Origin of the sequence: Mesorhizobium sp. B2-1-3 (assembly GCF_006442495.1) — a bacterium.
In the GTDB taxonomy this organism is placed as follows: domain Bacteria; phylum Pseudomonadota; class Alphaproteobacteria; order Rhizobiales; family Rhizobiaceae; genus Mesorhizobium.
In genome coordinates this window covers 1-52,310 of record NZ_VFWL01000016.1, presented here as the reverse complement: position 1 = coordinate 52,310, position 52,310 = coordinate 1, and the positions used below count along the sequence as shown (strand labels likewise).

Below are 52,310 nucleotides of genomic sequence, written 5' to 3'. Positions count from 1 at the left end.
GCCCTGTTCAGCGTGACGCGCCTCACCGATGGGAGCAACCGCCATGAACGTCGCCAACCTGCAACTCGAGGGCCTGCTGATGGCCGTCGCATCGATCAACCACGTCCTGGTCAGGAAGGGCGTGCTGACATCAGAGGAGATCGACATCGCCCTGCGCAAGGCCGAAGCCGGCGAAACCAGCGAGGAGCGGTCCGAGGGCATGTCGGCGTCGAGCCGCGACGCCGTCAATTTCCCGATCCGGCTGCTGGAGCTCGCCAACCAGTGCCAGCCCGAAGCTGACATGCCGTCCTTTTCGAAACTGGCGCGCATGGTCGGCCAGATGAAGGAACCCTACAACGACCAGATGTAGCTACGCCCTGCCCGGCCATCCCGGATTGAGCGAAAGCACGCGGCCCGGCCCGTGCACGGCGGCGAACAGCAGCCCGGCCAGGAAGGAAAAATGGTCGACGAAGAAGCCGAATTCCGCCTGGTTGCCGGCCCAGTGGCTCGGTCCGTGGAAGGCGAAGCCGAGGAACAGCACGTAAACCGCCGCGACCAGTGCGGCCGGCGTGAAGAAGGCGCCGGTGAGGAAAGCGATCACCAGCAGCACCTCCAGTATCGCCGCGCACCAGGCCAGGAACAGCGGAAACGGAAAGCCGGCGGCCGCGATATAGCCGGCGGTGGCGCCCATGCCCATGAACTTGAACGTCACCGCCATCAGGAAGACGGCCGCGAAGATCAGGCGGGCGATGAGCAAGGCGGCGGTCTGCCACGGCGATTGGACGGTTGGCGACGGCATGGTTGTTCTCCCGTTTCGTTTGCTTGTCTTACCCAATTCCGGATGGAAACCGAACCTTCCTGGAATTGCTCCTAGGACGCGCCACGCACCGCGCATCCGACATGTCCGCCGAAGTTTTTTCCGGATGTCGTGATCGGCGCCACATGATCGGGCCGCTGCCGCAAAAACCCGAGTCCGGTTTGCCGGCTCCTCGATCCTTGATAAAGCGGGCCGCATCGGCCCTGATGTATCTCTCCGCCATGCGCCTGGAGCCGGCCTGAGGCAGCGGACCCGATATTCCGGTCCGTGATCGCCAAAGCGCGCAAAAGCCGCTATGGAACCAGCGGCGTCAAATGCTGTTATGTATGACCGCAGGGTCGCGCCGCGACGGCGGCGCGCCGGGGGTGGAAAGTGAGGCTCGGCATGGCGGACGACAAATCGAAGATCAAGCAGGATCGCAAGCTGGTTTCGAGCGAGGAAACCTATGAGGTTGCCGCTTTCGCCCGCAAATACGGCATCCCGCAGAGCGAGGCCCAGACCATCATCAAGCGCTACGGGCCCTCGAGGAAGAAGCTCGACAACCACATGGCCGCGCGCGGATAGCTCGGCGCGACCGGCTTTGGAAGCGTTGCCCCGGGCAAGATCCCGGGCGCATTGCGGCACCGAATGGTTGGAGGCCACGGCCATGCCCGACACCACGCGCAGAACCGGCAGTTGCCTTTGCGGCGGCGTGCAGTTCACCGTCAGCGGTCCGCCCCTGCGGGTGGGTCTCTGCCATTGCAAGGATTGCCGCAAGACCAGCGGCTCCGCCTTTGCCGCCTTCGCCATCTGGCCGCGCCAGGCGTTCGAGACATCGGGCATTCTCGGCACCTATGCCGGCCGCGGCTTCTGCCCGACCTGCGGCAGCCGTGTCGCCTCGCTCAGCGACGACGAAGCCGAGGTGATGATCGGCAGCCTGGACGTGGCGCCGACCGATCTCATGCCGGAGTACGAATTGTGGATCGGCCGGCGCGAATCCTGGCTGCATGCCTTGCCCGATACGCGGCAGTTCGAGCACGACCGGCCCGCCGCGCAGGCTCCCGGCCCGCCGCCGTCGAGGCCGCTGTCGGACGCGGCTCCCGGCGGCTGAAAATTAGTCGAAAAGTTTAGCGGCCGCGACGGAACCCCGGAACGGCGGCCGGCGTTATCGGGCGCCTCAGTTTCAATGGAGATCGCCGTGAACGACAAGTTCTTTCCCCGTCCGGTCAGGCTGAAGGTCGGACCGGCCCGCGAGCGCGTGGTGCGCAGCGCCTGGGAAGGCCTGGAATGCCTGCGCGACTGGCCCGGCAAGCACGGCCGGCGCTACCGCGCCGCATGGCGCAGCTGCCGCGATGCCCTCGATGGCTGGACCCCGGCCGAGAAGGCGATGCGGGCCATGATCGATGCCGGGCGCGAGGCGGAATTTCTGCCCGGCAACGGCAAATCCTGAAAGCCTGCCGCCTCAAGGGGCGGTCCGGAACCCGATAGCTGCATCGCGGCAAGCCGCCGGCTACTGTTTCGGCGGCTGCGGCGGCACTTCACCCGGTTTGATCACCGGCGTCTTGCCTTCGTTGGGCGCCGGCGCGGCCATGCCCTGGTCGCCTGTCGGCGGCGGCTTCAGCACGCCGCCGCAATCGTTCAGCGTCTCGGTCAGCGTGTTGTCGGTCGGCTGCTGGTTGCCGTCGGGCTTGGCCCGGCATTTTTCGCTGGGCGCCTGCTTGTCGGGGTTCTGCTGCTCGGCCTGCGCCAGCGCCGCGGCGGGCGCGGCGAGCATCAGGCTGACGGACATGATGGCGAGAAGTCTCATCTCGGCCTCCTTTCCGGGTTGGGCCGCCCTCACCGGCCGCCCAATGGTCGATGGCTTGCCTTCGACAGGCTTGCCTCAATAACCGCCGACGATCGGCAGGATTTCGCCGGTGATGTAGCTGGAGCATTGCGGCGAAGCCAGGAACACATAGGCCGGCGCGATTTCCTCCGGCTGGGCGGGCCGCTTCATCGGCGTCTTGGCGCCGAACTGCGACACGTCCTGCGCCTCCTTCTCCGACGGATTGAGCGGCGTCCACACCGGCCCCGGCGCCACCGCGTTGACGCGGATGCCCTTGCCGACGAGGTTGCCCGACAGCGCCCGGGTGAAGGCATGGATGCCGCCCTTGGTCATGGAGTAGTCGACCAGGTCCTTCGATCCCTCGATGCCGGTGACCGAACCGGTGTTGATGATGGCCGAACCCGGCTTCATATGCGCCACCGCCTCCTGCGCCATATGGAAGTAGCCGTAGAGGTTGGTCTTCAGCGTGGTGTCGAAATGCTCCTCGGTCAGGTCGGCGAAATCGGTGGAATGGATCTGGAAGGCGGCATTGTTGACCAGCACGTCGAGCCGCCCCAGTTCCTTGACGACCCTTGCCACGGCCTTGGCGCAGAAGGCGCGATTGCCGACATCGCCGCGCAAGGCGAGGCAGCGGCGGCCCTCCGCTTCGACCGCTTGCTTGGTCGCCTCCGCGTCACGGTCCTCGCTGAGATAGACGATGGCGATATCGGCACCCTCGCGCGCGAACAGCACGGCCACCGCACGGCCGATCCCAGAATCGCCGCCGGTGATCAACGCCGCCTTGCCTTCCAGCTTTCCCGAACCGCGCCAGAACGGCGCGTCATAGAGCGGCGCCGGCTCGATGGCCCATTCCTCGCCGGGTTTGGGATGATGCTGGGCGGGAAAAGGCGGGGCGGGATATTTTCGCGCGCCGGCCTGCATGGCGCCGTCGCCCTTGGGTTTGGCCTTGGCGCGGTCCTTGGCGTCGACCTTGCGCTGGATGCTGCGCTGCTTGCTGGTTGCTTTCGAACTGTCGCTCTGGGTGTTGGTCGGCATGGTCATCTCCTCTGTGTTTGGACCGGAGACATCCCGAACCTCCTCGCGCAACGCGCGGAACTGTTCGCGATGTCTTCGGTCCAAACGCTCTGCTCGCAGGGACAACGCATGTCGGCGGAAAAAGTTGGCGGCTTTCGCAGGCGCGCATTGCAACCGCTCGCGTCCTGCCGCCGTTTCGCCTGCCGGAGGCAATCATGTTCGAAGGTTTTCAGACCCTCGAGGTCGACTGCGGCGACGCCCGCATCTTCGCCCGGCGCGCCGGCGACGGGCCCGCCGTCCTTCTGCTGCACGGCTTTCCGCAGACGCATCTGATGTGGCGCGACGTGGCGCCACGCCTGGCGGACCGGTTCACCGTCATATGCGCCGACCTGCGCGGCTATGGCGCCAGCTCATGCCCGGCGTCGAGCGCCGATCACGCCCCTTACGCCAAGCGCGCCATGGCCCGCGACATGGTGGCGCTGATGGCCGAGCTCGGCTTTTCCAGCTTCATGGTCGCCGGCCATGATCGCGGCGGGCGTGTCGCCTACCGCCTCGCGCTCGACCATCCCGACCGCGTCGAAAGGCTTGCCGTGCTCGACATCGTGCCCACCGCCGACGCCTGGGACCGGGCCGACGCCAGGCTGGCGCTCGGCTATTGGCCGTGGTCGTTGCTGGCGCAGCCGGAGCCGCTGCCGGAAAAGCTCCTGGCCAGTGCGGCCGACGCGATCGTCGATGATGCCCTGGGCGGCTGGGGCTCGTCGCCAGAGACATTTTCCGCCGGCGTGCGCCAGGCCTATGTCGAGGCCCTGCGCGATCCCGCCCATGCCCATGCGATCTGCGAGGAGTACCGGGCGGCCGCGATGCTCGACCGCGAGCACGACCATGCCGATCGCGCCGGCGGCCGGCGCATAGCCTGCGCGGTGCTGGCGCTGTGGAGCGGGCAAGGCGCGCTCGCCGAATGGTATGCCGGCGAAGGCGGACCGCTGGCTTTGTGGCGCGGCTGGGCCGGCGATCTGCGCGGCCATGCGGTCCAGGGCGGGCATTTCTTTCCCGAAGAAGCACCCGCGCAAACGGCCGCCGAATTGAGCGCTTTCTTCGCCGGCCCCGAGACCGCAGCCCGTCCGGCGAATGCCCAGAAGAGTACGTAGGGCTTTCCCGGGAAAGGGACGTGGCGCTTTCCCTGGGGAATCGCGTCGAACTCACGCCTGGAGCGGTTCAGCGGGAACCTTCGCAGCCGGCCGCGACCAGGGGAATTGGAACCACATCCTTGGCTGCGCAGTTGCAGGGGCATCGGATGAACCCGGGAGCAGATCCATGCCACGCGGAGAAAAATCGAAATACACCGACAAGCAGGAGCGCAAGGCAGACCACATCGCCGAGGGCTACGAGCATCGCGGCGTGTCCGAGAAGGAAGCCGAGCGCCGCGCCTGGGCCACCGTCAACAAGGATGATGGCGGCGGCAAGAAGGAGGGCGGCTCCGGCCGCGGCAAGCACACCGGCCATCCCGCCGCGCACAAGGGCGGCGAAAAAGGCGGCAAGGCTTCCGCCTCGCGTTCGGCGGGGAGCCGGTCGGCATCAGCCAGGAAGGCAGCCGCGACCCGCAAGCGCAACGAAGCGCACGCCCATTGATGCGCGGGGCGACCGGATCGCGAAATTCTTATGCGCCTTGCCTGCCCTCGCCCGGGCCGCTCTTGATCAGATCGTCGCCCGGCGGATCATCGAAGTTCGGCTCGGCCGGATTGTCGGACGGCGGTCTTTGCGGACAGTCCTCGTAGCCGTGGTCGCGGCCGCCGCAGAACGAACAGCACATGGCTTCGCGATCCCTGTTCCCGGGCGGCCATCGCGGGGTCTGGTAAGGCTTCCTGCCGAGCATGCCCAGCAATGCGCGAGGCGCGATTTGGTTGCGCGCCCGCGCCGTCCCTCGCAAGCGAACACGCCGGCTGTTGCGCAACCGCCAGACAAAGTGCGAATCTCCCCGGCATGCCGCAACCAAGCTTAATCGCCCGGCGTTGCGGATCATGCCTTGGAGAGACCGCCATGTCCGTTCGAATCCTGTTGCCGACCGTGGCTGCCATGCTTGCCGCCACCGGCCTGGCCGAAGCCCGGCCCGACAGCCGCGCCATGAGCTGCGCGCAGATCCGCGCCATGATCCACAGCCACCGCGCCGTCGTGCTGACCACCGGCCCCAATACCTATGACCGCTATGTCAGGCAGTTCGGCAATGAATGCGATTGGCCCGAAGTGCCGATGTCGGCCTATATCCCGGCGCGCGACGGGCACTGTCCGGTCTACCGCTGCGAGGAGCCGGTCAACAATTTCCCGAATTGACGGGTCGGTTGGCGCGGGCAATTGTTGTTTCGGGGACTGCCGCACCCTGCCTGAAACCAATCCGAGGGGGCCGCGTTGACGCGTGGGGTGGCCGCCACAGGAGATGCCCATGACCGTCAACTGCCGCGTATCCATCGACAACCGGCCTCAATCGATCGAGGCCGTTTTCCAGGCCGTGCCCCGGATCGGCGAGAGCGTTTCGCTGTCCGTCGACGGAAACGCCCAGGACCTGCGCGTTTCGCGCGTCGTGCATGTGCCCGACGGTTCGCTCGAAGGGGCTGCGATCATCGTCGAGGTGACGGGCAACATCCTGTAGTCGCCTGAATCCGCAAATGCGGCGCGCCTTGGCCACGGCGGATCGGCAGCGGCAGCTTTCAGATGCCTAAGCCGATCGTCTGGCCGGCGTCTTCCATAGGGTGCTGCGGCACGATGATCGACGCCAGCGGCGCGTTCAGCGTCCATCTGAAATAGCCGGGCGAGCGCTCGATCACGGCGGACCCGCCGAGCGACTGCGGCGCCACCCTTTGCAGGACAACGGTGCCAAACCCCTTGCGCGTGGTGTCGTCGCGCTCGTCGCCGCCGCTATAGGGGGGCGACCGCTCCTCCCAGACAAGTTGGAATTCGCGTTCGGCCAGAGCGTCGTCGCTCATGCTCCAGGTCACCTCGACCCGGCCGGAATCGCTGGCGAGCGCTCCATACTTGGACGAATTGGTGCCGAGCTCGTGGAAAGCCATGCCGAGATTCTGCACCGCATTCGACTGCAAGGTCAGCAGCGGTCCCGAAAGCAGTATCTGCTCCTCGCGGCCGAACGGTTTGAGATGTTCCTGGACCAGGTCGAACAGGCTGGCTCCCGCCCAGTTCGAGGTGACCAGCAGATCGTGCGAGCGTGACAGCGCCATGATGCGGGCGCGGATCATCTCCTCGAACTCGCGCGGGTCCTGCGAGCGCTTGCTGGTTTCCCTGACCATCGACAGGATCACCGCGAACTGGTTCTTGACGCGATGGTTGACCTCGCGCATCAGCATCTTGATCCGGCGCTCGTTCTCCCTGCTGGCACTGATGTCGCGGGCGATCTTCGAGGCGCCGACGATCTCGCCGCTGGCGTTCCTGATCGGCGACACCGTCAGCGAGACGGCAATGAAGGTGCCGTCCTTGCGCTTTCGCGTCGTCTCGTAGCTCGCCAGGCGCTCGCCGCGGCGGACCTTGGCGATGATCTCGGTCTCCTCGTTCTTGAGGTGATCGGGGATGAGCATCAGGATCGACTGGCCCACCGCTTCCTGCGCGCTGTAGCCGAACATGCGTTCGGCCGCCTGGTTCCAGCTTTTGATGATGCTGTTCAGGTCCTTGCTGATGATGGCGTCGAAGGAGGAATCGACGATCGCCGCCAGCTGCGCATCGGCCGTTGCGTCCTGTTTTTCACCGCTTGCTATGTCAGCCATTGCCCCGCCAGGTGTCAGCCTATAGCCACTAGATAACGCGTGCGCCGGACAAGGCAATCACCTTGAAGCGGCCTGCTGCTTCAACTTCATCGAAATCGCCTCGCCGGCTAACATAATCGAGGGGAGGTCGTTCCGCAGATCAGGCGGAGCCGGCATCGAAGACGCCAGCGACCATACAAATGCTTTTCGAGCACCAGGACAGGGCGGACATTCAAGTCTATGGGCACCGGAAGCGCAGAAGCCGTCCTTGCGGGCCGGCATCACCTGAATGTCACCGCACCTCAGTCAGAGTGGCCGTCGCCCACATTGCCGTTGCCGCCTGGGGTGGACAGCAGTCCGAAGTCCTGGGACTTGACGCCCTGCTCCGCCGCTAGGAATCCGTCCGAGGCGAGGCCACGCCGCAAGAGCTCCCTGACGGCGGCCGAGCGGCTCGGCATGCGCTTGTCGAAGCGCCAGTTCTCCAATGCCGCCAGTTCATCGGCGGTCAGCATGACCTGCAAGCGTTCAGGACGTTCCAGTTCAGTCACGGCACTTCCTCGCAAAACCCAATACGCGAATGAGTATCTGTCTCATTCCACTAATAATTAGGATAGCAATCCTAACACGTCAAGGTCGGCAAATACGCGACCTCCCCATCCTGCTCATGATGACTATAAAGCGTCGGGTGCGCCTTTGCGTAACCATGCTAACTAACTGATATATATCGACTATTTTCATATTTTCGCTTGCCAGACGCCGATGCGAGGCGCATGCTACAAAGGCAAAACCAGTCCAGGAGGTTTCGATGCGGTATGACTACTCGACGCGGTTGCGCGATGACGTTCAATCCGCGGTCACGACGGCTTTCAGGACGTACGGCATCGTCAACATCACCGCGGTGGCCGAACGGATCAGGCTCAGGAACCTCGACGAAAACGTTGCTCTCGAGGACGTCGAGCACCTGGTCCTGGCGGCCGCCCAACTGCTTGGAGCCGCCATCGAATTCGAGGGCCTGACCATGATCGACCGCTTGCCGGACGCTCATGTCAACGGCCGCCCCGGCGGACCGGCCCCTGCCCTGAAGCGCCTCGTCTGAACAGATTTGAGGCGACGCGCTAAGTCATTTCGGGCGACCTGCATCAGGGCTCCGGTGGCCGGGCGAGCCCGCTGGACGCCGCCTACCTGTGGAAATTGAGCGCGCGCGCTATATGGTGTTTGAATTCCCCCCTCTGGAGAACACGCCATGACGCTCGACACACGCAAGCTCGGCAGCCAGGGGCTGCGGGTCTCGGCCATCGGCCTCGGCTGCATGGGCATGAGCCAGTCCTACGGCCCGGCCGACGAAGCCGAATCCATCGCCACACTGCACCGCGCGATCGAACTCGGCTGCACCTTCCTCGACACCGCCGAGGTGTATGGCCCTTACGCCAATGAGGCGCTGCTCGGCCGCGCCTTGAAGGGCAAGCGCGACCAGGTGACCATCGCCACCAAATTCGGCTTTCGCATCGAAAATGGCCGGCAGGTCGGCACCGAACGCGACAGCAGGCCGCAAACCATCAGGGCGGCGGTTGAAGGGTCGTTGAAGCGGCTCGCCACCGACCATATCGACCTTCTCTACCAGCACCGTGTCGATCCAGCCGTGCCGGCCGAGGATGTCGCCGGCACGGTCGGCGAACTGGTCAAACAGGGCAAGGTCCGCTTCTTCGGCCTGTCGGAGGCGGGAGCCGCGAACATCCAGCGGGCGCACGCCGTGTTTCCGGTCTCGGCGCTGCAGAGCGAATACTCGCTGTGGGAGCGCAATCTAGAGCCGGAAATCATTCCCCTGCTGCGGCAAACCGGCATCGGCCTGGTGCCGTTCTCACCGCTCGGCCGCGGCTTCCTGACCGGCGGCGCCAAGCGCGCCGAGGACTATCCGGAAGGCGATTACCGCCGCGGCGACCCGCGTTACCAGGGCGCGAACTATGACGCCAATGTCGAGGCCGCCGCGAAGGTTCGCGACATCGCCGCCGCCAAAGGCGTCAAGCCAGGGCAGATCGCGCTGGCCTGGCTCCTGGAGAAGGGCAACGTCTTCGGCGTCGACATCGTGCCGATTCCCGGCACCAAGCGGATCAAATATCTGGAAGAAAATGTCGCCGCTGCGTCGCTGAAACTGGAGGCCGCCGAGATGGCGGCGCTCGACGACGCGCTGGCCCCGGGGAAGGTCTCCGGCCCGCGCTACGGCGACCGCACCATGGTGATGATCGACCGATAGGTTCGCACGTCGCCGGTGAATCGGGCCTTATTCCACCGGTGCCGGCTTTTGCCGAGGATCGGGCCGCAACCGCTGGTGCAGTTCCCTGCCGGCGTGCAGGGTCCGGTCCACCAGCGCGGCGAGTGTTCCGCGCAAGGTCCTTGTTCCCAGCACCGAATCCAGCGTCACCGACTGGGTCGCGAAGCGCCGCTTGAAATCCTCGCCGCCGCACAGGAAGTCGACCATCGTCAGTCCCCTGTCGATCGACCACTGGATGTAGTCCATCATCAGCACCATGCCGGGAGACGCCCGTTCGACATCCGGATCGTAGGTCGTGACGAAGGCCATCATCGTGTTGCGCTGGACGAAATTGATCGAGACCGCCACCACCATCCCGGCGCATTCCAGCACGAAGACATGCAGGAGCCCTTCCCTGGCCAGCACCGCGACCAGCGCGGCCAGGGCCGGCGACCCCTCATCGAACAGGTTGGATTCGTGTCCGCGCGCGGCGAGCCATTTGCGCTTGAACTCGGCGAGCCTGTCGAGGACGGGCTGCATCGGCTCGTCCGGCGACATGAGGCGGAATCGCACTTCGCCGCCCTCCTCGAGGAATTTGCGGCCACGGCGATAATTCTGGCGCATCTTCTTCGTTTGTTCCCCGAACCAGTCCGCGCCCGTCCGCCATGGCCCCGCGACCCGGAAGCTGGTTTCGCTGCGGCGGTTCGGGCGGAGCGCCATCTTGGGCGCCGAAGCGGGAGCAAGCAGCGTGCGCATCGCGGCGTCCGGCAGCAGGCGGTTCAGATAGACGAGATCGAAGCCGCCCGCGGCCGAAATTTCCTGCCATAGCGCCGCGACCGCCGCCGGATCGCAGTCCGGCGCGACCAGCACGTCGCCATAGTCGCTGTGGTCCTTGGCAGCCCATTCCAGGACGTTGACGCCCTTGCGCCGCACCGTCGCCAGCGGGATGACGGCGTCGATCCGGTCACCGTTCCAGACGAGGCCGATCCTGAGACCACGCAGCTCCCGGTCCGGGGCCGTCTGCCACCACGCCGTGACCCAGGCGTGGCTTTGAAAGATCAGCCCCTCCGCCCGGCGCCACAGCTCCGCCCAGGCCGGCCCGACCGACGCGAGGCGCTCCTCGGAGGTGACGATCTCCAAAGCGCCGGCCTTCGGGCCCGCGATCGCGGCGTGAGCGTTCATGGCTGCGGGCTCCGTGTCGGCTCGGACGAAGCGCGGCGGCGGAACCGCCGGGCGATGTGCCCCCACATCTTCTTGAGCGGCAGCACGTAAAGCCCCGACAGGGATTGATAGTCGCGCGCGCCGCGTTCCATCAATCCGAACCTGAAATCCTCATCGGGCTTGGGCACGCACAATGTTCCGAACAGCCGGTCCCAGAACGAGAACAGCAAGCCGAAATTCTTGTCGTAGTGCCTTGGATCGACGCTGTGGTGCAGTTGGTGCCAATGCGGGCACAGCACGATGTTGTTGAGCGGCCCGAACGATATCTTGAAATGGGTGTGCCTGACGAAATCCATCATCAGGATATTGCGCATGACGTAGACGTTGACGCCGAAGATCGTCACTTCGACGAGGTTAAGCGACAAAAGGGTCCAGATGCCGAAGCAGATCCCGGGTATGACGCCGTCCCAGGCGCGGTTCATGAGCTCGTCGAGCGGATGAACCCTGTCCTTGGTGATCCCGACCATCACCTCCGCCGAGTGATGCACCTTGTGCAGCTCCCAGAGGAACGGGAAGCGGTGCTGGGCCACATGGTAGAGGTAGTAGGATATGTCGTAGGCGATCAGCATCGTCACCGTGAAGATGACGATCGTCACCGCTCCCGGCGGTCCCGGCAGCAGCGGCGGCTCGATCTGGAGGAGTGCCGCCAGCGTCCGATTCGTCGCGTAGCCGACGGCGACGACGAAGGTCACGCCCGCGGGCAGCATCAGGAAGGGCATAATCGCCTTGCGGGTGATCCAGAAAAGCAGGTCCGCCCGCGCCGAGGGATGCGTGACGATCTCGTTGGGAAAGACGAAATCGAAGAATTCCCTGAAGCTCTTGCGCTCCGCCGTCCGCCAATAGGCGATCAGGGCGCTGCCCAGCGCGGTCAGCAGCAAAAGGCCGGCCGCAAGCAGGCTGGAGCCGGACAACTTGTCCAGGATCCTTTCGATGATGCCGGCAATCGACATGGGCCCACTCATTTATGCAACCGAAGCTTGACTTGCAGGAGGCGATTTACCTGACAGGCAGGGCAAGCCGCCACGCCGTCAGGGCTCTCGATCATTTCGCCGTCACCCTAGTCGAGAATCCATATCGAAAGCTTAAGCTAATTAAAAACAATGAATCCGCTAAAAAGCCCGCTATATATTGCCGAATTCTGAATAAAACTCCTAAAATTGACAGCAAAGGACCGGCAGCGCTTGGCGTGGAGATCGCAACTTCGGGGAATCGCCGGGTGATCGTGCCGGTCCCGAGCTCGCCGGCCCGCGGCCGGGCTGCCAAACCCCTCCCAACTTATTTCCCGGCGCCCGGCTGCTTGTTGAAGATCGCTAGCAGGTCCATCGGCAGCGGAAACACCACCGTCGACGAGCGCTCGCCGGCGATGTCGTGCAGCGCCTCGAAATAGCGCAGTTGCATGGCCTGCGGCTCCTGCGCCAGCATCTTGCCGGCCTCGACCAGCTTTGCCGCCGCCTGCTGCTCGCCATCGGCGTTGATCACCTTCGCGCGCCGCAGCCTTTCAGCCTCGGCCTGCTTGGCGATGGCGCGGACCATGTTCTCGTTGAGGTCGACATGCTTGATCTCGACATTGGACACCTTGATGCCCCATGCGTCGGTCCGCTGGTCCAGGATCTCCTGGATGTCGCTGTTCAACTTGTCGCGCTCGGCCAGCATCTCGTCGAGCTCGTGCTTGCCGAGAACCGAGCGCAACGTGGTCTGCGCGAGCTGGTTTGTCGCGGCCATGAAGTCCTCGACCTGGATAACGGCCCGCTCGGCGTCGACGATGCGGAAATACAGCACCGCGTTCACCTTCACCGAGACGTTGTCGCGCGAGATCACGTCCTGCGGCGGCACGTCCTGGACCACCACGCGCAGGTCGACCCGCACCATCTGCTGGACGAAGGGGACGAGGAGGATGAGGCCGGGGCCCTTCACCCCGGTGAAGCGGCCGAGCGTGAAGACCACGCCGCGCTCATATTCCCGCAGGATGCGAATGGCGGCGGACAGGAAGATCAGCACGATGAGGGCGAGCACCAGATAGGCGACGTAACCGATGATCATTGCCTTGCTCCATTGTTCCTGCGCCGGACCGTCAGCACGAGATCCCTGACGTCGGCCACCTCGACGCTGTCGCCGGGGGCGAGCGGTTCATCGGCTTTCGCCCGCCAGCGCTCGCCCTGCGCGAGCACATGGCCCTCGCTGCCCGACCAGTCGAGGATCCTGGCCGGCAGCCCGTGCATGGCCTGCGCGCCGACACGCGGCAGGCTCTTGCGCGTCCTCCACAGATAGCTGCCGGCCAGCAGCGCCAGGCCAAGCGTCAGCGCCGCGGCGGTGCCGATGAGCGCCCACGACATCTCGAAGCCCGGGCCCTCGACCTTGAGCAGCATGGCGGCGCCGAGCAGGAAGGCGGCCACGCCTCCAAGCCCGAGCACCACGGTCGGGTTGAAGGCCTCAATGACGAGGAAGGCGATGCCAAGCAGCATCAGGGCGAGGCCGGTATAGCTGATCGGCAGCAGATTGAGGGCATAGAGCCCGAGCAGCAGGCAGATGGTCCCGATCACGCCGGGCGCCACTGCGCCTGGGCTGGTGAACTCGAAGACGAGGCCGTAGACGCCGGCAAGCATCAGGACGACGGCGATGTTGGGATCGGTGATGACGGCGAGAAGCCGGATCAGCCAGCCGGGATCGAGCGTCTCGACCGCCACGCCCTTGGTCGCCAGCACCTGTTGCTTGCCGGCCACCTCGACCGTGCGGCCGTCGGCAAGCTGGAGCAGCTCGGCCGTGTCGCGGGCGACGAGGTCGACTACATGTGCCTGAAGTGCCGCATTGGCGGAAAGGCTGGCTGCCTCGCGCACCGCCTTTTCGCCCCAGTCGGCATTGCGGCCGCGCAGTTCGGCGAGCGAACGGATCAAGGCGACCGCGTCGTTCGTCACCTTTGTCATCATCGGGTCGCCGGCCGGAGGCCCGGTGGCATTCTTCTGGTCGCCCTTGTCCTTTTGGTCGCCACCGGGAAGTGGCGGCAACCCGCCAAGCTCGACCGGCGTGGCGGCGCCCAGATTGGTGCCGGGCGCCATCGCCGCGACATGGGTGGCATAAAGGATATAGGTTCCGGCACTTGCCGCATGCGCGCCGGCCGGCGCGACATAGCCGATGACGGGAACCGGCGAGGCAAGGATATCGGCGATCATTTCGCGCATCGAGGTGACCAGCCCGCCCGGTGTGTCGATCTCGAGGACAACGGCTTCGGCGTGCCGCTCGGCGGCTTTGGCCAGCGCTTCGTTGAGCTGCCTGGCGCTCGCCGGGCCGATGGCGCCGTCGATCACGACGCGCAACGCGACCTTCTCCGTAGCCTCCGCGGTCACGGAAGAGTGACTGGCGGCCGCGGCGGCCATGAAAGCCACTGCAAAAACCGCCATCCGCGCGAGGGTCACGCTCAAAACTCCCTGGATTACGCGGGATATGCTGTGCAGGATATGGCGTTCGGTCCGTCGAAATCCATGGCCTGGCCTCAGATTGCAAGCCGGCGACCCTGCCCTTCGCAGCCGGCGGCAAACGCAATGGGCAGACGTTCAAAGCCGGAAGGGGCCCCGCTCGCGCGCCGGCCCCGTCCTTGGTCAGCGGTCACGCATGTGCGTGCGGGTGACGGACGTCCCAGACGGCCCAACCCGATACGGCAACCACCAGCACGCCGAGAATGACGTGGGTGGCCATCGCATTCGTGTTCGCCATGAATTTGAGCAGCCAGGGCGACACGATCAGCCAGAGCCCGAGAACGACACCTACCCATTCCTCCCACTCGGCGAAGGCGGCAAGCGCCGCCACGGCCACCGCGCCCAGCACGACGCCGACAATCCAGGCGTTCCATGCGGGAGCGGTTTCAGCAGCGAAGCCGATTATCCAGGGTGAGATGAACAGGCAGACGGCAAGGACCAGATTGAGCCAGTCCTGGCCTTTCTTTCCTTCCATGAGTGTATTTGCCATGACAACCTCCATAGATGAAGCTTGGCCAAAGCGTTGTATTCGCGTGCAAACGCACGCTTAATGGTTGATGTAACTATGCCTCACATGGCCTTCAAGGCCTGCCCCACGGACGGGTCGCCTCCGCGTGGATCGAGCTCCCTCCACCCGATCGGGATCAACGAGACCGGCCACATCAAAGCAAAACCACCCGCCTCTTGTCGGCGCATTCTAGAACGTGATCTTCACCGAGGCGGCACTGCGGTTGGCCGCCCCGTGATGCACCGCTTCGATGTTGTTGCCGTCCGGGTCGAGAAGGAAAGCGGCGTAGTAGCCGGGGTGGTACCGGCGTTCACCCGGCCCGCCATTGTCCCTGCCGCCGCCGTCCAGCCCGGCCTTATAGAACGCATCGACCATGGCGCGGTCTTTCGCCTGGAATGCCAGGTGATGGCGACCGGTCAACTCTCCCCGAGCCGCCCGGCTGTCGGCGGTTGAAATGAAAAGCTCGTCGGCCCAGAAATAATCGGCGGCGCTGCCGCCGATCGGAATATCGAGCACTCGAAATACTGCTTCGTAAAAGCGGCGGCTGGCGGCGATGTCCCTGACCACTAGCTGGATATGATCGATGAGCCGGCCGCGATGCAGTTCTTCCATGCAAGCTCTCCTCTCGCCAAGGGCTCGAATCTAACTAGCTTCGCGTGATCCGCCGTCAATGCCGCGCCGAACGTCAGGACTTTCGCGCGGCATGCCGCGCCAGTGCGTGCTCGATCAGCACGTCGATGACCTGGCTGTAGCCGATGCCGATCGCCGCCAGCGCCTTGGCATACATCGAGATGTCGGTGAAGCCGGGCAGCGTGTTGACCTCGTTGACCAGCAGCGAGCCGTCAGCCCGCAGGAAGAAGTCGACGCGGGCCATCGCCTCGCAGCCGAGCGCCTGGAAAGCCCGCGCGGCCATCTCCCTTGCCTTGTCGGCGACGGCGGCCGGGACATCGGCGGGCACGTTCACCACGGCGCCGTCGGCGTCGAGATATTTGGCTTCATAGGTGTAGAAGCCGTGCTTGCCGGCCGGGATGATTTCGCCGGGCAGCGATACGGTCAGCGTTCCGTCGGCCCGCTCCAGCACCGAGCATTCGATCTCGCGGCCGTCGACGAACTCTTCGATCAGGACCTTGCCGTCGTAGCGGAAAGCCGTCTCGACGGCCCGTTCGAAGCCGTCCCGGTCGTTCACCTTGCTGACGCCGAACGACGAGCCCTGGCGCGCCGGCTTGGCGAAGAAAGGCAGGCCGAGCGCGCCGGCGATCTCCTGGAACGGCCCGACATCGTTTCGATGCACGGTGACGGAACGGGCAACCGGCAGCCCGGCCTCGCGCAGCAGCCGCTTGGCGACATCCTTGTCCATGGCGGCGGCCGAGGCGAGAATGCCGCAGCCGACATAGGCGACGTCGGCGACCTCGGCATAGCCCTGCACCGAGCCGTCCTCGCCGAAAGGACCGTGCAGCACGGGAAAGACGACGTCGACCGGCGGCAGGTCGGGCTGTGCTCCGCCGCCCCGTGCGGCCACCAGCCTGCCTCTACCACCGGGCAACAATGCGACCTCCACGCCGTCCTCAGACACCGGTGCCCCGGCTCTGTCGTCGCCAGCCTCGGAGGATGGTTGCAGCAGCCATCTTCCGTCCCTGGAAATGGCGATCGGGACCACCTCGTAGCGCGTCCGGTCGATGGCCTTCAGCACATTGGCGGCCGAAAGGCGCGATACGTCATGCTCGGCCGAACGTCCGCCATAGAGGACGGCGACCCTAATCTTGTTCTTCATTGAAAAGCCTTGTCCTTCATCGAAATCCCACAAGATCAAATGCTGACGGCAATGCCGCGATTGGCAAAGAAGCGATCGAAATCGGCGGCCGACAACACTGCGTTCGCCTGTGTGGCGCCGGTATGGCCGGACGGATTGTGAAAGCGAAAACCTTCATCCGATGCCGACATGACCAGCACCAGATGGCCGCCCTTGGACGGCGGCTCGCGCTCGGGCCAGCGGATCGAACTGCTGACCGAGGCGATGAAGAAGCGCGACTGCCCGAGGATCGCCGGAATATCCGATGTAGCGACACTGGTCATCACCTTCGCTTCCAGGCCGAATTCCGCCTTCACGAAGCTGACAAAGGGGGCGTAGATCAGGCCCTTGATCGATCCCTCGGTGACGACATAGCCGCCATAGCCAGTGCAGCGCCTGGCCAGTTCGATCGTCGGCACGATCTGGCCGCGCGCCGCCAGGATCATCTTGAGGCACGCCATGCCGCAGACATTGGCGGCCCACAGCGCGTATTCGTCGAGTGTGCGCGCGCCCGAGTTCTCCCACAGCGGATCGTGCCGCAGCGCCACCTCGGCGCCATCGGCAAGGACGGCCGAAGTCATATCGGGCGTCTCCCACTGGCTGAAAAACGGCACGGTCCCAGGCGGTGGGCTCATCAATTCCTCAAAACAGATCATTTCAATTTCGTATACAGGGATACGGGAGCGGAGAACAGTGCTTCAAACCTCATTCGCCTGATCAGGCGATGGCCCGCGCTCGGGTTTTGCCCGCCGGGCGAAGCTTGCCAATGCCCGCCGATCGGCGCACTCTCAGCCCTACGAAGCCGGTCGCCGGGTGTCGGTTCTTCTCCTCGCCCGTCGTGTTAGGATTGCGCAATGACCCGCGACCAGATGCTCGCCCACCTGCGTGCTGCCGACGCCGTCGCTCGCGAGGCGGCCGTGCACGGCCATCATCCGTTCGGCTGTGTGCTGGTCGGGCCGGACGATCGCGTGCTTATGCGCCAGGGAAATCTCGACACGGTGCGCCATGCCGAGACGGAGCTTGCCCGGCGCGCCGCGGCTGCCTACGAGCCGGATTTCCTCTGGTCCTGCACGCTGGTCTCGACCGGCGAACCCTGTGCGATGTGCGCCGGAACGCTCTACTGGGCCAATATCGGCCGCCTGGTCTACGGCTTCGAGGAGACGAAGCTCCTGGCGCTCACCGGCGATCACGCCGAGAATCCGACGATGAGCCTGCCCTCGCGCACAGTGCTCGCCTCGGGCCAGAAGAAGATCGAGGTCTTTGGCCCCTTCCCCGAGATCGAGGACGAGCTGATCGCGCCGCATCGCGATTTCTGGACGCGCTGACGCGCCGGCCGAGGCCGCGCGCAAAGCCGCCAGATGGCCACCGGAACGGAATTCAAACGATCTCTTGGAACGTGTTTGCCAACAGCGCCGTCAATGCGCTGGTGGCCCGGGCGACTGCCTGAACCGGTCATGCTTACCGCCCATAGGTGTATGTCACGCTGGTCTCGCCGAGCGCCTGGCTCTTCGCGGCCACTGCCACCATTTCCGGAGAGGGATTCTCCGGCGCGCGCAGCTTCGGCGCGCCGAGCGCATAGAGCGTGAAGACATAGTGATGCGTGCCGCTGCCGGGCGGCGGGCATGGCCCGAAATAACCCGCGCGGCCGATGCCGCCCTTGCCGAGCACCGTACCCTTGGGCAAGCCCTTGCCGCGCTTCGAGCCCGCCCCTTCGGCCAAGCCCTTCGCGCTTGCCGGGATGTTCCAGGCCAGCCAGTGCCAGAAACCTTTGCCGCCGCCGGCGTCGGGGTCGAACATGGTGAGCGCGTAGCTCTTGGTGCCGACCGGCGGGTCCTTCCATCTCAAAGCGATCGATACGCTTTGCCCGCTGCAGCCGCCGGCCTTGTCGCCGAGATATTTTTCGGGCCATTTGCCGTTGGAAACCGACGGGCTCGAAATCTCGAAAGCCGCCGCCTGATTGGCGAGGCCGAACAGCACCAGCACGGCGAAACCGAAGCGCAAGCTCATGGCTTCCTCCACGTCCAGCCAAGATGCCGACGAGTTTAGCCGAAAAGCGGCCCGAAATTAGGCAATTTGGCGCGAAAATGCTGGTGAGGGCTGCTGGAACCGTCGATCCTCCCGACATGGGCTGCCGACGGCGCTATTCCGCCGCGCTGCATTCTTGGGTCGGCTCAGCCGCCGGCGGACCGATCGCCGAGATCCAGAGCCGGTCGATGTCGGCTAGCTGCGCGCCGTCGATTTCGTCGAGATGGTTCCAGTACATGCCATCCTCGTAGAAATAGCCGAGCTCGCGCTCGATTTGCTCGGCCGCCTCGACCCTATGCTGATGGATGCCCGCACGCGCATCCATCTTCATGCCGGCGAGGCGCTCGGGGGACAGTAACCACAATTCCTCGAAGGACAGCCTTGGGAAGACCAGGCGGCTTTGCGGCAGGTCCGACAGGTTGATGCAGAGCGTGCCGCGTCGCAGCGCATGAATGAGCAGGCGGGCGGATTTGGCCTCGAGGCTCTGCAGCGTGACATCGTCGCGCAGCGGGTCGGCGCGGCCGATGCCGTAGAAATGGGTGTCGCCGGCCGTGTCGTAGATCATGTCGCAGCCGAGGAAGGCGAGCACGTCCGGCCTCTGGCTGTGGACGGCCCAATAGGCCGCTGTCAGCGACATGGTGGCGCCGGCATAGACGAAGCCGCCGAAAGTATTCTGGGCCGGCACGTAATGCGCGGCGCTGAAGATCTCGGCCTGCCGCAGCGGTTCCAGAGGCGGCATCCGGTTGGACGGGAAATCGCCGGCATGTACCAGCACGTCCCAGTCGGGGCGCACGCGCCAGGCATTGTTGATGGCGACGATGCTGGCGAAGGTCTCCTTCGGCCAGGCGGCGCAGCGCACGACGTCGGGCGCGCTGCCGAGAAGCAGCGTCACTCTGGGCGTTGCGGAGACCATGACATCCTCATTCGACCGGCAAAGGCACGCCCGCATTTACCGCACGCCTTGCCAGGCGCACAAGGGCTGCCGACAAGCCGGCCTGACGCCCCGGGGCCAGGAATCCGGTCGGTTGCTAGTTCCTCAGCAGCTTGGCCAATCTGGGAATGCCCTCGGTCACAGCGCGGCGGTCGGCCAAGGTGAAGGACAGCCGCAGCGTGTTGCGCCCGGTGCCATCGGCGAAGAAGGCGCTGCCGGGCACGAAGGCGACACGCGCTTCCTTCACCGAGCACGCCAGGAGAGGTTCGTGGTTCAAAGCTGGGCTTCGATGGCGGCCTTGTCGATGATGGACCACACGAGCCGGATCTTCGCGCCGCGAAATTCATAGAAGACGTTCTCGGCGAAGGACACTTTCCGGCCGTCTACGGCAAGCCCGAGGAAATTTCCCCTGGGCGTGCAGTCGAACATCAGGCGGCTCGCGACATGAGGCGGATCGCAGACCAGCAGCCGGATATCGAAACGAAGATCCGGAATGTCGTCGAAATCCTTCTCCAGCATCGCACGGTAGCCGGAGAGACCGATCCGCCTGCCATTGTGGGACACGTCATCGTCGACGAACTGCCCGAGGTTCGGCCAGTCCTGCCGGTTGAGGCAGGCAATGTAGTCGCGGTAGATACCGGAAAGGTCGGTCATGGCGCATGAACCCGCGTTCGTGGACACAAGCCTATTTTGCACCAGCAACAAGTCAGGGCAACCCGGGTTTGTTCGCCGCTGGGGCGATGCGCCGTCGTTTGGCCGGCGCCTTAAGCCTTGAGCAGCGCCGCCAGCCGCGGAATGCCCTCGCTCACCGCGCGCCGGTCAGCGAGCGTGAAGGACAGCCGCAGCGTGTTGCGCCCGGTGCCATCGGCGAAGAAGGCGCTGCCGGGCACGAAGGCGACACGCGCCTCCTTCACCGAGCGCGCCAGGAGCGTGGTGGCGTCAGCGCCTTCCGGCAGCGTCACCCAGACGAACATGCCGCCTTCCGGGCGGCTCCAGGTCACGCCTTCCGGCATGTTGGCCGCGAGCGCGCCGAGCAGGCCGTCGCGGCGTTCGCGATAGGCGCCGATCAGCTTTTCGACCTGGGCCTCGAACACCGCTTCGGCCGCCCGGTGCATCACCATCTGGTTGATCGACGGGCTGTGCAGGTCGGAAGCCTGCTTCATCAGCACCAGCTTCTCCACCACGTGACGCGGCGCGCAGACCCAGCCGACGCGCATGCCCGGCGACAGGATCTTCGAGAACGAGCCGCAATAGAGCGTGCGCGCCTTGTCGATGCCGCCGGATCGGGCGCAGTCCAGCGCCAGGATCGGCGGCACGCTTTCGCCATCATAGCGCAGCGCCCGGTAGGCGGCGTCCTCGACGATTGCGATGTCGAGCTCGCCGGCAAGGTCGAGCACCGCCTCGCGCTGCTGCCTGTCCAGCGTGTTGCCGGTCGGGTTGGCGAAATCCGGCACCAGATAGGCGAACTTGACCCGGCCGCCATTCGCCGCCGCCGCCGCGCGATAGGCATCCGGCGTCATGTTACCGCCTTCCGGCCGCAGCCGGTCGTAGCGCGGTTCATAGGCGTTGAAGGCTTGCAGCGCGCCGAGATAGGTCGGCCACGTCACCAGTGCGGTGTCGCCGGGCGACAGCAGCAGCTTGCCGATATAATCGAGCGCCTGCTGCGAGCCCGAAGTGATGAAGATGTTGGCTTCCTCGCAGGCGACGCCGAGCTTGCCCATCTGCCCGGCGATCCATCGCCGCAGCGGCAGATAGCCCTCGCTCACCTGGTACTGAAGCGCGGCCCCCGCCTCGCCGCCGCCGAGCACGTCGGCATAGGCGTCGCGGATCGCCTCGGCCGGAAACAGCGCCGGATCGGGAATGCCGCCTGCGAAGGAGATGATGTCCGGCTGGTCGAGCAGCTTCAGCAGCTCGCGGATTTCCGAGGCCTTCATGCGCGACGAGCGCGACGCCAACAGGTTCACAAGGGTCAAGCACGCCTCCCCGGACGCATCGAATATAGGTCAACTTAGCTGACCTATATCTGGTCTCGCCGCAAATTGAATAGGGCCTGCTAGCCTTCCCGCATGCGCCAGCCGCCCGCCTTAGCGGAAAGCGACGGCCCCGCCTGCGCTACAAGGTCTTCTTGTAGCCGAGATGGGTGCCGGTGAAGCCGAGGCTTTCATAGAAGCGGTGCGCGTCCGCTCTGGTCTTGTCGGTGGTGAGCTGGACGAGGCCGCAACCGCGCGCCCGGCATTGATCAACAGCCCATTCGATCATCAGCCTGCCTATGCCTTCGGAACGGCGGTGCCCGGCGACCCGCACCGCCTCGATCTGACCGCGCCAGGCGCCCTTGCGCGACAGCCCGGCAAGGAAGCTGATCTGCAAGGTGCCGACCACGTCGGCGCCATCGACCGCCACCGCCAGCAACTGGTTGGGGTCGGCATCGATGGCGTTGAAGGCATCGACATAGCCCTGCGCCAGCGGCAGCGAGGCATCCTCTCTGGCCGCGCCAAGCGGATCGTCCGCCAGCATGGCAACGAGGGCAGGCAGGTCGGAGGCCAGGGCCTTGCGGAAGGTGATCATGAGCACGACTTACGGCGACGCGCCGGCGCCGGCAAGGCCGTTGGTTTGGAAGCCTCACCCTATCTTCGTCATCCTAGGGTCTGCGCCGCGTCGCTTCGCTCCTTGCTCCGCCCTAGGATGACGAACCGAGGGAACTTCTTCAACCCCATACCCATCCTGGTCTTGCCGCACGGCGCCAGCGCCTCCCTCCAACACATTTGCAGCACCCGCCGGCAGCATATAGGAAAAGCCACAAGATGGCATTGGCGTCGGCGCCGGTCCTGGTTTCGCGGAGAGCGGTGTTGAGAGCATGTGTTCGTCTGTGCCTGTCGCTGGTCGCGGTGCTCGCCTTGCCGCTTGCCGCCCATGCACAATGGAAGCCCGTCGAGACGGTCAAGCCCTACGCCATTTCAGGCCGGACCGGACAGGAGCTCTACCGGTCGATCGGCGAGAACGGACCGCTGATCCGCGGCGCCAAAACGCGCACCATCGCCTACACCAATTTCAAGCTGACCTGGACCAGGGACTACCAGAACAAGGGCGGCGATTGCGTCCTGGCATCGGCCAGGCCGAAGCTGATCATCACCTATGCCTTGCCGAAGCCGTCAGGCTCCCTGCCGCCGGCCGTGCAGAAGAGCTGGGACAGCTTCATCGCCGGCGTCGCCGCCCATGAGAAAGTGCATGGCGCCGATATCATCGCCATGGTGCGCAAGATCGAGGCGGCGACCGTCGGCCTCAGCGTTGCCGACGATCCCAAATGCGCCAAGATCCGGACCGAGATGACCAGGCGCCTCTCCGAACTGTCGCAGGCGCAGCGGCAGGCAAGCCGCGATTTCGACCGCGTCGAATTCGGCAATGGCGGCAATTTGCAAAAACTGGTTTTTGGCCTCGTGACCGGTCCCTGAGAGGAAGGCGCCACCCTCACCGCGTCTGCGCGCTCGCCGCGAGCTCCGCCCGCTTCTCGTCCGACACCACGGCCAGATCCAGCACCTTCTGCAGTTCGGCGGCGTGGCGGAAGGACGGTTCGGCCTGCACGCCGGTCCGCACCGCGTCGGCGAAACGCTGGTAGTTGGTCGCGACCGTGCCGGCGTCGAGCTCTTCCCATATCCCGTCGTCGACATTTTCGCCGAGGCAAGCCTTGAGCGACGAGCCGTCGAGATTGTGTACCACTTCGAGACCGCCTCTGTCGCCATAGATGCGCAGGCGCAATTCGTTGAGATGGCCGGTCGCCCAGCGGCTGGCATGCACCACGCCGAAGGCGCCGTTGGAGAAATCCACCGTCATGGCGAAACTGTCATTGGCGTCGAGCCCGTAGTCGCCGATGCGGTTGCCCGGCGCCTTGTCGAAGGAACGCAGCCGGCAGAACACATGATCGATGCCGAGGGCCGCGCCATAGCTGGCGAAATCGAGGATGTGGATGCCGACATCGCCAAGCACGCCGTTGGAGCCGTGGCCGAGCGACAGCCGCCAGAGCCATTTCGGGTCGCTGCGCCAGTCGCCCCAGAATTTCGACACCAGCCAGCTCTGCAGATAGGACGCCTCGACATGCCGGACCGTGCCGATCTCACCGGCCTGCACCATCCGGCGGGCTTTCTGCAGCGCAGCGACATTGCGGTAGGTGAGGTTCACCATGTTGACGATGCCGGCTTTCTCGGCGGCCTCGGCCATCTCGATCGCCTTGCCGAAATTCTCGGCCAGCGGCTTCTCGCACAGCACCGGCTTGCCGGCCGCGATCAGCTGCATGGTGGTCGGGTGGTGGATGCGGTCCGGCGTGACATTGGCCACGGCGTCGAAAGCGCCCCATTTGAGCGCCTCGTCCAGCGCGGTGAAGCGGTTGGGAATGTTGAAGCCGTCGGCGAATTCGCCGACGCGCGCCGGATCGAGGTCGACGGCCCCGACAATGTCGACGCCATCGATGGCGCTGAATTGCCGTGCATGTTCCTGCGCCATCCAGCCGGTGCCAAGTATCAGAAGCCGCATTTTTCCTCCTTGGTGCGAGATGTCGTCGCGTCAGGCGGGATGCCGGATCGCCTCCGCGACGCGGGTCGGACAGGCCTTCCCTCCCGGACCCGCCTCAAATAGCGCGAATGATCCCGCCGTCGACGCGGATGTTCTGGCCGGTGATGTAGCCGGCGCCTTCCGAAGCCAGGAAGGCGATGGTCGCGGCGATCTCTTCCGACGTGCCGTAGCGCTGCATGGGCACGGAGTCGCGGCGTTCTTCCGTCGCCGGCAGGCTGTCGATCCAGCCGGGCAGCACATTGTTCATGCGCACATTGTCCGCTGCATACGTGTTGGCGAATATCTTGGTGTAGGCGGCAAGGCCGGCGCGGAACACGGCCGAGGTCGGGAACATCGGGCTCGGCTCCACCACCCAGGCGGTCGAGATGTTGATGATGGCGCCGGCCTTCTGCTTGACCATCTGCGGCGCCACGATGCGCACCGGCCGGATGACGTTGAGCAGGTAGACGTCCATGCCGGCGTGCCACTGTTCGTCGGTGATCTCCAGGATCGGCGCGCGCGGCCCGTGGCCGCCGCTGTTGACCAGAACGTCGATGCGGCCATAGTGCTCCAGCGTCAGGTCCGCGAGGCGCCGCAGATCCTCGTTCGACTGGTTGGAGCCGGTGACACCGATGCCGCCCAGTTCCTTGGCCAGCGCCTCGCCCTTGCCGGACGAAGACAGGATGGCGACCTTGAACCCGTCCGCCGCCAGCCGCTTGGCCGCTGCCGCCCCCATGCCGCTGCCGCCGGCCACGATGACAGCCACTTTTTCTGAACTCATTGGGTTTTCCTTCTCGGGTTGGCGGGAATTTCGTCTCAGCGGTCATATAGCCGGTTTCGTCGGCCGCTTCGAACCAGAAAGGCTGAACCGACCTGAAGAAAAATGCGACGCGCCAACCGCCCTATCCTTCCACCGTCTCCAGCACGCTGAGCAGCGTGCCTTCCATGTCGGGCTCGTCGCCGGAGCAGACGCACAGCATTTCGGCGTCGCCGTCGCCCACAGAGAGGTAGGCGTGGCCCATGGTGGAATCGATATAGACGCTCTCGCCCTGTTTCAGCCGCACCGGCGCGTACTGGTCGGTGTGCAGCTCGATCTCGCCCTTGAGCACGATCAAAAATTCCTCGCCGGCATGTTTCGTCAGCGGCCCGAACTCCTCGGGCGTGCGGGCGCGCGCATAGGCGTGGATCGGCACCATGCGCTTGCGCACCAGGTCGGTGGCCAGGTACCGGTAGTCGTAATTGCGGGTCAGTTGGCGCAGTGTGTTGGACGGTGACGTCACGGAGCGGCGGGTGCGCGCCGCCGGCTGCTTGCGGTCGCCGCTGAGCAGTTCCGTTACATGGATGCCGAGCCCTTCGCAGATCTGCAGCAGCTTGTCGTAACTCAGCGACATCTGGTCGTTCTCGACCTTGGACAGCGTCGACACCGCGACACCGGTGAGCCTGCTCACCTCCTGGAGGGTCCAGCCATGCGTCTTCCTCAAGCCGCGCAGGCAATCACCCAGCTTCGGTTGCTCCGACATATCAGCTCCATGCCGCGGGATCGCGCCGCTCCATCCTAGGTAATTGAACTTCCCGCCGTCATCAACAACGCCAACAATTTTCTTATACGCTAAATATTGACTGGATAAGAAATTATTTTTACGACTGGACGATGCAGTCGAATTCACTCCCGAAAATCGTCGTCATCGGCGGCGGCATTGCCGGCCTCTCGCTTGCCGCCGAGGTGGCGGACTGGGCCGACGTCACCCTCATCGAGCGCGAGAGCCAGCCGGGCTATCATGCCAGCGGCCGCTCGGCCGCCCTGTTCACCGAGACTTATGGCAACCGCCTGGTGCGCGCGCTGACGCTGGCGAGCCGCCGGGCGATCTTCGACGGCGGCTTCGTCGCGCATCAACGTGGCGCGCTGCATGTCGGCCGCGCCGATGACGGCGCGGCCGTCGACCGGCTGGCCGGCGAATTGCAGGCCATGGTGCCGAGCGTACGCCGCCTCTCCGCCGCTGAGCTGCATGCGCTGGTTCCCGTCATCGATCCGCAAACCACATGCGGCGGTGTCCATGAACCGGGTGCGGTGGACGTCGATACCGGCAAGATGCTTGCGGCCTGCGCTTCGGCACTGAAGGCCAGGGGCGGCATCATGCGCACGAGCGAAGAGGTGCGCGAGGTCGCGCCCGCCGGCAATGGCTTGCGCGTCGCCACCAGTGCCGGCGCCTATCCCGCCGACATCGTCGTCAACGCCGCCGGCGCCTGGGTCGATGTCGTGGCCGGCCTGGCGGGGCTCACCGGCCTCGGCTTCCAGCCCAAGCGGCGCACCGCCTTCCTGTTCGACCCGCCCGCGGGCGCCGACATTGCCGGCTGGCCGCTGGTGGTCGATCTGCACGAACAATTCTACTTCAAGCCAGACGCGGGCAGGCTGATCGGCTCGCTGGCCGACGAAACCGATTCCGAGCCTTGCGACGCCTGGCCGGAAGACATCGACGTCGCCATCGCCGTCGACCGGATCGAGCAGGCAACGTCCATGCGCATAGGCCGCCCGTCGACGCCCTGGGCCGGCCTGCGCACCTTCGCGCCCGACCGCACGCCGGTCGCCGGCTTCGACCCGCGCCTGCCCGGCCTCTTCTGGCTCGGCGGCCAGGGCGGCTATGGTTTCCAGGTGTCGCTGACATTGGCGCGGCTCGGCTCGGCGCTGATGCGCGGCCAACCCTTGCCCGACGATGTCACCGCGCTTGGCGTCACCGCCGCGGGGCTGGCGCCCGACCGCTTCCTGGCCCCGGCGGCGAAGCCATGAATTTCATGCCCTTCCCTCAACCAGAAAAAGTGTCATCAGGAGCGTTTGCGATGAAATCCACCGTTCTGCGCACAGTGCTTGGCTCGACCCTTCTGGCCTCGTCCGTCCTTCTCGGCGGGCAGGCTCATGCCAAGACGCTCGTCTATTGCTCGGAGGCCAATCCCGAGACCTTCAACCCGGCGATCGGCATCGCCGACTCCACCATGGATGCCGCCGCCAAGACGATCTTCAACCGGCTGGTGGAGTTCAAGCCGGGCACGACCGAAGTCGGACCGGCGCTGGCCGAGAGCTGGGATGTCTCGCCGGACGGCAAGACCTACACATTCCACCTGCGCCAAGGCGTGAAATTCCAGTCGAACGAGCATTTCACGCCGACGCGCGAGTTCAACGCGGACGACGTCCTTTACACGTTCAACCGCCAGCGCGACGCCAACAATCCCTACCACAAGCTCGGCGGCGGCTCTTACGAATACTTCAACGCGCTGGGCATGGGCACGCTGATCGACAAAATAGACAAGGTCGACGATTACACCGTGCGCTTCACGCTGACGGCCCCCAACGTCACCTTCCTGGCCGGGCTGGCGCTCGACTACCTCTCGATCTTGTCGCTGGAGCAGACCGAAAAGATGGTGGCCGCCGGCACGCCGGAGCTGATCGACAGCCAGCCGGTCGGGACCGGCCCGTTCATGCTCGAGGCCTATGTGCCCGACAGCCAGGTGCGCTACGCCGCCAACAAGGATTACTGGCGCGGCGCGCCGAAGATCGACACGCTGGTCTTCGCCGTCACGCCCGAGCCGACCACCCGCGTCGAGCGCCTCAAGGCCAATGAATGCCAGGTGGCGGCCCCGCCCCCGCCCAGTGCCGTCGCCGAATTGCGCGCCGATCCAGACATCACGGTCCTCGACCTCAAGGGCCAGAATATCGGCATCCTCGGCTTCAACGTCGAACATCAGCCGCTGGGCGATGTCCACGTGCGCACCGCGCTTGCCAAGGCCGTCGACCGCAAGGCAATCGTCGATGCCGTCTATGCCGGCGCCGGCACGGTTGCCGGCAGCGTCGTGCCGCCGGCGCAGCTCGGCGCCGTCACCGATGCCGGCATCGACTACGATCCCGACGGCGCGAAGAAACTGCTGAAGGAAGCAGGCCACGAAAGCGGCCTCAAGATCAGCCTATGGGCGATGCCGGTGTCGCGCCCCTACAACCCCAACGCCAAGCGCATGGCCGAGATGATCCAGGCCGACTGGGCGAAGGTCGGCGTGCAGTCCGAGATCGTCAGCTTCGAATGGGGCGAATATCTCAAGCGCACCGCCGCGGGCGAGCAGGACGCTTTCCTGCTCGGCGGCAGCAGCGACAATGGCGATCCCGACAACATGCTGAGCTATCTCCTGTCCTGCGACGGCGTGAAGGGTGGCTCGAACCGGTCGCGCTGGTGCGACAAGGATTTCGAGAAGCTGCTGGATGAAGGCCGCGTCGCCGCCGACCCGAAAGAACGCGCCGCGATCTACGGCAGGGCGCAGGCAATCCTGAAGGCCGAGGTGCCGGTGGCGCCGATCGCCCATTCGCTGGTGGCGATCCCGATCCGCAAGAGCGTGCTCAACTACATCCTCGACCCCTTCGGCCGGCAGAATTTCGCGGCGGTCGATGTGGCTGAGTGAGGGCAGGCGCTCCCTGTCCTTCCCCCCTTGTGGGGGAAGGTGGATCGGCGCGCAGCGCCGAGACGGTTGAGGGGTGTTCCAGCGGAATGAGACGTTGGTGTTCCCTGGAGCACCCCTCATCCGACCTCGCTTCGCGAGGCCACCTTCTCCCACAGGGGAGAAGGAAAAAAGAAAGCGATATCAATGCCGAAAGACCTGACCTCCCTCCTCAACAGCTACCTCGCCGACGGCGCGGTGGGTGCCTCGCTGGCCTATTCGACAGGCGCCGCGCCAATCGCCCTCACCGCGGGCCTAGCCGATCGCGCACATGGCACATCAGTCACACCGGACCAGTTGTTCAAGATCGGCAGCTGCACCAAGACCTTCGTCGCCGCCGCCCTGGTCAAGCTCGCCGAGACCGGCAAGCTCGAGCTCGGCGCGCCGATCTCCTCCTGGTTCCCGGATCTGCCGGGCGCAGGGAATATTTCGGTGCGCCAGCTGATCAACCATCGCAGCGGCCTGCCGGAATTCGAATATTACATACCGATGGATCCGGGCCGGCAATGGACGCCGCAGCAGCTGGTCGACATCGCCTTCGCCTCCGACAAACAGAAGGCACCGGGCGGACCCGCTGTCTACAACAACACCGGCTATGTGTTGGCCGGCATGGTGATCGAGGCCGTCACCGGCCAGTCGCTCGGCGCCTATGTCAGAAGCGCGGTCCTGCGGCCGCTCGCCCTGGAAAACACCTGGTCGCCAGCCACCGAAGCATTCCCGGAAAGGTCGATGGTGCGCGGCTACTACCACCGGCCGCCGCTGGCGCCGGGCGCACCGACAGACATCGCTTCCGGCGGCGAGATGTGGCGCATGGACGGCGTGCTGCCCTACTCCGACGAATTGCAGGATTCTTCCGATTCCTTCCCATTCGGCGCCGCCTATGGCTGCGGCGACATGGTGTCGACGCCGTCCGACATGGTGAGCTTCATGCGCAGCCTGTTCTCCGGCAAGCTCTTGTCGCCGCCTTTCTTCGCCGAGATGTTCGAACGCCGCGTGCCGGCGAGCTTCCCGGGCACCCGCATGCGCGAGACCGGCGCCGGCATGTTCCAGAGCGCCTATGCCGACCGCGCCTTCTACGGCCATCAGGGCAGCATTCCGGGCTATGTCGCGGTCATGCTGCATGATCCGGCGACCGGTCTTACCATCGCCATGGCCAGCAATGTCGGCTCCGGCAACCGCCTGTCCTTCCAGGCCAGCGGCCTGCATCCCGTGGTGGATCAGGCGATCCGGATCATTCTGGAGCAGCCAAGCCGGGCAGCATCTGGCTGAGCACGCGATCTCGCAGAAGAACGTGGTGGAAGACGGCCGCCGCGGCGTGCAGGCCGGCCAACCACATGAGGATGTCCCCAAGCGTGCCGTGGATTTCCGCCAGCGAAGCGCCGACGTCCCATGGGGCGAAAAGCGGACCGATCGGACCGAAGCCGTACACCGTGACCGGATGGCCGCCAAACCATGCGCCGAGCATGGCGGTCACCGGCACAGCGAACATCAACGCGTAGAGCGCCCAATGTACCGCCTTCGACCCGACATACATCCAGGCGGGCATGGACGGAGCGTCGGGAATGCGATCGAACAGCCGCCAGGCCAGGCGGATCACCAGCAGCCAGAAAACCGCGAAGCCGAGCGATTCATGAAGCAGCAGCATCGAGGCCCTGGGCGCTGAATAAACGCGTGTAGGAGGACCGCCTGCCGAGACCAGGAAGGCGATGAGCACGAGCAGTGCCGTCAACCAGTGGAATGCCTGGGCAAGGCTTCCGTAGCGAGTTGTGGTACCGGACAGTGACATGCAGGAACTCCGCGGCAGTTGCACAAGGCTCCCCGCGCCAGGCCGAATTTGCCTTTATTTAGCTGCGCCTCGAGTGAGAACGATTTATGGCGGAGCAGGTCGGGTCGGCTTGTCGCACCGGCTGCACAGCCAAGGCGCTTGAGACCCTTCAGGTTTTCGACCAAAACACCGCCGCCGCCCCCGCGACGATCTCCGCATTGTCCAGCGCCACCTTTCCATCGGGAAGCGTCCTGCCGTCTTCCAGTCCGACTCGCGTCGACCAGCGCCTTCGACGCGCCAGCTCCACGAACGGCCAGACCGTGGCGTCGGCGCCGTGCAGCAGGATCGGCCGCCGCACCCCGGCGCGGTCCAGCGCGGCGACGATGCCGTGTGCCTCGGCGAGTGCGGCGGGCAATTCCTGTATGTCGATCTCGATCAGGATGCGCAGCACCCGGTCGTGATCGGCAAGACTGACGAACCGCTCGGCATCTTCCGTTGTGGCAAGGCCGGCCTCGATGCCGACGCCGCGCTGGCGCAAAAGCTCCATCACGCCGGGCGCGTCGGCCTCCGAAAGATTGACCGAGGCATAATCTGGCAGTTCGCGCCAGCCGGCGATCGCCGCGCGGGTGCGCTCGACGTCATTCTCGATCCAGGCGCCTGTCGACACGCCGATCGGCGTGCCGGGACAGGCCCGACGCACCGCCAGCACGGTCGCGTCGACGGCGGCCAGGCTCTCGCGCCCGTCCGCGCCACGCGGATGGATGTGCAGCTCGGCTGCGCCCGCGACGACGCAGGCGGCCGCATCGCTCGCCATCGCCTGCGCCGTCAGCGGCAATTTCGGATGAAAATCGCGCGGTCGTGCGCCATTGATGCAGGCCTGGACGATCATGGCTGCCATCCTCGGACAAGGGAGTAGCATTCTAGCCGCGTGGCAAGGCATGGCAAAGGGGTTGGGCGTTGTCTCTCCTGACAGCCACCGCCTCGCCCTTCTTGCCGGAATCCCCCGGCATTTGAATAAAATCCGCCTGTGGATATTTACCCTGCGTTCCGCCGGACCGGCCAAGGTATATTAGGGCGAGGTAATGGAGGGATCATTGACCAGCGATTTTTCAGCCGCCCGGGTGCATCTCGAACGCGCCTATCACTATTTGCGCGGCGACGACGAGACAAGCCGCTCGGCATGCGAAGCCCTCGACCTGCTGATCGAAGCGGTCGCGGAGGCGCAGCACAGGCGATCGGAGGCAGAGGTGTTGGAGTTTCCGCGATCGGCACGGTTCGCCGACCGCCAGTGATCGTTCCACCGCGCCCGGCCGACCTCCCGGAGCCGTTCCAGGGCCGTGCTTAACAGCTCTTCGGGATTGCCTAATGGAGTGTTGGAGTGGCTCGGCGATTCTGGCGGGCGGCTTGCCCGCTTCAGGCGCGCCGCCTGTCGGGCGTTCCGGCCGTCGCGCGCGAAACGATCGCCTCCAGCGGCTCGGGACGATGCAGAAAGAAGCCCTGACCGTTGGCGACCCCCATGTCCTGGAGCATCGCCAGCGTATCGTGCCGTTCGATCTTCTCGCCTACCACGGCGAAGTCGAGGCTTCTGGCAATGCCGGTCATCGCCAGCACGATCTCGCGGTCGAAGCGGCTGTCGGTGATATGTTCGATGAACGAGCCGTCGATCTTGATCGCATCGACGGGAAAGCGCCTGAGATACTCGAACGAGCTCATGCCGGCGCCGAAATCGTCGAGGCTGACCCGGCAGCGTCGCTCACGCGCCTTGCGCACGAAGTCCTCCGCGGCATCGAAATTGGTGACGGCCGCGGTTTCGGTGATCTCGAATCCGATGCCGGAATGCGGCGCACCGGTTTCCTCGATGGTGTTGTCGACGAAATCCCACAGCCCCGGATCGCTCAATGTCTGAGCCGACAGGTTGAAGCCCAGCGTCAGCGCCCCGGCACGCAGCGCCGGTCCGTGCCGCAACAGCGCCGTGCGAATGATCCAGCGGTCGAGTTTCGAGGCGATACCGAAACGCTCGGCCACCGGGATGAATTCGCCCGGCGGCACCAGCCGCCCGTTGCGCGCGGCGAGCCTCGCCAGCACCTCGACGTGCCGGCACTCTTGCCATGGCTTTCCCAGGAGATGGATTTCCTGGCCGAACAGTTTCAGCCGCCCGTCGTCCATGGCATCGACGGTGTCGGCTGCGATGCGCGCCGCGTTGAGTCCGGCTGCCCCCGATCGCGCCGCGGCCGAAAACACCGCGAAGCGGTTGCGTCCCGCCGCCTTGGCCGCGTAGCAGGCGTCGTCGGCGCAAGCCAGCGCATCGGCCACGGTGGTCGTGGCATCATCGATGAAGGCGATGCCGATCGAGGCCGCCAGTCGGCGCGATGATGCGGCCGGGCCGAGATCGGCCTCGCGCACTGCCCCAAGCACGGCGCCGGCGATCCGCTCGGCCTGCACCGCGTCGCAATGCGGCACCAGCAGCGCGAACTCGTCACCGCCCAGGCGCGCCGCATGCGCCGACGGCGGCAGGCAGCCGCGTATGCCCCCCGCGACGCTCTTCAGCGCCAGGTCGCCGGCGGCATGCCCGGCGAAGTCGTTGAGCGCCTTGAAGTAATCAAGGTCGACATAGAACACCGCCAGCGGCGCTCCCGCCGCGATATGCTCGCCAAGCAGCCTGTCGAAGGCGGCGCGGTTCCACAGGCCGGTCAGCGCGTCGTGGCGGGCGGCATAGGCCAGTTCCTGTTCGCGCAGCTTGTCCTCGGTGATGTCGCGCACCGTGCCGAGGATCTGGCCGGCGGCACCAGCGGCGGCGACGAAACGCACCAACGATTCGACATGACGGATCTCGCCGTCGCGCCTGATGATGCGGTATTGCGCGGCAATGACGCCGTCGGTTTCCAGCGGCGCCCTGTGGGCGCGTTCGGCCGCCTGCTTGTCGTCGGGATGCAGGTAGCTGTGCCATAGGTCTGCCGTCACCTCGTCGGTAACGGCGACAAGGCCGAATATTTCCCTGGTGCGGGAATCCCAATAGCTTTTGTTGCTGGCGATGTCGTAGTGCCAGATGCCGGTGCCGCTGGCCGCGAGCGCCAGGCGGAAGCGGATGTTGACCTGTTCCAGCGCGGCCTCTGCCGCCTTCTGTTTCGAAATATCAGTCTGCACGCCCATCAGCCGGATCGGTTGGCCGTCGCGGTCGCGTTCGACGATGCCGCCGCGGTCGAGCACCCAGACCCAGTGGCCTTGCTTGTGCCGGAGCCTGAGCTCGGTCTCGATGGTGTCGGTCAGGCCGGCGATGTGACGGTCGCCGCTGGCCAGCGCCTGCTCGCGATCGTTGGGATGGGTAAGCCGCAGCCAGAGGTCGCTGCTGTTGGCAAGCTCGCTTTCGTCATAGCCCAGCATCCGCGCCCAGGTGGCGGAATAGAAACACTCGCCTGTCCGAAGGTCCCAGTCCCAGACGCCAAGTTGGGCGCGCTCCAGGGCCTTCTCCCAGAACGTTCCATTACGGCTTTTCTTGTCCTGACCCGCCATCTTCCGTTTCGTCCAACCCCGCCGGGGGCATTCTGCGGCAAAACCAGAGAAGAAAGCGTTACCGCGCCGGTGGCTGCGCCGCGTTCCTCGCTTGCGGTCCCGACTTTCGATTGGCGGGCAAGAAGCGGAGTTTGCCCGCCCGCCGATCCTCCTAGTGGTTGCGCGGGGTCGCCGCCCGCCCTGGTGATCTCGTGCAAACACAAGAGGACTTTCCCCATGACCAAACAGGAAGACAACAAGGCCGTCGTCGTCAGATGGTTCACCGATTTCTGGGGTGAAACCTGCGATCTTTCCGTCGTCGACGCCATCGCCGCGCCCGACATGCTGCTCAAATATTCGCTGCATGAACCGCGCCGCGGCCGCGAGGACATCAAGGCCTTCATGACCGATTTCCGCGCTGCCTTCCCGGACCTCAACTTCTGGGCCACCGCCGACCTCATCGCCGAAGGCGACTATGTCGTCGGCCAGTGGGAAGGCGGCGGCACCCATGCCGGTCCGGCCTTCAGCGATTTCCTCGTCGGTTCGCTGCCCGCCGCCACCGGCCGCACCATGCGCTTCACCGGCACCACGGTGCTGAAGGTGATCGAGGGCAGGATCGTCGAGGAGATCGGCCTCGACGACGGCGTCGCGGCGTTGACCCAACTCGGCCTGATCAAGGCGGCTTGAATGAGAGGGACCATCGCCGTCCAGGCAGTGGTCCCTCTCGATTGCACGTGCGTGACGAAAGGCCTCTTGGCAGCAACCCAACACAGGGCCAGCACCGCCATCGTCCTCAGCCCGTGTTTGAATACAATACTACACTATTGAGTATTACATTGGAAACCAGACACCATTACGGGAGCAACAAGATATTAATAGGTTGCCGCCAGAACATTCATAACAAGTTCGAAAGCTGGCGGGACCTCCCTGATGAGTGGGTACACCGGAACACAGGGCGGCGATCTCCGATCGGTTTCCACTGTTGATCTTGGCGTGGCGACAACCAGAAGCAGCTGGCTGCTGACGGGCCTGTGCCTGGTCTGCGTCGCGACGGCGCTTTGCCTGCGGCCTGAGCGATATCTTCTGCTGTCCATAAAGTACTTCGGGACATTCCTCGGCTTGCTGCCGGTGCTGCTGGTGGTTGGCCTCGGGTTAACGGCATTGGTGTATGGCGGGCCCAGGCCGACAAGATTCATGGTGCACATACTCAAGGAACGCGGGCCGGCGGCCGCGCGGGTCGTCTTGCTATTCTTTCTCGGCATCATCGCTTTCACGACATTCAGGATCACCATACCGGAGATCGTGCCTTACTATGCCGATCCCATGCTGGCCGACCTCGATCGTTGGCTGCACGGCGTCGATCCTTGGGTATGGACGCACGGCATCGTTTCAAAGCCCGCCTCCATGCTGGTTTTCAAGGCCTATATGTCCTGGTGGTTCATGCAATGGCTTGGCGTCGTGCTCTTCGTCGCCTTCTGGAACAGTCCCGCCCGGCGCATCCGCTATCTCTGGGCGTTCGCGCTCACCATGATGTTGTGTGGCACCGTTCTTCCAATCATGCTGTCATCCAGCGGGCCGATATTCTACGACCGGTTCTATGGCAGCAGCCGATTTGCCGGGGTGCTCGCAGCGCTGATGGCAGACCCGTATGCCTTGCCGGTGCGGTTCGCCGCCAGCTATCTGCTCGATGCACACGACAGCGGCAGCTCCGCGCTGGGCAGCGGCATCACAGCAATGCCGAGCATGCATGTCGCCATCGTCACGCTCAATGCCTTCTTCCTCACCGGCTTTGGTCGCCGCTGGGCCGTTGCAGGCTGGTCGTTCGCCGCACTCATCCTGTTCGGCTCGGTCTATACCGGCTGGCACTATGCCGTGGACGGCTACCTATCGATCATCGTGGTCTCTCTGCTCTGGTACCTGACCGGACGCTTCGTTCTACCGGCATCGGGGCAGCAGGCTTCCGACGTGGCCCAACAGTCTTCCGATACGGGATCGGCGGCCCCCAATCCCGCGCCGCGATAACGGGCCGGAGCGGACAGCGTCGAGCCAGGCGGCCTTCACCGCCTGGCTTCATTGCTTACTGGCTGGGCGCCACCGCGTGTTCGCACGACACTTTCGGGTTCATGTCGGCGAAGGTGCCGGTCGGGTTGCCCTTCCAGGCCCAGACATGCAGCTCGTAGAATTCGCCCAGGCCGTAACGGTTGGGCGCACTGTTGAAGTTGAACAATTGGCCGTCCAGTGACGCCGGCCCCTTGGCGGTGATGTATTCGACCGCCACCAGCTTCAGTGTGCCGTCGGCCATCGGCTCGTACATCACGGCCTCGGGACGGGCGATGTCGATCTTGTCGTCCTTCAGGTACTGGCCGTTGACATAGTGAATGCCCATCGCGCCGCCGGTGATGCCGCTGGCGCAGGGAATGGGCGCATAGCCTTCGTCCGTGGCGACCTTGACGTCGAGGAACCGGCCGTTCGCCGCCCGCACCTTACCGGCCAGTGGATTCGCGCCGGATGTAAATGCGACCTCGTCCTGATGGGCCTGGGCGAAAGTGGCGCAGACGGCCAGCATGGCCCCCGCCATGAGAAGCCCGTTGTGGAATTTGCGTATCATGTTCATTCCATTCTTCTTGAAAAGGCCCAGCGCGCCGGCCGCCGGAAATACGGAGGCGCGGCAGGCAAGCGCCGTGATTGTCGTTGCTCGGAGAGCCCGAAAGCGATGCGACGGATGGAGGAAAGCTTCATCCCTTCGGCAGATACGGGATCGTCCCCGCCAGGTCGGTGTTGTCGATCATCTGGAAGCGGCTGTCGCTACCGTCCTGACGGGCCGAGACGAAGGGCGCGTAGGCCGGATCGTTGGCGAAGGCGCGCGCCGCCGCTTCCGACGGGAATGCCATCAGCGCGATCAGAGTGGTGTCGAGCGGCTTGCCTTCAAGCGTCTTCACATTGCCGCTGCGCGACAGATACTTGCCGCCATGCTTGTGGACGAGGTCGTGCACCGATGCGGCGTAGGCCGGCATCCACTGCGGGTTCTTCACCTTGATGTCTGCGATTACGTAGGTGGTCATGGTCTTCTCCCTGTTACGGCGCACAGGGGAGATCCCCGCGGCCGGTCAAAGGGCTCGCATGGCAGGGCCGGCGCCGGCCAGTCCGCGATCTGTACCGGGCCGGTACAGTTTCCGTACTGGCCGCTTCCTTCATGAAGGCCTAATGTTCAGCCCAGTTTCGAGGGAGGACGTCGGATCATGGCCCAGCACGGATACAAGCAGTTCTGCCCGCTATCGATGGCCGCCGAGGTGCTGTGCACCCGCTGGACGATGGTGCTGATGCGCGAATTGGTGGCGGGTTCGACCCGTTTCAACGACCTGCGTCGCGGCGTCCCCAAAATGTCGCCCAGCCTTCTGTCGCAACGGCTGAAGGAGCTCGAGCTCGCCGGGATCGTCGAGCGCAAGGAGGTGCCGGGCGAGAAGGGCATCTCCGAATACCGGCTGACGGAGGCCGGCCGGGATTTGCGCCCCGTCGTCGAGGCGATGGGCTTTTGGGGACAGAAATGGGTCGAGTCCCGGCTGTCCCTCAAGAACCTCGATCCGTCGCTGCTGATGTGGGACATGCGGCGCAATCTGAACCCCTCGCCGCTGCCCGACGGGCGCACCGTGATACAATTCCTGTACCAGGAGCTGCCGGCGTCCAAACGGTCGTGGTGGCTGATCGTCGAAAAGCATGGCGAGGTCGATCTGTGCTGGTACGATCCGGGCTTCGATATCGACCTCTACGTCTCGACCGACCTGCACACGATGACGGCGATCTGGATGGGATTGATCACCGTCGAGAAGGCCGGCGCGAAGGTCGCCTTGACCGGAGATCAGCACATCGCAAGGAAGATGCAGACCTGGCTCGGCCTCAGCCCGTTCGCGGTCGAGCCCAAACGGGCGGCGTAGAAACGAGGGCTCGGGGAACAGCGATCGGGCACCGGGAGCGGCGGCTTTCGCCTTTCGCGACAGGTTGAATGTGTGAGTGAATAACCTTCAACGGGATGTGGGTGCTTCGATAGGGTAGTGCTTATCCTCATAAGCGTCGATCAAGGTCGCGAGAACATCAAACCGGTAATCGCCAAGAGAGCCGATTTCCGGCTCGTTCTCGAAATATTGGATGATTTCGGCAATCGCCCGATCGTAATCGGCCTCGGTCTTAAGGGGTCGAATGTTTTCCATCACACCTTCTCCGGATCAATCTTGTCATATCCTTTGTGTGTCCCGACGAATACGCTCGCGTCCACCTCTCAATTGGCAGGAAACGGGTGGCGACGCGGGTCGTCTGCGGCTTCAATGCCGGCCATGTTCATCACCCTTGCCAAGGATCTCAAACCCGCGCCGCTGCCGGTCGCCGACGATCCGCGCTGGACGCAAGTCGTGGCGCGCGACAAATCGGCCGATGGCAGCTTCTGGTATTCGGTGGCGACGACCGGCGTCTATTGCCGGCCCTCCTGCCCGTCGCGGCGCGCCAACCCGAAGAACGTGCAGCTCCACGACACGCTGGACGAGGCCAGGGCAACCGGCTTTCGCGCCTGCCGGCGCTGCAATCCCGACGGACCTTCGCTCGAGGCCGGCAACGCCGCGATGGTGGCCGAGGCCTGCCGCAGGATCGAACAGAGCGAGGAAGAACCGTCGCTCGGTGAACTGGCCGCCGCCGCCGGCCGCAGCGCCGGCTATTTCCACCGCACCTTCAAGGCCGTTACCGGCCTGACGCCGAAGGACTACGCGGCCGCCCGGCGCGCCGAAAGGGTGCGCCGGGGCCTGGAAGACGGCGCCAGCGTGACAGCGGCGATCTACGATGCCGGCTTCAATTCGAGCGGACGCTTCTATGAGAAGTCGGCCGGCATGCTCGGCATGACGCCGACGCGCTACCGCGCCGGCGGCGCCAGCGAGGAGATCCGCTTCGCCGTCGGCGAATGCTCGCTCGGCGCCATCCTTGTCGCATCGAGCAGGAAGGGCGTCGCCGCAATCCTGCTCGGCGACGACCCGGACGCGCTGGTGCGCGACCTGCAGGACCGTTTCCCCAAGGCGCGCCTGATCGGCGCCGACCGCGATTATGAGGCGCTCGTCGCCCGCGTCGTCGGTTTCGTCGAGGCTCCAAGGCTTGGTCTCGACCTGCCGCTCGACCTGCGCGGCACCGCGTTCCGGCAGCGCGTCTGGCAGGCCCTGCGGGACATCCCGGCCGGCCGCACCGTCTCCTATGCCGAGATAGCAGGGCGCATCGGCGCGCCGAAGGCGACCCGCGCCGTTGCCGGCGCCTGCGCCGCCAACGCGCTCGCGGTCGCCATTCCCTGCCACCGCGTGATCCGCAAGGACGGCGCCCTGTCCGGCTACGCCTGGGGCGCGGAGCGCAAGCGCGCGCTGCTCGGCCGCGAGGCCTGAGGAGGAGCGGCAATGGGCGCGATGGCAAGATCTTCCACCACCGATGCGGACATTGGGATCCCCCATCGCGGCGCCGTCAGACGCGCCAAAGATGCGCGGTCGCTGGTGATGGCTGCGCTCGGGGAGCTTGTCGAGAGCGGCAAGGCCGAGTGGAGCCGTGGCGCGACAGGCGAGATCGAACTGCGGCTGTTATCAGGCGAGGTTTTTTTGCTTGGCGAGGTTGCTGTCATTCGTATCGCATAAATCAGCGCTCTACGGCGCCCCCCTCTGTCCTGCCGGACATCTCCCCCACTTGGGGGGAGATTGGCTGTCACAACCGCCTTCGCCAATCTACGACGTTGCAGGAATGAGTGGGGCGCCGAAATTGCCAATCTCCCCCCTCGTGGGGGAGATGTCCGGCAGGACAGAGGGGGGGCGCCGTAGGGTACTTACCTCCGCACCGTTCCGGAAATTGAATTTGAAAGCAACCATCGGAGTGAGGAACGGAAGGCACGCGGCTAGGGTTCAGGCACACAGAAGGAGTGAAGCAATGAACCTCATGCAAACCCACACGCCGGCGACAGCCTCCGGCGCCGACACCATCACCTACGCCATCGCCCAATCCGCGATCGGCAAAATCCTCGCCGCGCGCGGTTCCCTCGGCGTCTGCGCCATCCTGATCGGCGACGACGCAGAGGCGCTGGCGCAGGACCTCGCCAGCCGCTTTCCCGGCAAGATGCTGGTCGAGAACGAGACCGCCTTGCATGACGATCTCGCGGCGATAGCATGTTTCATCGAAACGCCCGCCGCCGGCCTGGACCTGCCGCTCGACATCAGCCACGGCACGCCGTTCCAGCAAAAAGTTTGGGGCGAGCTTCGCAGCATCCGCCGCGGCGCAACCATCACCTACGCCGCCCTTGCCCAGCGTCTCGGCCAATCGAACGGCGCCCGCGCCGTGGCGACGGCCTGCGCCGCTAACGCGATCGCGCTCGGCATTCCCTGCCACCGCGTCGTCCGCGCCGACGGCACGCCCTCCGGCTACCGCTGGGGCACTGAGCGCAAGCACGCTTTGCTCGACAAAGAGGCCGCGATATGAACGCCCATGCCAAGGTTGCGGCATCGGTGGTGAAAGCCGCCGAGGAACGGGTTGCCGCTTACGACTGGCCGGCCCTCGCCGCCGAACTCGACGGCTTCGGTTGTGCCGTGATGGAAAAGCTGCTCACGCCGCAGGAGTGTCGGCAACTCGCCGGGCTCTATCCGCATGAAGAACATTTCCGCAGCCATATCCACATGGCCAGGCACGGCTTCGGCAAGGGCGAATACCGCTATTTCCGCTACCCCTTGCCGGACCTGATCGGCGGGCTGCGCACGGCGCTCTATCCCAGGCTCGCCGAGGTCGCCAACCGGTGGAACGAGCGCATGGGCATCGCCACGCGCTATCCCGAAACGCATGCCGCCTTTCTCAAGCAGTGCCACGCCGCCGGCCAGGTCAGGCCGACGCCACTTCTGCTGCAATATGTGCCCGGCGACTTCAACTGCCTGCACCAGGACCTCTATGGCGACCTCGCTTTTCCGGTGCAGGTGGCGGTTCTGCTTTCAGAACCCGGCGAGGATTTCACCGGCGGCGAGTTCGCCCTGACCGAACAGCGGCCGCGCATGCAGAGCCGGGTGGAAGTGGTGCCCTTGCGCCAGGGCGATGCCGTCTCCTTCGCCGTCCACAATCGGCCGGTGCAGGGCACTAAGGGCAATTACCGCGTCAATCTGCGCCACGGCGTCAGCCGCCTGCGCTCGGGCATGCGGCACACGGTGGGCATCATTTTTCATGATGCGAAGTGAATTGGTGAGGCCAAGGTGTTGACCAAGAGTACATCGAGGCGCGTGTTCCCTTCGCCCCTGGGGCTAAGGCAGAACCGCGCTTGGTGCTGCATCGCCGACTGCCATGCCCAAGCTCAACGGCAGGCATGATATCAGTGCAATGCCTTTCGATTAGCCGGCCGGCGCGTAGCGGCTCACCACCATGCCGCTCGCATAGGATTTCGAGCCGAGCAGCCGCAGCCTGCCGAACCCGCCTTGGTCGAAGATGCGGCGGCCGGCGCCCAGCACGGCCGGGTTGATGAACAGCTGGAACTCGTCGACCAGCCTGGCCGCGATCAGCGCCGAGGCGAAGCCGGCGCCGCCGAACACCGCGATGTCGCCGCCCTCACCCGCCTTCAGCAAGTCGACCTCCCGCGGCAGGTCGCCGCTGACCACTGTCGTGCGCTCCCATCGCGAGGCCTTGAGCCTGTCGCTCGGCACCACCTTCCTCGCCTCGACGATGCGCTGGGCGAAAGCATAGAACGGGTCGCGCGGATATCTCTTCGCCGCATTGCCCCAATGGGTGAGGTAGCCTTCCTCGGCCATCTTGCGGCTCAAGAGGATGGTATCGATGCCGGCGAAGACGGCGTTGAAGTCCCGCTTCAGCTCCTCGTCCCAGGCGCTGTCGTCGCCCCATTCCCAGAGCTGCCAGCGATGATCCCCGGCGGCGCCGACAAAACCGTCGACCGACATCTGCATCTGGAGGATCAGCTTTTTCATCATGGTTCTCCCAGTCAAGGGCCGAGCGGCTCGTTTTACCCGTCCGGCCGGCACGGTTGCCGATGGTTTACATTTGGAACTATTGACCTGAGATGAAAACGATGTCAATAGTAAAGCGATTTAAAAATGGAACCATACACATGTCGACACGGGACCGGTCTGGCTGCCCCATCAACCTGTCGCTCGAACTGCTCGGCGACCGCTGGACGCTGCTCATCATCCGCGACCTGGTCTTCGCCGGAAAAAAGCACTTTCGCGAATTCCTGCAATCCGATGAGGGCATTTCCTCGCGTACGCTGGCCGAGCGCCTCCAGACATTGCAGGACGAAGGCATCCTCACCCGCAGCGGTGATCCCACGCATGGGCTGAAGGCGATCTATCGCCTGACCGAGGCCGGCATCGACCTTTTGCCCGTGCTGGCCACGCTCGGCGCCTGGGGCAGCAAGCACCGCAAGGCCGACGATGATCTGGCAAGGATCGCCGATAAGCTCGCTGCCGACGGCGAGCCGGCGCTGGAGCGCCTCAAGCAGGCGCTGCGGGCGGAGCATCTCGGTTGATGGATGTCGCCAAGGTGGCCTCGGGGACAACGACCCGCACAGGCAACGCGCGTTAGAAAGTGCGTCACGGCCCTCTGTTCGGAATAGCGCAAAAACAAGCAATTGGAACGGTTGCGTGATGCATTGCAGCACGCCGGCGACGAGCTATGGCGTGCGCAATATGTCGGCGCCCGCCTGCTCATCGAACAGCACGGCGCAGCCGCACTGCAGCGCGACTTCACTCAGCGCATTCGCGACTGTTTCGTCGGCCGAGACGAAATCGCCGGTCAGCACCCGCAATTCCTCCACGGCCTTGGCCATCGAAACCAGCCGCCCCGCGGCGCGGTCGGTCGAGCAGGCGTTGACGACGCAAACCAGATCGATCATTTCAAAGTTGCCCATGCCAGCCTCCGCACGCGGCGCCCTTCGGCCGTCAACGCGATTGTGAGCGACAATGTTCCGGCGGATCGCGACCTCGCTTGACAGCGAGCAATGTTTGTTCTCTTTATGTTCCATACTCTACAACGTCGCGAGGAACCGGGGATGGAGCCCACCATCCTGCATGCCGATCTCGACGCTTTCTACGCCTCGGTCGAGCAGCTTCTCGACCCCTCGCTGCGCGGCAAGCCGATCGCGGTCGGCGGCGGCGTCGTGCTCGCCGCCTCCTACGAAGCCCGCGCCTTCGGCGTGCGCGGCGGCATGCCGGGGCGCAAGGCGCGCGAGCTCTGCCCGCAGTTGATTTTCGTCGGCGGAAATTTCCGCGACTACCAGCGGCTCGGCGACGCCGCGATGAAGGTGCTCGACGATTTCACGCCGCTGGTCGAGCGCATCTCCATCGACGAGGCCTTCGCCGATGTCGCCGGTTGCACGCATCTGTTCGGCCAGCCGCGGGAGATCGCCTCGACCATTCGCCGCCGCGTGCGAAGCGAACTCGGCCTGCCGATCTCGATCGGCGTGGCGCGCACCAAGCACCTGGCCAAGATCGCCTCGCAGGTGGCCAAGCCCGATGGGCTGGTGGTGGTCGAGCCCGGCACCGAGATCGCCTTCCTGCATGACCTGCCGGTCTCCCTGATGTGGGGCGTCGGCCCGGCGACCAGCGCGCGGCTGGCCGAGATCGGCGTCCAGACAATCGGCGAACTGGCCAGGACGCACAGCGGCGCGCTGGCGCGGCTGCTCGGCCCTGCCGCCGGCGAAAAGCTTGCCGCCTTGTCGTGGAACCGCGATCCGCGCAAATTGGAAACACGTCGCCGCGCCCATTCGGCCGGTGCCCAGTCGGCGCTTGGCCGCAAGCCGGCACTGGAATGCGTCTACATACCCGTCCTGCTGCATCTGGCCGACCGGGTCGCCAGCCGGCTGCGCGCCAAGGCGCGCCCCGGCCGCACGGTGACGGTGCGCGTGCGCTTCGCCGACCTCAGCGCCGTCACCCGCTCGATCACGCTCGACCAGCCGATCTCGGCGACGGTGATGCTGGCCGAGATCGCGACAGACCTGGTGCGGGGCGTGCTTGCCGATCATCCGCATGACAGGACGATTTCGCTGCTGGCGATCTCGGTCTCGCATCTGGAGGAAAGTGCCGAATTGCAGCTCGAACTGCCGCTCGGCCTCGCCGACGAAAAGCGCCGCCCCGGCACCAGGAAGGGCCTCGCACGCTTCGGCGCCGACCGCGCCATCGACAAGATCCGCGAGCGTTTCGGCAAACAGGCCGTCGGCTACGGCACCGTGGCGCTGGAGGCGGCCCGCTCGGTGCCCGACGAGTTCAGGGAATTGGCGCAGAAGGAATTGTAAGCGGGAATGGCTGTCTGCGCTTCCCGAATGGCGCACACCAGTTGGCTTCAGAGCCGCATCGTGCCGAAGACCCGATCCCAGAACAGCGACGTCACGCCGAAATTGACGTTTTCGTCGACATGATGATGCAGCGCGTGGCGGCGCTTCAGCGTGTAGAGATAGCTCGGATGAGTGGGATGCCAGTGATGGATCACATGGTGGATGCTGACGTACCATAGGTAGCCCAGCATCAGCCCGCAGCTCGCCGCGCTGGCGACCGCGAAATCCGAGACCATCCATACGGGAAAGAACGCGACAAGCGCATGCACGCCGAGGCTGAGCCAGGTCGGCGTGCCCACCGGACTGCGCTCCTCGACATGATGGCGGGCGTGCAGATCCCTGATCCAGGGAATGTGGTGAAGGACGAAGCGGTGCATGACGTATTCGATCAGCGTCCACAGACACAGGCACGCCAGCGCCGTCGCCAGCCAGCCTGGCGCGCTCTCTTCGCCGGCCTCGATAAGCCCGGCCACAGCCAGCAGGGCGATCGCCAGGGGGTAAACCACGAAGTCGCTGTAGTATCCAATGAGACCGAGTTCCATCGGAGCAAGCCTTCAACGCCGAAGAAGCGACAGATTGCCGAATGCGCGGGCGGGGAGCAACGCGGATGCGCCTGACATAGCGTCGCAATCACCTCGCGCAAGGTCGGCGGCAACGATTTGGAAGCAGAGTCAACCGGCTGCTGCCCTCGAAACCAGCCTCGCAACGAGCTGAAAAATGGCGGAACTCAGCGCGGCCCGAATGGACGGCCAACTCTTGATCGCCATCAACCGCGCGGCACCGTCGACGTGGCCGCGATGGCGTACTTCACATTGGATGGCACACCCTCACCCAAACCTCGCCGCCGTCCACGCCCCATCAGCCGCGTTCGACTCCACCGCCGCGGCGACGAACTTCACGCCGCGCGCGCCGTCGACCACATCGGGCACCTGCGCCGCCCGGGCCGCATCGACAGCAGCGCCCGAACGATGCGCGCGGATGATGTCGGCGGCGTCGCGGTAGAAATTGGCGAAGGCCTCGATATAGCCTTCGGGATGGGCGGCCGGCATGCGTGACACGCGCCGGCTTTGCTCGGTCGAGCCATGGCCGCCGCGCACGAGCGTGCGGGTTTCCTCGCCATATCTGGAGAAGCGCAGTTCCTCGGGCCGCGTGCCCGACCATTCAAGCCCCGCCTTGTCGCCATAGATGCGCACGGAGAGATCATTATAGTGGCCGGGCGACGTCTGGCTGGCCAGGATCGTGCCGCGTGCCCCGCCCGCCCAGCGCACCAGCACATGCGCGTTATCATCGAGCCGCCGTCCCGGCACGGCGGTGAACAGGTCGGCCGACACCGTCTCGGCCTCGCGGCCGCTGATGAAACTCGCCAGATTGAAGGCATGCACGCCGATATCGGCCAGCACCGCCGACTGGCCGGCGCGCGCCGGGTCGGTGCGCCATTCCGCCTGTTTCTGGCCGTCGGCATCGATCGGCCTGGTCAGCCAGTCCTGGATATAGGCGCCGTGCACGGAGACGATGCGGCCGAGTTCGCCCGCCGCCACCATCTCGCGCGCCTGGCGCACCATGGCGTAGCCGGTGTTGTTGAGGGTCACGACGAAGCGGCGATTTTTCTCCCGCGTCAGCGCCACCAGGGCTTGCGCCTCGCCCAGCGTCGTCGACAGCGGCTTGTCGCAGATCACATCGATGCCGGCTTCCAGAAAGGCTGTCGCGACCGGCGCGTGCAGGTGGTTGGGCGTGACGATGACGACCGCCTCGATGCCGTCCGGGCGCGCCGCCTCCGCCTTTGCCATCATGCGGTAATCGGCATAGCTGCGCTCCGGCGCGATGCCGATCTCGGCGGCCGAGGCGGCGGCGTTCCCGGGGTCGGACGACAGCGCGCCGGCCACCAGCGCGATCTGGTCGTCGAGCCGCATGGCGAGGCGATGCACCGCGCCGATGAAGGCGCCCTGCCCGCCTCCCACCATGCCGACGCGCAAACGCTTGCCCGCCGATCCGTCCGATGTCGCATAGACCATGTTTGTCTCCTCCGATTTAAGGATGTTAAGCCAGCACCCACCGTCGAGTTCTGTAGCGCCCCCCTCTGTCCTGCCGGACATCTCCCCCACAGGTGGGGAGATTGGCAGCGTCGACCGCGACGCCTTTCATGCAACGCTGGCAATTTGGCGAAAGCCGGCGTGACATCCGATCTCCCCCCTTGTGGGGGAGATGTCCGGCAGGACAGAGGGGGGCGCCATAGGGTGCTATGTTGAATGCATCGAACTTCTTCGCTGCAGAACAGCTACCACCCTCGAACAGGATTTCCAATTTTCATATTGTAAAACGATCGTATCGCGCTAGCCTGAAATCATGAGCGGGGCGCGCAAATCATCCGGACGGTCCAGCGCCGACGAGGCGACGACCCGCAAGCGCGGGCGCTCGCTGGCGGCGCTCGGCTATATCAAGCCGCAGACTTACGAGGAGCTGCGCGCGGTGCTGTCGTCGGGCACGGTCCATTTTCCCAAGCGGCTGCGCCAGGTCGCGATCTTCCTGTGGCAGCATCCGAGCGACGTCGCGCTCGGCACCATCGCACAGGTCGCCGCGCAGGCAGGGGTGCAGCCTTCGACGCTGGTGCGCTTCGCCCAGATCTTCGGCTATGCCGGCTTTTCCGATTTCCAGGGCCTGTTCAAGGACCATGTCAAGGCGTCCTGGCCGGAAGGGCGCGGCCAGGAACGCACGCCGCGCGTATCCAATGCCGACCTGCATTTCCTGCGCGGCATGGTCGGCGCCTCGCAGGCCTCGCTCGGCCGCATCGAAACCGGCTTCGATATCGAGAGCTTCGAGAAAATGGTGGCGTTGCTTTCGGCCGCCGAGCTGATCTACGTCATCGGCTCCAAGCGCGCCTTTCCCGTCACCAGCTATCTCTCGCTGACCTTGTCGCAGCAAGGCGTGCGCAATGTGCTGGTCGACAATGTCGGCTCCACCGCGCTCGACCAGGTCGGCTGCATCGGCAGACGCGACGCGGTGCTGGCGGTCTCCTTCAGTCCCTACAATTCGATCACGCCCGACCTCGTCTCGGTCGCCCACGAGCGGCGCGCGCGGATCGTCACCATCACCGACAGCACTTTTTCTCCGCTGGTCAAGTTCTCGGACACCTGGCTGGAAGTTGTGGAACAGGACTTCGCAGGCTTCCGCTCGCTGGCGGCGTCGCTCGCCGTCGGCATGGCTTTGGTCCATGGTGTCGTGGCCCAACGGGCAGAATGATTGCGCGGTTGACTAACGGGAACTGACATTCCATATCTTCAGAAATAGAAACTTTGTTCCGGGAGGAGGAATGGAGCTTCAGCTCGACGGCAAGATGGTGCTGGTCACCGGCGCGACGCAAGGCATCGGCCGGGCAGTCGCCGAAACCTTGGCGCGTGCCGGCGCCGGCGGCCTGCTGGTCACCGGCCGCGACGGGACGCGCGGCGAGGCCGTTGCTGCGGAGCTTTCGCAAGCGGGCACGCCGGCACACTTCATCGCCGCCGAGCTTTCCGACCCGGCAGCCCCTGCCCTCCTGGCGCAAGCCTGCATCGACCGCTTCGGCCGTATCGACGGTCTCGTCAATGCCGCCGGCCTGACCGACCGGGCCTCCTTCCTCGATGCGACCCCCGACGACTGGGCCTCGCTGTTCGCCGTCAACGCCCGCGCCCCTTTCTTCCTCATGCAGGCGGCGATTGCCGACATGCGGAAGCGGGGCCAGGGCGGCGCGATCGTCAACATCCTGTCGATCAATGCCCATTGCGGCTCGCCCGAGCTCGCCGTCTATTCCGCCACCAAGGGCGCGCTGGCGACGCTGACCAGGAACGCAGCCAACGCCCACCGCTTCGACCGCATCCGCGTCAACGGCATCAATGTCGGCTGGACCGATACGCCCGCCGAGCGCGTCATGCAGGCCGAGACGCTCGGCCACGGCGCCGGCTGGCTCGATGCCGCCAACGCCGCGCAGCCCTTCGGCCGGCTGTTCTCGGCGGAGGACGTGGCCAGGCTCGCCGTCTTCCTTCTCTCCGACGCCGCGGGACCGATGACCGGCTCGCTGATCGACCAGGAACAGTGGGTGATCGGAGCCAACCGGTGAGCACAGCCGCGCCCGAGACGCTCGGTCCGGCCTTGCTCGGCCGCCTGACGGCGACGGTGCAAAGGCCCGGCTATGACCGTGCCTTGCTCCAGGCAGGCATGGCGCATCTCGGCGTCGGCGCCTTCCACCGCTGCCACCAGGCCGAATACACCGACGACCTCCTGGCGCGGAGCTTCGGCCGCTGGGGCGTGGTCGGCATCAACATCCGTCCGCCGGCGCTCGCCGATACGCTCGGCCCCCAGGACGGGCTCTACACCAGGCTCATCCGCCAGGATTCCCAAGTCGAGGCGCGCGTCATCGGCAGCATCGTGCGCGTTGTCGATAGCCAGGCGAGCGCTATGCCCGCGCTCGAAGTGCTGTCCTCCCCGGACATCGAATTCGTGACGCTGACCGTTACCGAAAAGGGCTATTGCCATATTCCGGCCAGCGGCGCGCTCGACCTCGACCATCCCGACATCGTCGACGATCTCGCAAACCCGCTGACGCCGCGCAGCGTGCCCGGCATTCTGGCGCGGGCGCTGGAGCAACGCATGGCCACGCACGGCCGGCCGCTGACGCTGCTCTCGTGCGACAATATCCCGGCCAACGGCACCATCCTGGAAAATGTCGTGCGGACTTTTGCCGAACGGCGCGGCAACGGCCTTGCCGGCTGGATCGCGGCCAATGCCGCCTTCCCCAGCGCCATGGTCGACCGCATCGTGCCGGCGAGCACGCAGGCCGATCTCGACGGTGTGGAGCAGCTTTTCGGCTACCGCGATGGAGCCGTCGTTGCCGGCGAGCCGTTCCGGCAATGGGTGATCGAGCAGAAATTCGCCGGCCGCGTGCCGCGCTGGGACCTGGTGGGGGCAACCTTCGTCGACGACGTCACGCCGTTCGAGCATCTCAAGATGCGTGTGCTGAATGGCGCTCAGACGACGCTCAGCTATCTCGGCGTGCTGGCCGGCCTCGAACACACTTTCGATGCGATGGCGGACCCGCTGCTGTCGGCCTTCGTGCGCCGCATGCTCGTCGAGGAGACTCTGCCAACGTTGAAGCCGGTGCCCGGCATGGACCCATCAGCCTATGTCGAGCAGAGCCTTGGCCGTCTGCAGAATACCGCGATCCGCCACCGCAACCACCAGATCGCCACCGACGGCTCGCAAAAGATCGTGCAGCGCCTACTCAACCCGATCCGCGATCGGCTGGGCGAGGAAAAAAGCATTGCGCTGCTGTCGGTATCCGTCGCCGGCTGGATGGCCTATCTGATCCAGGCTTCATCCCGGTTCGGCCGGCGCTGGCCGGTGTCGGACCCCTATGCCGGCAAGATCGCTGGCATAGCGGAGGCAAGCGGACGCGACGTCCCGGTACTGGCTGCGGGCATCCTGGCGATTGACGCCATCTTCGATCCCGCCCTCGCCGCCAACGACATGTTCCGCAAGGCCGTCACATCGGCGCTCGACGGGCTGTTGTCGGACGATCCGATGGCAACCGTCAGGCATGCATGCGCGCAACCGGCAGATGAGCGGTTGAAGCAACCGGCACGATCTGCATAGTAGGAATCGGTCGTGAATTCACGACCAGGGGAGGCACTATGAGGCTTGGACTGCTCACCGCACCGTTCGCGGAGACGCCGCTCGACGCGGTCGCCGACTGGGCAAGCTCGGCCGGCTTCGAGGCGCTGGAAATCGCCTGCTGGCCGAGAGCCTCCGGCGCCAGCCGCCGCTATGCCGGTACAAGCCACATCGACACCGCCGCGACCTCGCCGGCGCAGGCCAGGGACATCGCGGCAAACCTTGCCGGCAAGGGGCTGACCATTTCCGGTCTCGGCTATTATCCCAACCCGCTGCATCCCGATGCCGCCCACCGCAAGACGGTGATCGACCATCTGAAGCAGGTGATCGTGCTGGCCGCGAATATGGGCGTGCCCCTGGTCAACACCTTCTGCGGTGGCGATGCCTCGAAGACCGTCGACGTCAACTGGCAGCACGCGCTCGAAATCTGGCCCGATATCGTCGCCCATGCGCGCGATCACGGCGTCAAGCTCGCTTTCGAGAACTGCCCGATGATCTTCAGCTATGACGAATGGCCGGGCGGCCACAACATCGCCTATTCGCCGCTGGTCTGGCGCCGCATCCTCGAAACCTGGGGCGGCGATGTCGGGATGAATTTCGATCCTTCACACCTGGTCTGGCAGATGATCGACCAGGCCCGCTTCATCAGGGAATTCGGCCCCTACATGTTGCATGTCCACGCCAAGGACCTGATGATTGATCATGATGGTTTGTACGAGCGCGGAATCCTTTCGTCTGGCATAGGCTGGCAGGTGCCGCGCATGCCGGGGCTGGGCGATGTCGGCTGGAACGGCTTCTTCTCCGGCCTCTACCGTGCCGGCTATGACGGCCCGATCATCATCGAGCACGAGGACCGGTGGTTCGAGGGCAGCGACGATAAGGTCAAGCGCGGTTTCCTGCTTGCCCGCGACGTGCTGCGTCCCTTCGTCAAATGAAGGCGCAAAAACAACATCGGGGCGCCGCCTGAATCTCTTTCTGCGCGGCCCGGTGTAACGACTTGGAATTGAAACGAAAATCAAAGTGGAGGAAATCTGAAATGAAGAAATACCTGACCATGGTGCCGCTGCCCATTGTTCCGCTCCTTGCCGGCGCTGCCTTGCTGGCCTCGATGGGCGCCTCGTCCGCCGAGGGCAAATACACGATCGGCATCTCCAACACCGTGCAGGGCAATGGCTGGCGCGAGGAGATGGTCTGCGCCATGAAGGCGCAGGCGCTGGCCTCCGGCGAAGTGACCAAGCTCAACATCGCCCACCGCAATACCGACGCCGCCGGGCAGCTCGAGGACATCCGCAACCTGATCAGCGCCAAGGTCGACGCCATCGTCGTCAATCCGGCTGATCCCGCCGGCATCAAGGCGGGGCTGGAGGAAGCCACCAAGGCCGGCATCGTTGTCGTCGCCGTCGACCAGGCGGTCACCGAACCCTCGGCCTACATCATCTCCAACAACCAGGAACAATATGCCTATCTCGGCGCCAAATGGCTGTTCCAGCAGATGGGCGGCAAGGGTGAGGTGTTTTACATGCGCGGCGCCGCCGGCGCCTCCGCCGACTCGGATCGCGACAAGGGCTTCAAGAAGGCGCTGGCCGAATTCCCCGACGTGAAGGTCGCGCAGGAAGTGTTCACCGGCTGGCAGCAGGACCAGGCCAAGCAGCAGATGCTGTCCTTCCTCGCCACCGGCACGCCGTTCAACGGCGTGTGGACCTCGGGCATCGACAACGTCATCGTCGACGCGCTGGTGGAATCGCAGGCGCCGATGGTGCCCGTGGTCGGCGCCGACAATGCCGGTTTCGTCGGCCAGCTGAATTCGGTCAAGGACCTGGTCGGGGCCGCCGTGACCAATCCCGGCTCGATCGGCGGCGCCGGCGTGACGCTCGCGCTCCAGATCCTCGACGGCAAGAAGCCGGCGCAGCAGACCGTTCTGGTCGAGCCGCAGCTCTGGGAAAACGCCACCGAGGAAGGCAAGGCCAAGCTGAAGGCCGCCGCCGATCCGTCGCTCAGCCCGGAATGGCCGGTCTCGATCTCGATCCCGGACTGGACGACCTACACCAAGGACCAGATCGTAGCGTGCAAGGGGCCGGGGGAGTAAGGGCTATTTTGATTGGCTAGCGAGGATGGCGTTTGCCGTCCCCGCCAACCAAAGGTTTGATAGGTTAGCGCTCTACGGCGCCCCCCTCTGTCCTGCCGGACATCTCCCCCACTTGGGGGGAGATTGGCAGTTTCGGCGCCGGCTCTCGTCTTGCCACGTTGAAAATTGGCGAAAGCCGAAGTTGCGGCCAATCTCCCCCCTTGTGGGGGAGATGTCCGGCAGGACAGAGGGGGGCGCCGTAGAGCGCCAGCAATTGAGTTTCTGGTACGGACAGCAATTTGACCACCAAACCCCTCCTCGACGCCTCCGGCGTCGCCAAGAATTACGGTGCGGTTGCCGCGCTGCGCGACGCGTCGCTGTCCGTCCTGCCGGGCGAGGTGCATGCCCTGATGGGCGCCAATGGCGCCGGCAAGTCGACGCTGGTGAAGATCCTGACCGG

The 52,310-nt window shown here is 65.2% G+C and carries 63 protein-coding genes and 1 pseudogene; 31 read left to right on the top strand and 33 right to left on the bottom strand.

All coding sequences use genetic code 11. The annotated features are described in order from the left end of the window. The first annotated feature begins 43 nt into the window (after nt 1-43). Nucleotides 44-349, top strand: a complete 306-nt coding sequence (locus tag FJ973_RS23180) for a hypothetical protein (RefSeq protein ID WP_140499979.1) — start codon at nt 44-46, stop codon at nt 347-349. On the opposite strand, the gene FJ973_RS23175 is transcribed toward FJ973_RS23180, so the two are convergent. After that, nucleotides 350-778 (bottom strand): DoxX family protein, encoded by a 429-nt coding sequence (locus FJ973_RS23175; protein WP_140515969.1) that lies wholly within the window; start codon nt 776-778, stop codon nt 350-352. 402 nt (nt 779-1,180) lie between these two features. Here FJ973_RS23175 and FJ973_RS23170 point away from each other — a divergent pair, with 402 nt between their 5' ends. The 3 genes from FJ973_RS23170 to FJ973_RS23160 all read left to right on the top strand — a co-directional run bounded on the left by FJ973_RS23170 (nt 1,181) and on the right by FJ973_RS23160 (nt 2,225). Next, nucleotides 1,181-1,360 (top strand): DUF3606 domain-containing protein, encoded by a 180-nt coding sequence (locus FJ973_RS23170; RefSeq protein ID WP_115144153.1) that lies wholly within the window; start codon nt 1,181-1,183, stop codon nt 1,358-1,360. Between the two features lie 82 nt (nt 1,361-1,442). Next, nucleotides 1,443-1,886: a GFA family protein gene (locus FJ973_RS23165; RefSeq protein ID WP_140557878.1), complete on the top strand. Its 444-nt coding sequence runs from the start codon at nt 1,443-1,445 to the stop codon at nt 1,884-1,886. 87 nt (nt 1,887-1,973) lie between these two features. Further along, the gene (locus tag FJ973_RS23160) at nt 1,974-2,225 is read left to right on the top strand and encodes a DUF982 domain-containing protein (RefSeq protein WP_140499984.1); all 252 of its coding nucleotides are present in this window, start codon (nt 1,974-1,976) and stop codon (nt 2,223-2,225) included. A 60-nt stretch (nt 2,226-2,285) separates the two neighbouring features. Here FJ973_RS23160 and FJ973_RS23155 read toward each other — a convergent pair whose 3' ends face one another. Continuing rightward, nucleotides 2,286-2,582 carry a hypothetical protein gene (locus tag FJ973_RS23155; protein WP_140499986.1) on the bottom strand — a complete coding sequence of 99 codons (297 nt, stop codon included), beginning with the start codon at nt 2,580-2,582 and terminating at the stop codon, nt 2,286-2,288. Between the two features lie 75 nt (nt 2,583-2,657). Next, nucleotides 2,658-3,635, bottom strand: coding sequence for an SDR family oxidoreductase (locus tag FJ973_RS23150; protein WP_140557876.1), 978 nt, complete (start codon nt 3,633-3,635; stop codon nt 2,658-2,660). Nucleotides 3,636-3,829: 194 nt separating this feature from the next. Here FJ973_RS23150 and FJ973_RS23145 point away from each other — a divergent pair, with 194 nt between their 5' ends. After that, nucleotides 3,830-4,762, top strand: coding sequence for an alpha/beta hydrolase (locus FJ973_RS23145; RefSeq protein WP_140557874.1), 933 nt, complete (start codon nt 3,830-3,832; stop codon nt 4,760-4,762). A gap of 166 nt (nt 4,763-4,928) precedes the next feature. After that, entirely contained in the window at nt 4,929-5,243 is a 315-nt protein-coding gene (locus FJ973_RS23140; protein WP_140499991.1) for a plasmid stabilization protein, read from the top strand. Nucleotides 5,244-5,271: 28 nt separating this feature from the next. Here FJ973_RS23140 and FJ973_RS31010 read toward each other — a convergent pair whose 3' ends face one another. Next, complete coding sequence (locus tag FJ973_RS31010; protein ID WP_181167215.1) at nt 5,272-5,424, bottom strand: hypothetical protein; 153 nt, start codon at nt 5,422-5,424, stop codon at nt 5,272-5,274. Between the two features lie 227 nt (nt 5,425-5,651). Between FJ973_RS31010 and FJ973_RS23135 the strand changes: the two genes are divergently transcribed. Further along, nucleotides 5,652-5,942 (top strand): hypothetical protein, encoded by a 291-nt coding sequence (locus tag FJ973_RS23135; protein ID WP_140547516.1) that lies wholly within the window; start codon nt 5,652-5,654, stop codon nt 5,940-5,942. 109 nt (nt 5,943-6,051) lie between these two features. Beyond that, nucleotides 6,052-6,258 (top strand): hypothetical protein, encoded by a 207-nt coding sequence (locus FJ973_RS23130; protein WP_140515979.1) that lies wholly within the window; start codon nt 6,052-6,054, stop codon nt 6,256-6,258. Between the two features lie 58 nt (nt 6,259-6,316). Here the strand turns inward: FJ973_RS23130 and FJ973_RS23125 are convergent, their stop codons facing one another. Next, the gene (locus tag FJ973_RS23125; protein ID WP_140521514.1) at nt 6,317-7,381 is read right to left on the bottom strand and encodes a PAS domain S-box protein; all 1,065 of its coding nucleotides are present in this window, start codon (nt 7,379-7,381) and stop codon (nt 6,317-6,319) included. Between the two features lie 281 nt (nt 7,382-7,662). Continuing rightward, nucleotides 7,663-7,908 carry a hypothetical protein gene (locus FJ973_RS23120; protein WP_140499998.1) on the bottom strand — a complete coding sequence of 82 codons (246 nt, stop codon included), beginning with the start codon at nt 7,906-7,908 and terminating at the stop codon, nt 7,663-7,665. Between the two features lie 257 nt (nt 7,909-8,165). Between FJ973_RS23120 and FJ973_RS23115 the strand changes: the two genes are divergently transcribed. After that, the gene (locus FJ973_RS23115) at nt 8,166-8,456 is read left to right on the top strand and encodes a hypothetical protein (RefSeq protein WP_224519116.1); all 291 of its coding nucleotides are present in this window, start codon (nt 8,166-8,168) and stop codon (nt 8,454-8,456) included. Between the two features lie 147 nt (nt 8,457-8,603). After that, nucleotides 8,604-9,611 (top strand): aldo/keto reductase, encoded by a 1,008-nt coding sequence (locus FJ973_RS23110; protein WP_140557872.1) that lies wholly within the window; start codon nt 8,604-8,606, stop codon nt 9,609-9,611. Between the two features lie 27 nt (nt 9,612-9,638). Here FJ973_RS23110 and FJ973_RS23105 read toward each other — a convergent pair whose 3' ends face one another. From FJ973_RS23105 to FJ973_RS23070, 8 genes are all read right to left on the bottom strand, one after another. Then, a complete protein-coding gene (locus tag FJ973_RS23105) occupies nt 9,639-10,790 on the bottom strand; it encodes a GNAT family N-acetyltransferase (protein ID WP_140557870.1) in 1,152 nt (383 codons plus the stop codon). After that, nucleotides 10,787-11,779, bottom strand: a complete 993-nt coding sequence (locus tag FJ973_RS23100) for a sterol desaturase family protein (protein ID WP_140500004.1) — start codon at nt 11,777-11,779, stop codon at nt 10,787-10,789. The genes FJ973_RS23105 and FJ973_RS23100 overlap by 4 nt, the downstream gene beginning before the upstream one ends. A 325-nt stretch (nt 11,780-12,104) precedes the next feature. After that, nucleotides 12,105-12,869: a slipin family protein gene (locus FJ973_RS23095; protein ID WP_140515988.1), complete on the bottom strand. Its 765-nt coding sequence runs from the start codon at nt 12,867-12,869 to the stop codon at nt 12,105-12,107. After that, nucleotides 12,866-14,239: a nodulation protein NfeD gene (locus FJ973_RS23090; RefSeq protein ID WP_140557868.1), complete on the bottom strand. Its 1,374-nt coding sequence runs from the start codon at nt 14,237-14,239 to the stop codon at nt 12,866-12,868. The genes FJ973_RS23095 and FJ973_RS23090 overlap by 4 nt, the downstream gene beginning before the upstream one ends. Before the next feature lie 190 nt (nt 14,240-14,429). Beyond that, a complete protein-coding gene (locus FJ973_RS23085; protein WP_140500009.1) occupies nt 14,430-14,789 on the bottom strand; it encodes an SPW repeat protein in 360 nt (119 codons plus the stop codon). Between the two features lie 207 nt (nt 14,790-14,996). Then, on the bottom strand, nt 14,997-15,419 hold the full coding sequence (locus FJ973_RS23080; RefSeq protein ID WP_140500011.1) for a VOC family protein: 423 nt from the start codon (nt 15,417-15,419) through the stop codon (nt 14,997-14,999). 73 nt (nt 15,420-15,492) lie between these two features. Beyond that, nucleotides 15,493-16,578, bottom strand: a complete 1,086-nt coding sequence (locus tag FJ973_RS23075; RefSeq protein ID WP_140557866.1) for a D-alanine--D-alanine ligase family protein — start codon at nt 16,576-16,578, stop codon at nt 15,493-15,495. A 35-nt stretch (nt 16,579-16,613) separates the two neighbouring features. Continuing rightward, complete coding sequence (locus FJ973_RS23070) at nt 16,614-17,231, bottom strand: C39 family peptidase (RefSeq protein WP_140557963.1); 618 nt, start codon at nt 17,229-17,231, stop codon at nt 16,614-16,616. Nucleotides 17,232-17,450: 219 nt separating this feature from the next. Between FJ973_RS23070 and FJ973_RS23065 the strand changes: the two genes are divergently transcribed. Next, the gene (locus FJ973_RS23065) at nt 17,451-17,921 is read left to right on the top strand and encodes a nucleoside deaminase (RefSeq protein ID WP_140515996.1); all 471 of its coding nucleotides are present in this window, start codon (nt 17,451-17,453) and stop codon (nt 17,919-17,921) included. A 133-nt stretch (nt 17,922-18,054) separates the two neighbouring features. On the opposite strand, the gene FJ973_RS23060 is transcribed toward FJ973_RS23065, so the two are convergent. The 6 genes and pseudogenes from FJ973_RS23060 to FJ973_RS23035 form a co-directional block, all read right to left on the bottom strand. Further along, complete coding sequence (locus tag FJ973_RS23060; protein WP_140557864.1) at nt 18,055-18,603, bottom strand: YbhB/YbcL family Raf kinase inhibitor-like protein; 549 nt, start codon at nt 18,601-18,603, stop codon at nt 18,055-18,057. 133 nt (nt 18,604-18,736) lie between these two features. Further along, complete coding sequence (locus tag FJ973_RS23055; RefSeq protein WP_140557862.1) at nt 18,737-19,534, bottom strand: hypothetical protein; 798 nt, start codon at nt 19,532-19,534, stop codon at nt 18,737-18,739. A gap of 115 nt (nt 19,535-19,649) precedes the next feature. Next, nucleotides 19,650-19,814: pseudogene (locus FJ973_RS23050) on the bottom strand (PLP-dependent aminotransferase family protein); the annotation flags it as partial. Nucleotides 19,815-19,825: 11 nt separating this feature from the next. After that, nucleotides 19,826-20,206, bottom strand: a complete 381-nt coding sequence (locus FJ973_RS23045) for an ester cyclase (RefSeq protein ID WP_140500021.1) — start codon at nt 20,204-20,206, stop codon at nt 19,826-19,828. 110 nt (nt 20,207-20,316) lie between these two features. Continuing rightward, nucleotides 20,317-21,486: a PLP-dependent aminotransferase family protein gene (locus FJ973_RS23040; protein WP_181170944.1), complete on the bottom strand. Its 1,170-nt coding sequence runs from the start codon at nt 21,484-21,486 to the stop codon at nt 20,317-20,319. Nucleotides 21,487-21,664: 178 nt separating this feature from the next. Next, nucleotides 21,665-22,117, bottom strand: coding sequence for a GNAT family N-acetyltransferase (locus tag FJ973_RS23035; RefSeq protein WP_140500024.1), 453 nt, complete (start codon nt 22,115-22,117; stop codon nt 21,665-21,667). Nucleotides 22,118-22,353: 236 nt separating this feature from the next. On the opposite strand from FJ973_RS23035, the gene FJ973_RS23030 reads away from it, so the two are divergent. Continuing rightward, nucleotides 22,354-23,001 (top strand): DUF922 domain-containing Zn-dependent protease, encoded by a 648-nt coding sequence (locus tag FJ973_RS23030; RefSeq protein ID WP_140557859.1) that lies wholly within the window; start codon nt 22,354-22,356, stop codon nt 22,999-23,001. A gap of 16 nt (nt 23,002-23,017) precedes the next feature. On the opposite strand, the gene FJ973_RS23025 is transcribed toward FJ973_RS23030, so the two are convergent. The 3 genes from FJ973_RS23025 to FJ973_RS23015 form a co-directional block, all read right to left on the bottom strand. Then, nucleotides 23,018-24,076 carry a Gfo/Idh/MocA family oxidoreductase gene (locus FJ973_RS23025; RefSeq protein ID WP_140557858.1) on the bottom strand — a complete coding sequence of 353 codons (1,059 nt, stop codon included), beginning with the start codon at nt 24,074-24,076 and terminating at the stop codon, nt 23,018-23,020. Between the two features lie 94 nt (nt 24,077-24,170). Beyond that, nucleotides 24,171-24,875, bottom strand: coding sequence for an SDR family oxidoreductase (locus tag FJ973_RS23020; protein WP_140557856.1), 705 nt, complete (start codon nt 24,873-24,875; stop codon nt 24,171-24,173). A gap of 121 nt (nt 24,876-24,996) precedes the next feature. Then, nucleotides 24,997-25,614 carry an XRE family transcriptional regulator gene (locus FJ973_RS23015; RefSeq protein WP_140516014.1) on the bottom strand — a complete coding sequence of 206 codons (618 nt, stop codon included), beginning with the start codon at nt 25,612-25,614 and terminating at the stop codon, nt 24,997-24,999. A 131-nt stretch (nt 25,615-25,745) separates the two neighbouring features. Here FJ973_RS23015 and FJ973_RS23010 point away from each other — a divergent pair, with 131 nt between their 5' ends. The 3 genes from FJ973_RS23010 (at nt 25,746) to FJ973_RS22995 (ending at nt 29,839) form a co-directional block, all read left to right on the top strand. Further along, nucleotides 25,746-26,879 carry an FAD-binding oxidoreductase gene (locus FJ973_RS23010; RefSeq protein WP_140557854.1) on the top strand — a complete coding sequence of 378 codons (1,134 nt, stop codon included), beginning with the start codon at nt 25,746-25,748 and terminating at the stop codon, nt 26,877-26,879. A gap of 50 nt (nt 26,880-26,929) precedes the next feature. Next, nucleotides 26,930-28,534, top strand: coding sequence for an ABC transporter substrate-binding protein (locus FJ973_RS23005; protein ID WP_140557853.1), 1,605 nt, complete (start codon nt 26,930-26,932; stop codon nt 28,532-28,534). A gap of 183 nt (nt 28,535-28,717) precedes the next feature. After that, nucleotides 28,718-29,839 carry a serine hydrolase domain-containing protein gene (locus tag FJ973_RS22995; protein ID WP_140557849.1) on the top strand — a complete coding sequence of 374 codons (1,122 nt, stop codon included), beginning with the start codon at nt 28,718-28,720 and terminating at the stop codon, nt 29,837-29,839. On the opposite strand, the gene FJ973_RS22990 is transcribed toward FJ973_RS22995, so the two are convergent. After that, entirely contained in the window at nt 29,802-30,356 is a 555-nt protein-coding gene (locus tag FJ973_RS22990; RefSeq protein WP_140500038.1) for a cytochrome b, read from the bottom strand. The genes FJ973_RS22995 and FJ973_RS22990 overlap by 38 nt on opposite strands. A gap of 148 nt (nt 30,357-30,504) precedes the next feature. Continuing rightward, a complete protein-coding gene (locus FJ973_RS22985; protein WP_140557847.1) occupies nt 30,505-31,224 on the bottom strand; it encodes a 3-keto-5-aminohexanoate cleavage protein in 720 nt (239 codons plus the stop codon). Between the two features lie 205 nt (nt 31,225-31,429). Here FJ973_RS22985 and FJ973_RS22980 point away from each other — a divergent pair, with 205 nt between their 5' ends. Next, nucleotides 31,430-31,627: a hypothetical protein gene (locus FJ973_RS22980; protein ID WP_181165267.1), complete on the top strand. Its 198-nt coding sequence runs from the start codon at nt 31,430-31,432 to the stop codon at nt 31,625-31,627. A 121-nt stretch (nt 31,628-31,748) separates the two neighbouring features. Here FJ973_RS22980 and FJ973_RS22975 read toward each other — a convergent pair whose 3' ends face one another. Next, nucleotides 31,749-33,845 (bottom strand): EAL domain-containing protein, encoded by a 2,097-nt coding sequence (locus FJ973_RS22975; protein ID WP_140557846.1) that lies wholly within the window; start codon nt 33,843-33,845, stop codon nt 31,749-31,751. A 216-nt stretch (nt 33,846-34,061) separates the two neighbouring features. On the opposite strand from FJ973_RS22975, the gene FJ973_RS22970 reads away from it, so the two are divergent. Both FJ973_RS22970 and FJ973_RS22965 read left to right on the top strand, forming a co-directional pair. After that, nucleotides 34,062-34,511 carry an ester cyclase gene (locus tag FJ973_RS22970; RefSeq protein ID WP_140516026.1) on the top strand — a complete coding sequence of 150 codons (450 nt, stop codon included), beginning with the start codon at nt 34,062-34,064 and terminating at the stop codon, nt 34,509-34,511. Nucleotides 34,512-34,754: 243 nt separating this feature from the next. Continuing rightward, nucleotides 34,755-35,846, top strand: a complete 1,092-nt coding sequence (locus tag FJ973_RS22965) for a phosphatase PAP2 family protein (protein WP_140557844.1) — start codon at nt 34,755-34,757, stop codon at nt 35,844-35,846. 55 nt (nt 35,847-35,901) lie between these two features. On the opposite strand, the gene FJ973_RS22960 is transcribed toward FJ973_RS22965, so the two are convergent. Further along, on the bottom strand, nt 35,902-36,438 hold the full coding sequence (locus FJ973_RS22960; protein WP_181167216.1) for a hypothetical protein: 537 nt from the start codon (nt 36,436-36,438) through the stop codon (nt 35,902-35,904). Between the two features lie 121 nt (nt 36,439-36,559). Then, on the bottom strand, nt 36,560-36,886 hold the full coding sequence (locus FJ973_RS22955; protein WP_140500048.1) for a DUF1330 domain-containing protein: 327 nt from the start codon (nt 36,884-36,886) through the stop codon (nt 36,560-36,562). 177 nt (nt 36,887-37,063) lie between these two features. On the opposite strand from FJ973_RS22955, the gene FJ973_RS22950 reads away from it, so the two are divergent. Further along, entirely contained in the window at nt 37,064-37,756 is a 693-nt protein-coding gene (locus tag FJ973_RS22950) for a helix-turn-helix domain-containing protein (protein ID WP_140500050.1), read from the top strand. An 87-nt stretch (nt 37,757-37,843) separates the two neighbouring features. Here FJ973_RS22950 and FJ973_RS22945 read toward each other — a convergent pair whose 3' ends face one another. Next, nucleotides 37,844-38,029: a transcriptional regulator gene (locus FJ973_RS22945; protein WP_140500052.1), complete on the bottom strand. Its 186-nt coding sequence runs from the start codon at nt 38,027-38,029 to the stop codon at nt 37,844-37,846. A 123-nt stretch (nt 38,030-38,152) separates the two neighbouring features. On the opposite strand from FJ973_RS22945, the gene ada reads away from it, so the two are divergent. The 4 genes from ada (at nt 38,153) to FJ973_RS22920 (ending at nt 41,047) form a co-directional block, all read left to right on the top strand. Further along, nucleotides 38,153-39,232: a bifunctional DNA-binding transcriptional regulator/O6-methylguanine-DNA methyltransferase Ada gene (gene ada / locus FJ973_RS22940; protein WP_181167217.1), complete on the top strand. Its 1,080-nt coding sequence runs from the start codon at nt 38,153-38,155 to the stop codon at nt 39,230-39,232. 12 nt (nt 39,233-39,244) lie between these two features. Next, on the top strand, nt 39,245-39,475 hold the full coding sequence (locus FJ973_RS22935) for a hypothetical protein (RefSeq protein WP_140500055.1): 231 nt from the start codon (nt 39,245-39,247) through the stop codon (nt 39,473-39,475). Nucleotides 39,476-39,761: 286 nt separating this feature from the next. Continuing rightward, nucleotides 39,762-40,307: a methylated-DNA--[protein]-cysteine S-methyltransferase gene (locus tag FJ973_RS22925; protein WP_140557843.1), complete on the top strand. Its 546-nt coding sequence runs from the start codon at nt 39,762-39,764 to the stop codon at nt 40,305-40,307. Next, nucleotides 40,304-41,047 (top strand): 2OG-Fe(II) oxygenase, encoded by a 744-nt coding sequence (locus FJ973_RS22920; RefSeq protein ID WP_140521491.1) that lies wholly within the window; start codon nt 40,304-40,306, stop codon nt 41,045-41,047. The genes FJ973_RS22925 and FJ973_RS22920 overlap by 4 nt, the downstream gene beginning before the upstream one ends. A gap of 150 nt (nt 41,048-41,197) precedes the next feature. Here the strand turns inward: FJ973_RS22920 and FJ973_RS22915 are convergent, their stop codons facing one another. Further along, nucleotides 41,198-41,785: a dihydrofolate reductase family protein gene (locus tag FJ973_RS22915; RefSeq protein ID WP_140557841.1), complete on the bottom strand. Its 588-nt coding sequence runs from the start codon at nt 41,783-41,785 to the stop codon at nt 41,198-41,200. A gap of 140 nt (nt 41,786-41,925) precedes the next feature. Between FJ973_RS22915 and FJ973_RS22910 the strand changes: the two genes are divergently transcribed. Then, the gene (locus FJ973_RS22910; RefSeq protein ID WP_140521490.1) at nt 41,926-42,342 is read left to right on the top strand and encodes a helix-turn-helix domain-containing protein; all 417 of its coding nucleotides are present in this window, start codon (nt 41,926-41,928) and stop codon (nt 42,340-42,342) included. Between the two features lie 144 nt (nt 42,343-42,486). Here the strand turns inward: FJ973_RS22910 and FJ973_RS22905 are convergent, their stop codons facing one another. Further along, complete coding sequence (locus FJ973_RS22905; RefSeq protein ID WP_140500063.1) at nt 42,487-42,723, bottom strand: hypothetical protein; 237 nt, start codon at nt 42,721-42,723, stop codon at nt 42,487-42,489. Between the two features lie 141 nt (nt 42,724-42,864). Here FJ973_RS22905 and dinB point away from each other — a divergent pair, with 141 nt between their 5' ends. Further along, complete coding sequence (gene dinB, locus FJ973_RS22900) at nt 42,865-44,106, top strand: DNA polymerase IV (RefSeq protein ID WP_140500065.1); 1,242 nt, start codon at nt 42,865-42,867, stop codon at nt 44,104-44,106. Nucleotides 44,107-44,153: 47 nt separating this feature from the next. Here dinB and FJ973_RS22895 read toward each other — a convergent pair whose 3' ends face one another. Next, entirely contained in the window at nt 44,154-44,687 is a 534-nt protein-coding gene (locus FJ973_RS22895; protein WP_140500066.1) for a sterol desaturase family protein, read from the bottom strand. 285 nt (nt 44,688-44,972) lie between these two features. Further along, on the bottom strand, nt 44,973-46,157 hold the full coding sequence (locus FJ973_RS22890) for a Gfo/Idh/MocA family oxidoreductase (protein ID WP_140557839.1): 1,185 nt from the start codon (nt 46,155-46,157) through the stop codon (nt 44,973-44,975). 331 nt (nt 46,158-46,488) lie between these two features. On the opposite strand from FJ973_RS22890, the gene FJ973_RS22885 reads away from it, so the two are divergent. The 6 genes from FJ973_RS22885 to FJ973_RS22860 all read left to right on the top strand — a co-directional run. Then, nucleotides 46,489-47,382 carry a MurR/RpiR family transcriptional regulator gene (locus FJ973_RS22885; RefSeq protein WP_140557837.1) on the top strand — a complete coding sequence of 298 codons (894 nt, stop codon included), beginning with the start codon at nt 46,489-46,491 and terminating at the stop codon, nt 47,380-47,382. A gap of 70 nt (nt 47,383-47,452) precedes the next feature. Further along, nucleotides 47,453-48,235, top strand: a complete 783-nt coding sequence (locus FJ973_RS22880) for an SDR family oxidoreductase (protein WP_140500072.1) — start codon at nt 47,453-47,455, stop codon at nt 48,233-48,235. Next, complete coding sequence (locus FJ973_RS22875; protein ID WP_140557835.1) at nt 48,232-49,767, top strand: mannitol dehydrogenase family protein; 1,536 nt, start codon at nt 48,232-48,234, stop codon at nt 49,765-49,767. The genes FJ973_RS22880 and FJ973_RS22875 overlap by 4 nt, the downstream gene beginning before the upstream one ends. A 38-nt stretch (nt 49,768-49,805) precedes the next feature. Further along, a complete protein-coding gene (locus tag FJ973_RS22870; RefSeq protein WP_140557833.1) occupies nt 49,806-50,720 on the top strand; it encodes a sugar phosphate isomerase/epimerase in 915 nt (304 codons plus the stop codon). A 101-nt stretch (nt 50,721-50,821) separates the two neighbouring features. Continuing rightward, nucleotides 50,822-51,871 (top strand): ABC transporter substrate-binding protein, encoded by a 1,050-nt coding sequence (locus tag FJ973_RS22865; RefSeq protein ID WP_140516043.1) that lies wholly within the window; start codon nt 50,822-50,824, stop codon nt 51,869-51,871. A gap of 278 nt (nt 51,872-52,149) precedes the next feature. Next, nucleotides 52,150-52,310, top strand: a 161-nt coding sequence (locus FJ973_RS22860) for an ATP-binding cassette domain-containing protein (protein ID WP_140557831.1), incomplete at its 3' end; no start/stop codon positions are given.

What these genes read in the sequence shown, in the direction of transcription:
- FJ973_RS22955 (WP_140500048.1), bottom strand. Translation starts at nt 36,886, where the DNA reads ATGACCACCTACGTAATCGCAGACATCAAGGTGAAGAACCCGCAGTGG.
- FJ973_RS23175 (WP_140515969.1), bottom strand. Translation starts at nt 778, where the DNA reads ATGCCGTCGCCAACCGTCCAATCGCCGTGGCAGACCGCCGCCTTGCTC.
- FJ973_RS23115 (WP_224519116.1), top strand. Translation starts at nt 8,166, where the DNA reads ATGCGGTATGACTACTCGACGCGGTTGCGCGATGACGTTCAATCCGCG.
- FJ973_RS22905 (WP_140500063.1), bottom strand. Translation starts at nt 42,723, where the DNA reads ATGGGCAACTTTGAAATGATCGATCTGGTTTGCGTCGTCAACGCCTGC.
- FJ973_RS23140 (WP_140499991.1), top strand. Translation starts at nt 4,929, where the DNA reads ATGCCACGCGGAGAAAAATCGAAATACACCGACAAGCAGGAGCGCAAG.
- FJ973_RS23010 (WP_140557854.1), top strand. Translation starts at nt 25,746, where the DNA reads ATGCAGTCGAATTCACTCCCGAAAATCGTCGTCATCGGCGGCGGCATT.
- dinB (WP_140500065.1), top strand. Translation starts at nt 42,865, where the DNA reads ATGGAGCCCACCATCCTGCATGCCGATCTCGACGCTTTCTACGCCTCG.
- FJ973_RS22910 (WP_140521490.1), top strand. Translation starts at nt 41,926, where the DNA reads ATGTCGACACGGGACCGGTCTGGCTGCCCCATCAACCTGTCGCTCGAA.
- FJ973_RS23105 (WP_140557870.1), bottom strand. Translation starts at nt 10,790, where the DNA reads ATGAACGCTCACGCCGCGATCGCGGGCCCGAAGGCCGGCGCTTTGGAG.
- ada (WP_181167217.1), top strand. Translation starts at nt 38,153, where the DNA reads ATGTTCATCACCCTTGCCAAGGATCTCAAACCCGCGCCGCTGCCGGTC.
- FJ973_RS22885 (WP_140557837.1), top strand. Translation starts at nt 46,489, where the DNA reads ATGAGCGGGGCGCGCAAATCATCCGGACGGTCCAGCGCCGACGAGGCG.
- FJ973_RS22935 (WP_140500055.1), top strand. Translation starts at nt 39,245, where the DNA reads ATGGGCGCGATGGCAAGATCTTCCACCACCGATGCGGACATTGGGATC.
- FJ973_RS23040 (WP_181170944.1), bottom strand. Translation starts at nt 21,486, where the DNA reads ATGAAGGCCTCGGAAATCCGCGAGCTGCTGAAGCTGCTCGACCAGCCG.
- FJ973_RS23150 (WP_140557876.1), bottom strand. Translation starts at nt 3,635, where the DNA reads ATGCCGACCAACACCCAGAGCGACAGTTCGAAAGCAACCAGCAAGCAG.
- FJ973_RS22915 (WP_140557841.1), bottom strand. Translation starts at nt 41,785, where the DNA reads ATGAAAAAGCTGATCCTCCAGATGCAGATGTCGGTCGACGGTTTTGTC.
- FJ973_RS23135 (WP_140547516.1), top strand. Translation starts at nt 5,652, where the DNA reads ATGTCCGTTCGAATCCTGTTGCCGACCGTGGCTGCCATGCTTGCCGCC.
- FJ973_RS23110 (WP_140557872.1), top strand. Translation starts at nt 8,604, where the DNA reads ATGACGCTCGACACACGCAAGCTCGGCAGCCAGGGGCTGCGGGTCTCG.
- FJ973_RS23060 (WP_140557864.1), bottom strand. Translation starts at nt 18,603, where the DNA reads ATGAGCTTGCGCTTCGGTTTCGCCGTGCTGGTGCTGTTCGGCCTCGCC.
- FJ973_RS22965 (WP_140557844.1), top strand. Translation starts at nt 34,755, where the DNA reads ATGAGTGGGTACACCGGAACACAGGGCGGCGATCTCCGATCGGTTTCC.
- FJ973_RS22925 (WP_140557843.1), top strand. Translation starts at nt 39,762, where the DNA reads ATGAACCTCATGCAAACCCACACGCCGGCGACAGCCTCCGGCGCCGAC.
- FJ973_RS23035 (WP_140500024.1), bottom strand. Translation starts at nt 22,117, where the DNA reads ATGATCACCTTCCGCAAGGCCCTGGCCTCCGACCTGCCTGCCCTCGTT.
- FJ973_RS23025 (WP_140557858.1), bottom strand. Translation starts at nt 24,076, where the DNA reads ATGCGGCTTCTGATACTTGGCACCGGCTGGATGGCGCAGGAACATGCA.
- FJ973_RS22945 (WP_140500052.1), bottom strand. Translation starts at nt 38,029, where the DNA reads ATGGAAAACATTCGACCCCTTAAGACCGAGGCCGATTACGATCGGGCG.
- FJ973_RS22880 (WP_140500072.1), top strand. Translation starts at nt 47,453, where the DNA reads ATGGAGCTTCAGCTCGACGGCAAGATGGTGCTGGTCACCGGCGCGACG.
- FJ973_RS22970 (WP_140516026.1), top strand. Translation starts at nt 34,062, where the DNA reads ATGACCAAACAGGAAGACAACAAGGCCGTCGTCGTCAGATGGTTCACC.
- FJ973_RS23075 (WP_140557866.1), bottom strand. Translation starts at nt 16,578, where the DNA reads ATGAAGAACAAGATTAGGGTCGCCGTCCTCTATGGCGGACGTTCGGCC.
- FJ973_RS23065 (WP_140515996.1), top strand. Translation starts at nt 17,451, where the DNA reads ATGACCCGCGACCAGATGCTCGCCCACCTGCGTGCTGCCGACGCCGTC.
- FJ973_RS22990 (WP_140500038.1), bottom strand. Translation starts at nt 30,356, where the DNA reads ATGTCACTGTCCGGTACCACAACTCGCTACGGAAGCCTTGCCCAGGCA.
- FJ973_RS23005 (WP_140557853.1), top strand. Translation starts at nt 26,930, where the DNA reads ATGAAATCCACCGTTCTGCGCACAGTGCTTGGCTCGACCCTTCTGGCC.
- FJ973_RS23055 (WP_140557862.1), bottom strand. Translation starts at nt 19,534, where the DNA reads ATGGTCTCCGCAACGCCCAGAGTGACGCTGCTTCTCGGCAGCGCGCCC.
- FJ973_RS23130 (WP_140515979.1), top strand. Translation starts at nt 6,052, where the DNA reads ATGACCGTCAACTGCCGCGTATCCATCGACAACCGGCCTCAATCGATC.
- FJ973_RS23015 (WP_140516014.1), bottom strand. Translation starts at nt 25,614, where the DNA reads ATGTCGGAGCAACCGAAGCTGGGTGATTGCCTGCGCGGCTTGAGGAAG.
- FJ973_RS23180 (WP_140499979.1), top strand. Translation starts at nt 44, where the DNA reads ATGAACGTCGCCAACCTGCAACTCGAGGGCCTGCTGATGGCCGTCGCA.
- FJ973_RS22895 (WP_140500066.1), bottom strand. Translation starts at nt 44,687, where the DNA reads ATGGAACTCGGTCTCATTGGATACTACAGCGACTTCGTGGTTTACCCC.
- FJ973_RS23100 (WP_140500004.1), bottom strand. Translation starts at nt 11,779, where the DNA reads ATGTCGATTGCCGGCATCATCGAAAGGATCCTGGACAAGTTGTCCGGC.
- FJ973_RS22950 (WP_140500050.1), top strand. Translation starts at nt 37,064, where the DNA reads ATGGCCCAGCACGGATACAAGCAGTTCTGCCCGCTATCGATGGCCGCC.
- FJ973_RS22920 (WP_140521491.1), top strand. Translation starts at nt 40,304, where the DNA reads ATGAACGCCCATGCCAAGGTTGCGGCATCGGTGGTGAAAGCCGCCGAG.
- FJ973_RS23145 (WP_140557874.1), top strand. Translation starts at nt 3,830, where the DNA reads ATGTTCGAAGGTTTTCAGACCCTCGAGGTCGACTGCGGCGACGCCCGC.
- FJ973_RS23170 (WP_115144153.1), top strand. Translation starts at nt 1,181, where the DNA reads ATGGCGGACGACAAATCGAAGATCAAGCAGGATCGCAAGCTGGTTTCG.
- FJ973_RS23045 (WP_140500021.1), bottom strand. Translation starts at nt 20,206, where the DNA reads ATGACCGACCTTTCCGGTATCTACCGCGACTACATTGCCTGCCTCAAC.
- FJ973_RS31010 (WP_181167215.1), bottom strand. Translation starts at nt 5,424, where the DNA reads ATGTGCTGTTCGTTCTGCGGCGGCCGCGACCACGGCTACGAGGACTGT.
- FJ973_RS23085 (WP_140500009.1), bottom strand. Translation starts at nt 14,789, where the DNA reads ATGGCAAATACACTCATGGAAGGAAAGAAAGGCCAGGACTGGCTCAAT.
- FJ973_RS22890 (WP_140557839.1), bottom strand. Translation starts at nt 46,157, where the DNA reads ATGGTCTATGCGACATCGGACGGATCGGCGGGCAAGCGTTTGCGCGTC.
- FJ973_RS22975 (WP_140557846.1), bottom strand. Translation starts at nt 33,845, where the DNA reads ATGGCGGGTCAGGACAAGAAAAGCCGTAATGGAACGTTCTGGGAGAAG.
- FJ973_RS23155 (WP_140499986.1), bottom strand. Translation starts at nt 2,582, where the DNA reads ATGAGACTTCTCGCCATCATGTCCGTCAGCCTGATGCTCGCCGCGCCC.
- FJ973_RS23125 (WP_140521514.1), bottom strand. Translation starts at nt 7,381, where the DNA reads ATGGCTGACATAGCAAGCGGTGAAAAACAGGACGCAACGGCCGATGCG.
- FJ973_RS23020 (WP_140557856.1), bottom strand. Translation starts at nt 24,875, where the DNA reads ATGAGTTCAGAAAAAGTGGCTGTCATCGTGGCCGGCGGCAGCGGCATG.
- FJ973_RS22960 (WP_181167216.1), bottom strand. Translation starts at nt 36,438, where the DNA reads ATGAACATGATACGCAAATTCCACAACGGGCTTCTCATGGCGGGGGCC.
- FJ973_RS22985 (WP_140557847.1), bottom strand. Translation starts at nt 31,224, where the DNA reads ATGATCGTCCAGGCCTGCATCAATGGCGCACGACCGCGCGATTTTCAT.
- FJ973_RS23095 (WP_140515988.1), bottom strand. Translation starts at nt 12,869, where the DNA reads ATGATCATCGGTTACGTCGCCTATCTGGTGCTCGCCCTCATCGTGCTG.
- FJ973_RS23070 (WP_140557963.1), bottom strand. Translation starts at nt 17,231, where the DNA reads ATGAGCCCACCGCCTGGGACCGTGCCGTTTTTCAGCCAGTGGGAGACG.
- FJ973_RS23165 (WP_140557878.1), top strand. Translation starts at nt 1,443, where the DNA reads ATGCCCGACACCACGCGCAGAACCGGCAGTTGCCTTTGCGGCGGCGTG.
- FJ973_RS22870 (WP_140557833.1), top strand. Translation starts at nt 49,806, where the DNA reads ATGAGGCTTGGACTGCTCACCGCACCGTTCGCGGAGACGCCGCTCGAC.
- FJ973_RS23030 (WP_140557859.1), top strand. Translation starts at nt 22,354, where the DNA reads ATGGCATTGGCGTCGGCGCCGGTCCTGGTTTCGCGGAGAGCGGTGTTG.
- FJ973_RS23080 (WP_140500011.1), bottom strand. Translation starts at nt 15,419, where the DNA reads ATGGAAGAACTGCATCGCGGCCGGCTCATCGATCATATCCAGCTAGTG.
- FJ973_RS22995 (WP_140557849.1), top strand. Translation starts at nt 28,718, where the DNA reads ATGCCGAAAGACCTGACCTCCCTCCTCAACAGCTACCTCGCCGACGGC.
- FJ973_RS22865 (WP_140516043.1), top strand. Translation starts at nt 50,822, where the DNA reads ATGAAGAAATACCTGACCATGGTGCCGCTGCCCATTGTTCCGCTCCTT.